We start from the raw sequence: 57,671 nt of genomic DNA on the forward strand, positions 1-57,671 counted from the left end.
CAAATATTCACCAAGCAATTTTGAGTGACCATAAATACTTAAAGGATTTGTAGGATCATCTTCTATATAGCCTTCAGATTTACTGCCGTCAAAAACATAATCAGTAGAAAAATGAATCAAGGGAATATTGTTCATTTGACAATAATTTGCCAATTTCTCAACCGAAAAAGCATTAATCTGTTTAGCGAGTGCTTTTTCTTCTTCCGCTTTATCAACGGCAGTATATGCCGCTGCATTGATAACAAGATCAACATGAAATTGTAATAAAGTAGCCAATACCAAATCCGGCCTGGACAAATCACATTGCCCTCTCAATAAGGGTAAAATTTCATGGTCTGAATTTTTAAACAATTCAGCAATTTCTTCCCCGACCTGCCCTGTAGCCCCTAATAGTAGGATTTTCATATTTTGCTATATATAGGTAAAAAATCAACACACATACCGCTTAACCGCATACCATTAAAATCCTTGTCAGAAAGACACGGGGGTTCTTTTAAAGGCCAATCAATAGCCAAATCAGGATCATCATAGCGAATTGATACTTCAGATTCAGGGTAATAATAGTCCGTACATTTATAGATAAAATCAGCCGTTGTACTTAAAACATAAAATCCGTGAGCAAACCCTTTTGGAATCCATAATTGTCTATGATTATCTGCTGACAGTTCAACCCCAACCCACTGCGCAAAGGTTGGTGAATCCCGTCGAATATCAACCGCCACATCAAAAACACAACCTGCCAAAACAGTAACTAATTTACCTTGAGGATGTTGCACCTGATAATGCAAACCCCTTAAGACACCTTTACGGGAGCGAGAGATGTTATCTTGAACAAACAAATCACTAATCCCTGCTTGCTCCTGATATCGGTTCATTTGGAATGATTCGAAAAAAAAACCACGCTCATCCCCAAATACACGCGGCTCAATAATTTTCACCTCAGGAATACTCGTATTAATTATTTTCATCGGGGTATACTCTCATGATTAGAAACAAATAGACTATCTATTTCCACCAATAGAGTTTCACCTACTTTCCCATCGAGTTTCCCCCACTGCTGATGCTGACTTTCCTGAGCCTCTTTTATTTGTTGAAAGTAAGGTTTATTTATAGACAAAAGTTGAAGTTGCTCCCTAAAAACTGTTTTATCTGTCACAGTAATAACACCTGGTGTGCCGATATAATCATCATAATTATATTGATAAAGATCATAATTAAGCACAGGAATACCACAACTGATAGCCATTCGGATGGTGGCAGAACAAGATGCTACATAGATTGAACTCAAAGGCACTAATTGAGTAATATCCCGAGTTGAAACCTTAGCTGGGTACTCATTAAGAAACGCTACACTTTCCTTGGCAATTCTTGGGTGCAAGTTAATTACAATATTATAATTCTCGCTATATTTACACATCTCCCTAATAATACAGCGGACTAATTCTTCATACGTTTTAAATTCCAATAAGTCTTCTCGTCCGATAATTTGATTAGGTGGCAAAGCACATAACATCATCGGCTTGTCAAGCAATCCAAGTGACTCATATAACTCGGCTCTATTTTTTTCTGCATCTTGCTGCTGCTGAAAAAGCTCATCATTGTAAAGGGCGCCAATAGCCTTAAGCTTAGTTGCTTCTATACCAGCAGAAATATAATACTCTTTCATAGCGTCACTTTCGACAGCCAGAAAATCAATATCACCGCTATTAAGTAGCCATGGATTTTTAGGGGTAATTCCAAGCATTTCATGGAATAAAATTAACTCAATAGGAAGCAGCAGTTGTCGATTTTTATACGTGTGAACCCAATTTGGAAACATACAGGCCACTACTTTATTATAAATATTATCCATCGATCTTGACGGCTCTTTATAGAAGGCTTCTGACCACTCAATTGTATTGGCTATAGTAAATGGAACAATAATCGATGGAACATTATATTCTCGGCCTTTATATACGAATAACTGGGTAAAATAAAACAAATTATGCTCAGGAAATATCATTAACTTAATATTCTGTGTACTTAGCAGATGGGGGATTTTCTCCAGATAGGCAAACGCAGCTCTTGAGATGGCAGGCAAATGTCCGGGAAATAGTTTGCAAATATGTTTATAACTAATAAGGCATAATCGGGTTATAAGCTTTGTCTTTAACATCCAGGTGAGGAAAAAATTCATTAATTTGGACGATTTTTTTTTAATTGTTATTATTAATCTGCTTCTCATTAATTTCGATAAAAAAAACTGAAATGAATATGCATTTTTTTTGATTAAAATTCCACTTTTTTTAAATTTAACTGCTAAATAGTCTTTAAATTTCTCTATGTTTATTTGAACATAACGATAAATTTTTCTAAAAATTCTTAAGCTATATTTAATAGCATAAACTACAGCCAATCTAATTTTTACTCGGGCGTGATTTCTCGTTGACGCAATGTTTAATAACGCCATAACTGGAAAAGATAAACTATGTGGACCAGTTTTTAGTACTTTAAATAGTTCACCGACTTGTTCCTCATCTTTAGCAATTTTTTGAAAATCATTTTTTGTAATATAACTTGTAAGGATTGATTTTTTATCGGAAGGATCGACTACTGAATACTTTAGTGACTGTTCATCTATAAATTCTATATAAAATTTTCCAGGCTTAACCTGAGTATCCGATGACATTAAAACCAATTCATACCCCATTACTTTATTTAGGAAAGCCGAGGATTTTTTAAAAAAATAACTATTAACTCTTTTATAAAAAACGGAATTTCTTGTAAACAAGGTAGTACTATCAATTCTCTTGGGCAAATTATAATTTTTTATAGACAAAAGACGAGAGCTCAAAGATCTCAAAATCCTAGCGCCTCTAAGCAATATACCAATGCCTCTAAGCCACATAGGACGTACTTTATTGCTAGTAATAGGTATTTCTTTTATGAAATCAATGTTACCCAAACAGCATTTATGAATATCTTCCTGTACCCCCTCATACATCGCATCAAAAAGAACAACTGGCTCATACGTTCCGGAGTCTCTCAATACCTTGGCAACACGGAACATCTCTTTAAAATGAGTAGATATGTGTACAAATAAAAGAACTCTTTTCTTCAATTTAACTTACCTGTAGTTATTCCAAACGCTCAAAAAATTAATAGTTATCTATTAATTATCTCAGTTAAGTGATCGGGTAGTTCTGCTGTATCCTTCTTGGGAATCGGTCGTATAATGCTCCAGCTTAGCCTGGGTCGTAATAAAGATTCTGGCCAGGATTGCTTCCAATCTCCTCGAACGCCAACAGGCAAACAGTCATCAATAACCTTCATTGACAAGCAATCTTCAATCCAAACAGCTTGATTTGCAGAAGTATCCAGTTTAATGCTTATAAGATAAGTCCCTTCATTTAAAAACTCCTTGGGTATTGTAACTACCTGAGTATAAATCCCTACCTGACGTGCCGTACTTTGTACTGCTAAATTATCCATACTACAAAAAAGTTTTACCCCATCCGCAGTCGAGACATAGATCGAGGTATTCAGAATTTGCTCTTTTTCCAGCACCTCAAATTTTATTTCAATATTAATGTTTTCATTTACTGAATATTTCTCCTGTACTACACCCTCATCGTTGAGTAGCTTACAAGAAAGTATCCTTGCACTTCGATCTATTCCGGGTGCATTCATTAGGTTATTAATCCAGGTTTTTGTTGCACAAAGGGAAACGTTGGACTCTTCGGATAATTTGACTTTTTCTATTGAGTCGGAACTTGAACCTGGCATACCGAGATCTATTAACGGAGCATCATCTATTTCTTCTTTAGGGACAATAACCTTGCTACCGATAACCTGGCCATGTGACATTTCAATCGTTTTACTGCAAATAGACTCGATTGCTTTCATATCATGGCTAACGAATATAACTGTTCTGCCATCATTAGCTACTTCAAGCATCTTTTCTTTACATTTTTTTTGAAACCCACTATCTCCAACAGCAAGAACCTCATCAATAAGGAGGATTTCTGATTCCAAATGAGCAGCCACTGCAAATGCCAAACGCATATACATACCTGATGAGTAGCGTTTTACAGGAGTATCTATCTGTTCTCCCAATTCAGAAAACTCTAAAATATCTTTAAAACGCGCATTAATCTGCTGTCGTGTCATTCCGTTAATGGCTGCATTTAGATAAATGTTGTCGCGTCCGGAAAGTTCCGTATGAAAACCTGTTCCCACTTCGAGAAGACTAATTAAATGTCCTTTATAACGAAATTCCCCATGAGAAGGTGCAGTAATGCGAGATAAAATTTTAAGTAATGTGCTTTTCCCTGAGCCATTTTGGCCAATTAGTCCTATTCTTTCACCGGGTTTAATTTCAAACGAAACATCCTTAAGCGCCCAGAAATAACCTGGCGGAAGATCAAGGGTTTGTTCCCTGGAAACAACATGATGAGCCGAATTAGTCGTATCTTCTTCTATTCCGATTTCTTTCTTTAATTTTAAAAAAGACCTGGCTTGTTTTATCATCTTCTCATACAAGGTACCGCCATAAGTCGCACGGGTACCCAACCGATATAACTTGCACAAATTATCAGCTTTTATTATCCAATTCATATTGCGTCTACTAATGATTGTTCATGCTTTCTAAAAAAACAAAAGCCTAAAATGAACACTGTTACTGCAGCAATTAACCCGAAAGAAAATTGCTCAAAACTCGGCCACTCACCTTTTAGAGCGTATCGATAAGAAGAAATAATCATGCTCATAGGATTAAATTCATACCAATAACGTAACCAATGCGGAGAAGCTGAAACAGGATACATGATAGGATTTGCAAAATAATATAATTGCAGTGCCAAAGGCACAAAAAGCTTAACATCTCTATATCGAGTGCTTAAAGGTGCCAGAAGAAGTCCTAATCCCATGGCAAACATAGCCTGTGTAGCCAGTAAAATAGGAAACAGAACAAAAAGATGATAATGAAGTCGATGATAAAATAAAGCACAAATTATTACTAAGCCAAAACCTACAAGATAATCAACAGCAGATGACAGCGTATACGAACCACCCAATAATAGTCTGGGAAAATAGATTTTTGAAACGAGCCCAGCATTACCCTCTACTGAACCCATTGTAAGATTTATCATCCCCATAAAAGCATACCATGGTATGATAGCAACTAAATAAAAAAGCAGATAGGGCAATCCATCGGATGGTATTTTAATCATTACACCAAAAACAAAAGTAAAAACACCTACTGTAATGATTGGAGATATTACAATCCAACCGAACCCCAAAACTGTTTGTGAATAACGAACTTTAATATCTCTGGCAGTAAATACCCAGAGCAATATGCGATAGTGCCACAAGTCTTTTAAATAAGTGCTTAATGGTTGCATATCACCTGCTCGAACCACTGTTTCTTTCAATATTCTTTCCGAACTCATAATTGCTATATTACCTATTATTAAGTTGCTTCAGTTAGCGATTTACTACTCTCGAGAATAGATGTCAAACATTGAATTACCCTGTCAATGTCTGTAGAACTGAGATTTGAACCTGAAGGTAAACAAAGTCCTTGCTCAAAAAGATAATCAGAGACACTGAACGATTCCGCGTGAGGATAATAAGTCGCACCAGAAAACAGAGGCTGTCTATGCATAGGTTTCCAGGTTCTTCTTGCTTCAATACGGTATTCACTTAATTTTTTAATGACAGTGACCGGATCTGCTGTACTGGATTGTGGATCAATTAACATCGTTGATAGCCAATGCGTACTTCTTCCCTGTTTAATTTCAGGCATCATTTCTACCGCTCTATGCTGCCCTAATACTTCTTTATAACGATTATAAATAGCTATCCGGGAAGCAACTCTTTTTTCCAGTACTCGTAATTGACCTCGTCCTATTCCCGCTAATACATTACTCATGCGGTAATTATAACCAATTACACTATGTTCATAATGATAAGCTGGATCCCGTGCTTGAGTTGATAAAAATCTTGCACGTTCGATTAATGACTCATCATTCGACACCAGCATACCTCCACCCGATGTCGTAATGATTTTATTTCCATTGAATGAAAAAACCCCGAGTTTTCCAAAAGTCCCACTGGCTTGATTATTGTAAGTCGCCCCCAGTGATTCAGCGGCATCCTCAATAATAGGAACCCCATAGTGATCACATAATTGACATAATGCTTCATAGTTAGCGCTTTGCCCATACAAGTTAACAATGATTACTGCCTTGGGTAACCGGTTTGTGGCAGCCGCTTCTTTAAGCGCACGCTCTAAAGCCACGGGCGACATATTCCATGTATCTGGATCAGAATCAATAAAAACAGGGGTTGCTCCTTGATAAAGGACTGGATTCACTGTAGCGACAAAGGTAAAGCTGGAGACAAATACGGTATCAGCTGCTTTAACCCCAAGTAATACCAAAGCAAGATGAATTGCTGCTGTTCCTGAGCTTAAGGCAACAGCGGCCTTTACATTGACATATTCAGCAATTTCTTTTTCAAAAGCATCTACATTTGGCCCTAAAGGAGCCACCCAATTACTAGTAAACGCTTCCTGGACATATTGTTGTTCATGTTCACCAATGTGGGGGGTTGATAATAGAATATTAGAAGATAATTCTCGGCGATGAATTAATCGGGTTGGCTTTCCATTCTTATCAACAAGTGGAATATGATCTAACTCATATTTCTCCATGAGGTGAAAAGCTTCCTGTATTGTTCCTGATTGAGGTAGCGACTTTGAGGAAAGGCTAGGTAATTCTGCCAGAGTAGTCTCTAAGGGATATTCTTTGAGCAACAATCGCCGGACATCACCATCCGTTACCGTTCTCACAAGACGATCATTATCGTCAACTAATAGCAGAACACCCTGAGCAGTTTCATCCAGCTTACCAAGCGTCTGCTTTAATGTATAATTCTTTTTAACAAATAATGTCTCTATATTTAACATTGTTCTTCCTCAAACTGCTGGAACGCCCTTGACTATTTCGTTTGCTTCTACATCCCGAATAACTACGGCACCCGCAGCAACAGTGGCTCCATCGCCTATCCTGACACCTGGCAAGACGACTGCTCCGGCTCCAATCAAAACCCTGTCACCAATGACAACATTGCCTCCAAGTGTGCTATTAGGAGCAATATGCGAATAGGAACCAATCTTGACTTCATGATCAACTACAGCACTATGGTTTATTATGCAACCTTCCCCGATACTACTCTCAGGCGCCAAAATTGCATTTGCTGCTATGAAAGTTCCTGAGGCTATCTCCGCAGTTTTGGCTATTACAGCTGTTGGATGGATAATAGTAAGTAAGGAAGCACTTTTCGATAAGCTACGATAAATTTTCTCACGCACCAGATTATTACCAATTGCCACATGAACATTCGTGTTAATAGCATCCAATGAATGAGGAGCTGCCTTGACAACATATCCAGCCACTGCTTTGCCTGTCAACAAAGGATTGTTGTCATAAAGCTTAACTTTATAGTGCTTTCCAGAAAGTTCAAATGCATCAAGCACAACCTTGCAATGCCCTCCTCCTCCTAATATTACTAATTCACTAGTATGCATTACATTTACTCAATATATCAGGATCTAAAGAGACAGTTCTCAGTAGATTGTAACAGCGCTCACTCGTCTGGCCATCGCCATAAAAATTACTGCATGCTATTTTTTTTGTCGATAAGACCTTTTTGAGTCCAAATAGAATCGATTCAACATCTGTTGCCACATCAATTACATTATCTCCTCGTTCACGTAATTGCTGTCTACTGCCTACATTAATAACAAGCAAATTATAAGAAGCCGCTTCGATAATGCCACTACTGGAATTTCCTAACATCACATCTACATTAGCTAAACAATCCAGGTAATCTTGCCTTTGCATATGTTTAATAATACGAATATCAGCATGCCCTTGATAATCGTTGAGAGCATTCCGAATAAAATGGCCGCCAGCATCAGAATTTGGTTCGAGAATTATCAATTGTAATTCTAATTGCAAAGCAGCAAAAATAATGTTCTCAAACTGAGATTTCACCTCGTAATATTCTTGCACTACCGGATGAAAAACGAGTAAAGCAAACTGCCTGCAAGGATCCAGGTTGTATTGTCTACAGAAGTGATTTCGATCACAAGGTTTATAGCTGGCAATTTCATCCAGGCCAGGAGCCCCCACCAGGAAAACAGTGCTTTCCTTTTCTCCCATCTTAATCAATCGCTGATAAGCTGCTTGTGTTGCTACGAAATGATAATGGGATAATTTGGAGACAGCATGACGAATCATTTCATCAACAGTTCCCGAACGTTCACCACCATGAATGTGAACGATAGGAATATTTAAATGAACAGCCGCCAAAGCACCGGCTAGCATTTCACCTCTATCGCCTAACAATAGAACAATATCGGGCCGTTGCTGTTCAAACAGTTCCGTCATTGCAATAAGCCCATAGCCTATAGACTTGGCCATTGTTGAATGAGTCGCTGTGTCTACATCAATAGGAATTTGTCCACAGATATTAAAGCCATCAGCAATTATTTCATTGATAGTATTACCATACAAAGACGACAGATGCATGCCTGTGACACAAATAGATAAATCTATATCAGAGGCAGCTTCTAGCCGCTTAAGCACAGCACGCATTAATCCATAGTCAGCACGTGTGCCTGACACATAGCAAATTTTTCTCATTACGCCTCAATATGTTCCCATTGTAAAGTGCTACCAGCATTTAGATTAACCGTTAGTCGTTTACCGATTACTTCATGGAGTTTTGCAGGGTTAATCCCAGTTCCAGGACGAAGTAAAATCAGGTCGTCTTTAGTCAATCGTGTCCCTTGAGGCAATTCATATTTTAAAGCTACGCTTCTACGCACCAAATCCCGAATGGGAAGTTCGTTTTGCGTAGGTTGCTTTAAGCCTTCTCCCAAAGCAGATTCTGCATCTCGAATCTCTTTAACCATCTTTAAAAATTCTTCAGGAACCATCGAAGCTGCGTGATCAGGTCCAGGCAAAGATTGGTCAAGAGTAAAGTGTTTTTCAATTATCTTTGCCCCCATAGCAGTCGCCATAAGCGGAACCAAAATGCCTAAGGTATGATCTGAATAGCCTACAGGAAGGCTAAACTCATTTGCCAGCGTTTGCATTGCTTTCAAATTTACATCTCTGTAAGCAGCTGGGTAGTTCGAGGTACAATGAAGTAAAGTCAACTTATTTTTTAATTCGGCACCATAAAAAGGTTGTATTGTATCAACAGCCGCCTTGACTTCCCTTAAATCACTCATTCCAGTAGACATAATAAGCGGCAAGCTTGTTTTTGCAAGATATTCTAAAAAAGGTAAATTGGTAATTTCACCTGATGGAATTTTTAGACGGCGGACTCCTAAAGAAATTAAAAAATCAACAGACTCTTCATCAAAAGCCGTGGACATGAATTCAATACCTAATGAATCGGCTAACTCAACCAATATACAATGATCGTCTTCAGAAATTTCCAAAGCCTTAAGCATATCGTATTGAGTTGAATGCACTGAATTTCTTTTTTGATATTGTGCTTGTTCTGCTGTCTTGTTAACTAAGGAGTCAGCCTTAAATGTTTGAAACTTAACTGCATTAGCCCCTGTTTCCTTCGCTGCATGGATTAATTCCTTGGCTAGATTAATATCACCATTATGATTAACACCTGCCTCAGCAATTATAAAACAACTCATGTCACTACCTCTTCTTCCTTTAATTCCATTAGTTTTTCGGCTAAAGCCCAATCCAGGGGAGTATCGATATCAATAGCTTCACGAGGATCTTCAATAAGCAACGCTTTGGTTGGTTCACTATAAAGGCTATTATTTAGCAGGATTTGCTGGGTACTTGCTAAATAGATAGAACCATTTAGTTGGTAAAGGGTTGAATCAGATAAATCCCATGCTTGACTACTGGGAATTAAATTACCTTGCCTATCTATTATTTTAAACCAGGCAGGTTTTACTGCTGATATATGAACAGAAACAACACTATTACTATTTTTTTTGTGCAATTCAACTGCTTTCACAATAGAATTCGGAGAACGAAAAGGAGATGTCGGCTGTAACAAAAGGACGCTATCAAAAAACCTGTTTTGAGCCTCGTAACGTCTGATGGTATCCACAACAGCATGGATCACATCTGATAAATCATCGGCAAGGTTTTTTGGCCGTAACCACGGAACAGATGCTCCGTATTTTAAAGCTGTCTCCGCAATATTCGGACAATCTGTAGAAACCAAAATCTCATCACAAATTAAAGATTGTTGTGCGGCACGAATGGTATGCGCAATCAGTGGAAGACCTGCAAGGAGCTTTGTATTCTTGCCAGGTACCCTCTTGGAACCAGCACGCGCAGGAATAATTGCTAAAATTTTCATTTACTATCCTAGAGCTTCATAAACTGTTGGATTACCTTTAATCCAACTTCTCCACTTTTTTCTGGATGGAATTGACAACCATAAATATTTTCATGCCGAATAACGGCGCTAATAGCCTGGCCATTATAATAAGTATCAGCAAGCCGCTTAGCTGGATTTTTTGGTACCGCCATATAAGAATGGACAAAATAAACTGAAGAGGCTTGAGACAAATCATTTAAAATGGAATCAGTCCAGCTTCCACCATGCTCTGTTGGATACAATTCATTCCAACCAATATGAGGAATCTTATGAGGCTCTCCATTTACTCCCTGGGCAGGGATTGAAGTAACCTCCCCTTCAATTAAATTCAAACCAGAATGAGCACCAAATTCATTACTTGTGCTTAACAACATTTGCATCCCCAGGCAAATCCCTAAAAAAGGCTTGCCTTGACTTACGAACCCCCCTATTGGCTGAATAAAATCAAGCTCCCGTAAACCTTTCATTCCATCAGCAAAAGCGCCAACACCAGGTAAAATTAATCTATCAGCAGAGCATATATCTTCAGGAGTCTTAGCAAAATGAACCTTAATATCGAAATGGCTGAAAGCACGTGCCACACTGAGCAAATTACCAACACCATAATCTATAATTGAAACTGAGCTCATAGCTTCCTCACATGAATATTGTTGTCCAATGCTATTTGTCTTACCTCGGCAAAAGTGCTTCGCTTATAATGAAGTAAGTCAGCCATAGCAATAGCATCTGCATGGCCAGTGAGCACTGCAGGCAGTAAGTCTTCCGCCTTTCCCATGCCACCGCTTGCTATAATGGGAATGCTTACCGCATCTGAAACCTGTCTTATTAGCTCAAGATCAAAACCCTTACGAGTACCTTCTTGATCAATTGAAGTCAGCAAGATTTCTCCAGCACCGAATTCTTCTCCATTTCTTGCCCAATCAATCACATCCATACCGGTATGTTCCCGGCCATTATCTGTCATTACCTCCCAACGTCCGCTGGAAAGTCGCTTGGCTTCAATGGACAATACCATGCATTGTGAACCAAAACGGCGAGAAATTTCAGTAATTAGTGAAGGATTCTTCGTTGCAGCAGTATTGACAGCAACCTTATCGGCACCACAGCGAAGCAACTGCTTCGCATCATCAATACTACGAATACCCCCACCAACAGTGATGGGGATAAAAACATTCTCTGCTGTCTTTTTAACAATATCGGATAAATTATTACGTCCGTACAGGCTTGCAACGGTATCCATGTAAATAAGTTCATCTGCACCCGTAGCATAGTAGTGCATGGCAAATTCATTTGGATTTCCTACAACCCTTAAGCCCTCTAGATGCACTCCTTTAATCAGATTGGGGCCTTTAATATCCAGGCGTGCTATCAAGCGGATATTACTCATACTTTCTCCAAGTAATCAGCTTCAGTTTTTGCAAGGTTAGTTACTTGATGACGCAACATCCATTGCCCATCTTCATATTTCCAAAGATGAGGTGATCTGAAAGTATCAGTAAGTGCCATAAAATAAGCTCTATCCATAATAGGCTGCTCAAATAGCTTGGAAGCAACAGGAAAATCTTTAGGATTAATGCTTAAATACTTGAAAATTTCTTCAGCGAAGCGCTCAGGAAACTCCGTGTCAAAACGTTTAACAAGCGCCACGCCTTCCTCACGAGTAATGTCACCAGAACGGATTTCCTGAGAAGCATCATAGGTCGCCCGACCAATCCCAAATTTGGTCAACGTAGTGAAGTAATGAAAATCATCAATTTTATCATCAATACTGTTATATTTGCTGTAAGTTCCTGGCGTTCTTTCAGGTGAAGCCTCAAAACCACCATGCTCAACTGAATAATAATAACAACTTTGTGGATGCCATTTGAGATAATAACCTAAATAATGAACCTCAATTTCTTGCTCTTCAATCTGTTGTGGATCAGCAGGCAGGTAAGCATCAAGGTCACTCTCTGTAAGCCCGAAACTATTTTTTAAATCATATACGGAGGTGCCCCCTAAAAATATTTTACTTTTATCCTCAGCAGTAAAGTAACGCCAATCTCGCTTGGCTGATTCCGTATCACCTATCGGGTTACCATACTCAGCTTCATTTTCTCCATAAACAACAAGCTTGATTTTATGCAACAAAGCCATCTTTGGGGCGTAGGCTTTCTGTCCTATCATAAAGGGTTGAAAAGGATGAAATAAATTTTCCACTGCCAAACGGGTTAATAACCGATGAACACGACCGTTGGGGGTAAACAAATGGTTATCAAAGCCTGCGTGAATCCAGGACTGAAAATTGCGCCAACCCCATGGAGTATACATATGAGGTGCCCATGTGACCGTCAATGGATGCATGCCATACTTATATTTCAATACATGCGCAGCATAAAAACTATCCTTACCGCCTGAACCAGGAACAACACAGTCATAAGAGCCATCCTTGCTTCTAAAGCGGTCACATAGCTCACGTAACTGCTGATCTCTATCTTCCCAATTAATAGTTTGCCGCTTACGTTCTGCAACTCGGCAAGCATCACAAATGCCTTGTTCATCAAAATGAATAGTCTTCTTTTGCGATTCTTTTTTGTGCTCATATTCTACTGCAGAGTTAGGTCTTTGATTGGAGATAACACAGCTTCTACAAAACTCTACATTAAGAGGCAAACCATACTTGGTTCCTAATTTATCCGGGTTTTGCATAAAATTATCGAGCGCTATAGGCTGTGGAGATAAAATTCTTTCCATTGCGTGTGACCTTCTTCTTGTAAATTGGCTAATGTAACATAACCTCCTTGCTTATTAAATAGAAGTAGCCTATCCAATATAGATTACAAAGAATAGTCGCATAATAAGGTCAATTGGGGATATACTTTCCCAATGTTTATAAGTTGGAAGACTGCATGTCCTTAAAGGCCATGTATAATGACATTGCAAATCGCTATGCCACTGCCGATCAGTTCGGCTCTATCAGCCAAAGTCACCGTTCAGCCATAGCACAGATTAAGAGAGAGCATTTGGGGTTACGGCCTCACTATAAGGTACTGGATTTTGGTGTAGGTAATGGCGCTTTTCTTGATAAATTAAGAGAGGTCATGCCTAAAGCTGATTTCACTGGCATTGATATTTCAAGTGAAATGTTAGACTGTGCTCAGAAAGTACTGCCTTTGACAGCCATTGAAGCAAGCGCTACTGAAGCCAGTCGCTACCTCCCCCACCACAGTCAGGATTTAGTGCTTGCCCACTTCATTAACGCCTATATTCCTATCCATACTTTATTTAATGAGGCTAATTTGTTGACTCGGGCAAACGGCTATTTTTCTCTGATTACTACTACTTATGAATCCTTTCCTGTCGCACAACGCTATTTAGCTGATTTTATTACTCAAGGCTCACTAGTAAGCACAGTCATCGGCCATTATTATAAGACAATGATAAAAAGCAGCACCGTCGCCTCAGGATTGGATGAATTAATGCATGTCTTTACTCAACATCAGTTTAAAGTCCTGCGCCATGAGCGGCTATACATTCCAATCATGTTGAAGGATATTGATGAATTGATTAAATTTGGGATAGAAGGAACCTGGTTTTTAAATAACCTGACTGTCAGAATGCTGCCTAAAAACTTCCTTCTCACACGGTTGAAGCGTCTTTTTAGTCAAATTTTTACCTTTCCCTATCATGATACCCATATAATCGATGTGATATTAGCCAAAAAATGATTTTAACCCCCACATTTGACTAGAGTTTGTTGACATTCAACTTAAACTGCTCACTTCCCGCGCTTTATGCAATAACGCCGCTTTATGCGCGGGATCCACGCAAACCACACGAAACTAACCATCCTCCAAGGTTTGAGACTAGATTCCGCGCATAAAGCGCGGAACGTAGGCTCTGGTTCCAATTGTCAACAGAACCTAGCTTCGCCCATAGATGTCTTCAAACCTGACGATGTCATCTTCCCCCATGTATTCCCCGCTTTGTACTTCAATCATAACAAGCGGGATCACGCCTGGGTTCTCCAGGCGATGCTTGTGGCCTGCAGGAATATAAGTGGACTCATTAGTATCAATAAACATCTCTTTTTCGCCATTAATTACTTTTGCCATCCCGCTGACCACAATCCAATGCTCGCTTCGATGGTAGTGCATTTGCAGGCTGAGACTCGCATGGGGTTTCACCTCTATCCGCTTAATTTTAAAACGAGTCCCCTCTTCGAGCACCGTATAGCATCCCCAGGGTCGATGAACAGTCCGGTGCACTTTATGCGCTTCATGCCCTTGTGCTTTTAATTGGGAGTAAATAGCTTTAACATCCTGAGCACGCGACTTATCGGCTATCAATAAAGCATCCGGTGTGTCAATAATAAAAAGATTCTCTACCCCCAGCGCACCAATCAGACGATCCTGGCTTCGAATATAGCAATTGGCTACATCCTGAAGCAATGCCTCCCCTTCCACCCGATTACCACATGCATCAGGCTCAGCCAGATCACCCATAGCACTCCATGAACCTATATCACTCCAACCAATATCGCATGGAACCACCGCCACATTGGCGGATTTTTCGATAACGGCATAATCAATTGAAATATCAGGTACCTGTCCGAAACCTTGAGCATCAAGTTCAAGTTGAGCAAAGCCTTCACCAGTTGCCAGGCGCGATAACTCCATACAACGCTTTGTAGCTAACAGGACTTCAGGGTAGTGTAACTCTATTTCTCCAAGCACAACGCCTGCTGTAAAGCAAAACATGCCGGCATTCCAATAAAAACGCTCAGAACTAATATATTCTCTGGCATCCTCTACAGAGGGTTTTTCCACAAATCGTAGCACCTGATTCCCTTCAGCTTCGATATAACCATAGCCAGTTTCAGGACTTTCAGGGTGGATGCCAAATGTAACCAGTTTGCCTTGTCCTGCAAGCGCAATTGCTTTGATTACTGCATCGACAAAAGCAGTTTGACTTGAGATTAAATGATCAGCAGGCAATACAAGCATCAGGGCATCATCACCATAAGCTTCCCTGACATGTAATGCAGCAGCCGCTATGGCAGCAGCTGTATTACGGCCAAAGGGTTCCAAAATAAATGACAAATTGACTGCCGCATTAATTTCACGGTATTCATCTTCTGTTTTAAAAAACAGCTCACGATTAGTAACTGTAAGAATTTCCTCAACACCCGGCAGCATTGACCCTCTCAAGAAAGTCTTCTGCAGCAAACTTTGACCATCATTAAGACGTATAAACGGTTTGGGGTGCAGCTCTCTGGAAACGGGCCATAGCCGCGATCCAGCGCCACCGCATAAAATGGTTGGTATCAAAGTGGGCATCATTGTTCCTGTTCTTGTCAGAAGAAAATCATTTAATAGTGATAGGTTGATTTAGGTTGCCAGTTTATCATAAACCTAAATTATCACGTTTAAAAACCCGATCTGCCCTATAGCTTGAGCGTACAAGAGGACCTGAAGCAACCTCATAAAACCCTTTTTTCAGGCCAATTTCACGAAATTCAAGGAATTTTTCTGGCGTCACATAACGTGCGACGGGTAAATGATTTCGGGTGGGCTGCAAATATTGCCCTAAAGTTAAGATATCAACATCCTGGGCACGTAAATCATCCATTGTTTTGATAATTTCTTCATCTGTCTCCCCTAATCCCAACATCAGGCTGGTTTTAGTCAGTACATCCGGACGATATCGTTTTGCATAAGCAAGCACATTTAATGTCTGCCAGTAGCCTGCACGATTATCCCTGACAGGATGGGTTAAACGCTCTACCGTTTCAACATTTTGTGCAAATACATCTACGCCACTGTCTAATAGTATGGCAATACTTCCTTCTACCCCCTGAAAATCCGGTGTTAAAGCTTCAATTTTAGTATCCGGGCATCGGAGTTTAATCGCGCGGATAGTATCTGCATAGTGCATCGCACCACCATCAGACAAGTCATCCCGATTTACTGAGGTTAATACCACATAGTCAAGCTTCATTAACGCGACAGTATTGGCTGTATTTTCAGGCTCCTTAGCATCCAGCCAGCCATGAGGGTTACCTGTATCAACAGAGCAAAAACGGCAAGCACGCGTACAAACTGCCCCCATCAGCATGATAGTTGCAGTACCATGAGACCAACATTCAGCAATATTAGGGCATTTAGCTTCCTCGCAAACCGTAGCAAGGCTGTGCTTCGTTACTTCATCCTTTACCTGCTTATAAGCCGGAGTTGTTTGGGTAACCATACGAAGCCATTTTGGTTTGGGTAAACGTTGAGAAGAATCCCCAGTTGACTTAATTCCATCCTTGATGGCAACTACCCCATTTACCGTACGATATTTTTGGCCGCTCTCGATAACAACCGGAATATCAGTTAATTTGCTCATATTCATACCAATCAATCGGAATGCACCGATGATCCCAAATCAGCAGGTTCAGATCAAGCTAATTGATAAAAACCTATCATATCACAGCTTAAAATGACTAAAATGGATTTGTATTAAGTGCTACAACACAGTTTCGACCATGAGACTTTGCCTCGCGTACCGCTTGATCTGCACGCATAAACAACGTTTCCAGACTGTCTCCATGCTGAAAACTTGATAAACCAAAGGATACAGTAACGTTAATCTTGGTTTCTTGATAATAAAATGAATACTCCTCAATCGCACTGCGTAGCCCTTCGGTCACTTTAACTGCGTCATTTAAGCCTGTATGTTCAAAAATAAATACAAATTCCTGACCGGAATAACGGGCAATAAAATCAACCGCTCTGACAGAAGATCTGAAAAGTCCTGCTATCTCTTTCAGGATCATATCACCAGCGAGGCATCCATAGTTGTCATTGATAGACTTAAGCCCATCAACATCAGCAATTGCAAGCGATAACTCCCCAAAGCCTCTCTTCCACCGCTGATAAGCCTCTACAATATGTTCATCATAGGATTTTCTATTTGGCAACCCGGTTAAGCTATCCTGATTACTTCTTAATTTATCAAGAGACAGCATGTTTTTTATTTCTTCCGCTGCCCGCTCTGTTTCCATTAACTTATCTTGCAGAAGCATCAAACAGCGCTCATATTCTGTCCGTTTTTTTTCCGCATTTTCGCTATAATTCTTGATACCCTCTTCGATGGAAGCCAAATGTGTTCCAACTTTGCTTGATAATTCTTCAATAGTACGAGCGCTATCCATATAACTTTTAATTTCCAGGATATTAAATTCGACGTCCTTTTCCAGTTGCGCAGTTTCTTGTCTGACCTGGTTCTGGTCATCCTGGAGTAATCTGGAATAATTACTGAAATCTCTTAAATGATCAGCAAATCCATGTAAAAAAATTTTCAACCGATTTTGTTCAGCATTAAAAGCTTCAGTAATCAATTGAGTAAGTGACTCAATAACATCACCAAGGGATTCCTCTGTTAAAGATTGATCCAAGGTCGTCTTGAGCATTTTTATTTGGGAAGATAAATAATTTAATACAGGCAGGTGTTCAGTAATTTGATACAAATTCGCGTTGATACGACTATTAATAATAGGCTGCATCATATCTACAATTTTCCGTTTTGAGTGTTGATTGAGCATAACAAATTCCTTCTTCTTATCTCATCTCTTCTTTTTTAAATATTCAAGCATTAACCGAATATGAGAGCCATCGCATAAGGGTGGCTCCTTAGTCTCCTTACAGCTACAAAAATAAACTGTCTCTGTAAGTATAGCCTTATATTCAACAGCTTGGGGGCAATGATGACTTCTATCGCATAAAGGCTGCTTCTTGCTTTTCCCACAACCGCACCAATAATAGGTATGTCCCTCCTCTACTTCATAAGGAGTAGGGAAAAATGGGGGTTGACGTTTTTTGCTAGCCATTAGCCTCCTCTAAGTTCATTACCCCCAGCAACACGGAGCAGTTTCACTTACTTATTTCACCATGTTACGCACGTGCATAGTATGAGTTATTTCAAAACACTTCTTCTTTTTATCAACCAGGCCAGGATCAGGACTAAAAGCAATACCACTGCAGAAACAAAAAACTGTGAAAATCCTTGTGGGTAAAAAATAAGAAACAGAGCAATGACCGCCAGACTTAGTTGCGCAGTCTTAGTCAGCAAAGTTTGGTGTTTTTTCAAACGCCCATAATCTTTCAAAAAAATAAGAATTAATATAAGAATGAGTAAGGGTAATAAATAGACCACTTGATAAGTAATTTGAAAAGCAACGATTTTAAACATGGAGAACTGTTGACCAGAGAGCCATTGCTCAAAAACAAGCGCGAAATTAGGCATGCAAATTTGCTGATAGGCTTGCAGAATGATAGCACTAAAACTTGCCAGGGTCAGGATTATTAACAATGGTTTTTTAAAGCCTTTTAAAGAACCCTTAAACAAATAAGCAAGGAGCGCCAAACCAGCTAAAATTCCAGGGACACGAAGCCAGTGCAGATATTGATAAAAGAAGGGGGCGTGCACTTGCTGAATATAATGAACCAGACCAGCAACTATAATAAATACAATCCCAATCGCTAACTGTGAGGAACGTTTCCCCCCTAACCACACAAATGAAAACAATGCCAGGACTCCAAACAGTGAACAAGGGTTTAAACCATCCGTTATCGCCGTCATCAGGAGGAACGGTACTGCAGAAGGCTGAAATGTCAAACTGGTTTCAAGCCAGTTAGCATTAGCCCATTGCCTTAATACCTTAATTGTTTCAGGGTTTAAATCGCCTGTTGTACTAATCTGCTCGTAACAATAGTTCAAACCGCGTAATAATTGTTTTCCGCTGGTTTGTGCCTCTGTAAATCCTGTCCAGCGCGAATCACAAAAAAAGATCGAAGGTACAATAAAATCCCCAGCTTGCTGCTGTTTTAAGTATTTGGAAAACAGTGCCAAAGCCTCTTTATCCTGATTAATCATATGGCGATGGACATCCAGCCAAGGCATTTGAGGCTCAAGTTGGTGAAAAAACTCGTCTGCCTTGTGACAATGAGGACATGTGGAAGATAAGAATAAATCCACCCGAATTTTGATTTCCCTGTCTTGCTGTTGTGTGAACCATGTAGTGGCTGAGGCAGTAGTAGCCCAACTTATGGCAACAGAGTAAAAAAGAATGCCTAATATTAATTTCAACACGCCCCGCATACCTGTTTCCTCATTAGCACATAATATTTCTCACTATACAACATTGGTGGTTTATTGAAAGCAGCGGTATCGAGGACAACAGGAAAAATCATACTTATTATGCTATGTAATAGAGTCTGTTGACAACTCACCTACCGCTACGTGCTGCGGCTTGTCCGCTGGAACACGATCTTCCTCTCATCATTGAGCATTAGTCCAAGCATTGCAAGCTCGTTTTATACTTGGTGTCAGAACCGTTATATTATGAATTTGTTCTTATTATTCAATGAATTATATAGAGCAGCTTTAATTCGACCATCTACTGGATGCCGCGGACAAGCCGCGGCACGTAGCAAGGGTCGCGCTGCCTCGTGAAAGATTCCGGGACATCCCAGTCCCCGAAATCGACTCGCCAACGCGCGAAGCTAAAGGCCCTGGCCGTCCTGCGTCCGTTAATGTTTGCTCTATACGAGCAAAGCATTTGCCTCCCACAATGACTGACGCCTTGTCGTATGCCTTATATTTTTCCTTCGGAAAAACATCCGGCTCTAAGGCTACCAGGGACTACTCGCCAGCGCCTTCGGCTCTCCATGGCTCGCAGCGGCGGTAGGGGAATGTCAACAGACCTATTTCAAATTTAATAAGTATGAATATAATTTTCCAGTTGCTCAATAACCCTGGTTTTATCCTCAAGCAAATGAAATAACAGATCACCGATTGAAAGAATAGCAACCAGATTATCCTGCTCTGAAATTAAAACATGGCGCCGCTTCGTCTGGGTAATTACTTCCATTGCTTTTTCAACAGGGTCAAATAGATTCAATATCTTTACTGCAGTATAAGCGACCTGAGCTGCTGTGAGTTTATTCGGATCCAGTCCTTGATACAAACAAGAGCGAATAACATCCCGTTCACTGACAATACCAATCGGCTTCACTTTATCTCCTATAACCAAAGCACCAATATCTTGATCTGTCATTAAATTAACACACTCACTCACAGTAATATCAGGTTGAATATAAACAATCGGCCGTCTCGGCTGTGGCAAGGCAGAAAAAATCAGGTGAGCCATAATACACTCCCTTTAACTACTCTCCCAGAAGTAAGTTAGATAAGAACATTATTAACTCCGAACAGGAGAACATTTAGTACATTTACATATTGTAATATAGCACAAGAATATTAGGGGTATTTTGTAGAGGGGGATTCCGCGGTCAATGTTCATACCGCGGAATCCAGGAGAAGGTGTATTTACGATACTATCTAGGGTGAATTTAGCTGACTACTTTCCAGGAGCCATCTGCCTGACGACAGGCTTTGCCATAAATTTGTTGTGGCTTGCCGCCTATGATCGCCTTGGTGATATATTCACGACAGGGTTGGTTATTGGTGTAATACGTTCTTGTTGGTTTTACGGTATACTGATTGCCAGTATCCGGATTTTGCCAGCCAACTGCACGTCCTGTTGGCGCTGTTTCTAATGCCTTTTGCATCTCTAATCGATCAAGACGATCCATAGTCCGGCCAATATTACCGCCTAAATAAGCACCCAGTAAGGCACCGCCAGCAGCAGCGGCAACCTTACCTGAGCCACCACCAAATTGACTGCCAATAAGCCCACCCACAACACCACCTGTAAGTGTACCGACCCCTTCATTATTGATTTGCGTACATCCTGTAATAAAAATAGATAAAGATAACGCTAACAATGTTAATTTTTTCATGTGTTCACCTGAATCTCATTAGTAAAATCGGTGGCTATTCTAGCACCTAGTCTAGATATTATCCATAATTAAGAGCAAGGCGGGTGCAACCCATATAGGCAAAAAAGAACTGCTACTGAAGACTGAAGCAGGTTAACGGTTATAAGTGATCTTTTTCATGACCATTCTAAATTTGCCCGTATGAGGGTTGCACCCGGGCAATGCCTGCTTTACGCCTGCCGAACACGTGGTGATAATTGACAAAGTAATTCGTAAGCTATTGTTCCTGCAGACAAAGCAATGGATTCTACCGGAATATGTTGACCCCATAATTCGACCGGATCATCAATAGTAACTCCCGGACAATCCGTTAAGTCGACAGTCAGCATATCCATTGAAACCCGGCCGACAACAGGCGCACAAACTCCATTCACCCAAACCGGTGTATTTTGTGCCACATGCCGCGGGTATCCATCACCATATCCCACCGCAACAACACCAAGCACCGAGGGCCTGTTTGTCTGCCAGGTACCGCCATAACCAATTCTCGCCTGGGCAGGACAATGATGAATAGCACTGATAGCAGACACAAATCGCATCACCGGCATCAACCCTAAACGCTGGCCAGTCTGATTCATAAAAGGGGAAACACCATAGAGCATGATGCCTGGACGTACAACGTCAGCATGGGTATTCGGTAAAGTCAGAACAGCTGCGGAGTTAGCAATGCTTTTTATCATTCTGACTTCAGGCAATTGAAGGCTTTTAAATAAATTTAATTGATTTTGGTTAGCTGGATTATCAAGCTCATCTGCGCAAGCAAGATGAGTCATTAAACCAATTTCAGACTCCACCCAGGGACAATGCGTTAATGCATTAATAATATTGTAAACTTCCTCTGGCGCAAAGCCTAAGCGATGCATCCCGGTGTTTACCTTGACCCATACCTTGATTTTATTTGCCAAAGGGGTATTCAATAACCATTGCAACTGGTGGGGTTGATGGATGACGCACTGCATGTCATGAGTCGCTGCTGTCTGGAGTTCATCAGGGCTAAACACGCCTTGGAATAATATACAATGACTACGCAGACCCAATGCGCGGATCGCCATAGCTTCTTCAAGGCAGGCAACGCCAAAAGCATAAACCTCTCCCTCAAGAACAGGGGCAACTGATGATATACCACAACCGTAGGCATTTGCTTTGACCATGGCAATTACTTTAGCCTCAGGAGCACAACGCCTTACCTGCTTGAGATTATGAAGCAGAGCCCTGGAATCAATATGTACGCGAGTAGGCCTTGTCACTAATCAATCCCCTGGTAGCCATTAAAAGCCAAATCTTCAAAACGCGTATATTTCCCAAGAAACGCAACCCTCACTTTGCCAATAGGGCCATTACGTTGCTTTGCAATGATAAGTTCCGCAACCCCTTTGTCCAGACTATCCTCATTGTAAACTTCGTCCCTGTAAATAAAACAGATTAAGTCAGCATCCTGTTCGATTGCTCCTGATTCACGTAAATCAGACATGACAGGACGTTTATCCTGACGTTGTTCAAGGCTGCGGTTTAACTGTGATAATGCGATAACCGGTACTTTTAATTCTTTAGCCAATGACTTTAAGCTACGGGAGATTTCTGAAATTTCTGCTGTGCGATTATCGGCCTTAAAACCTGGTACTTTCATCAATTGCAAATAATCCACAACGATAAGTCCCAGCTGACCATGCTCTTTAGCTAACCGCCGCGCACGCGCACGTAACTCAGCGGGGCTTAAGGCTGCAGTATCATCAATAAATAATGGCGCTTCTGATAATAAATGCACGGCAGACGTTACTCTTGGCCAATCTTCATCTTCAAGTTTGCCCGTCCGAAGACGATGCTGATCAATGCGGCCCAGGGAAGACATCATCCGCATTGCCAGAGAATCTGCAGGCATTTCCATAGAAAAAACCAATACAGGTTTTTTTTCTGTTATCGCTGCATGCTCGGCCATATTCATCACCAGCGTTGTTTTTCCCATTGAAGGTCGTCCAGCAACGATAACCAGGTCCGAGGGCTGCAAACCCGAAGTTTTTTCATCAAAATCAGACAAGCCTGTTGCCAAACCAGTAAGCGCATCGCCGCTATGATAAAGCGCATCAATTTTTTCCACCGCCTTAACCAGAATGGATTTAATGCTTTCAGGCCCACCATCTCCGCCTGTCTGTTCAGCAATAGCAAATACCTTGGTTTCAGCAAAATCTAACAATTCGGTAACTTCCCTGCCCCCAGGATTATAGGCTGAATCTGCAATGTCATTCGCTACGCCAATTAACTGACGCTGAACTGATTTCTCGCGTACGATCTGGGCATAAGCAGTAACGTTAGCGACACTCGGCGTATTATTAGCCAACTCAAAAAGATAAGTTTCATCACCAGCATCGTCAAGTTGGCTGGTGGATTTCAAAATATCCAGTAAAGTTACTACATCAAAGGGTTGTTCTTTCTTCGCTAATTCTGCGATGGCACGGTAGAGAATTCTATGTTCTGTACGATAAAAATCAGCTTCACACAGTGTTGAACTAATTTGATCCCAGACCTGATTATCCAGCATCAGGCCGCCAATAATCGCCTGCTCAGCCTCGGCTGAATGAGGTGGCAACTTTAACGGCTCAACCTTGCTTTTTCGTGTTAGAACTTCTGACATGGCATCTGCAAAAATTTGTGTGTCATCTATTGTACTGCTGAATGAAAAAAAAGACACACCCGGGGGCAATTAAAGTGCGATTTTGATTAAGGTCTTATCCTGGCATCCTCAATGCTTGTTGAGCATCGGCCAGGAAAGCAATTATTTAATCGCACTCGCCTCCCTTCGTGTGTCTTTGGAGTAAAAAAATTCAACTCAGCTAACGAGTCCAGATTTGGGTCCGGCCAAGCGCTGAAACACCAACATACCCGCGAACGTGTAATTGGTTACCTTTCATAGTCATTTTGGCACGATAAATCTTGCCTGTTTTGGGATCAAGAATTTGTCCACCATCCCATTCCCCGTTCCCTTTATCCTTTAATCCCCAAACAAATCGCAAGCCCTGAATAGGTTTGTCTTTAAACGCCCCCGGACATTTGGAACAAATCCCAGTGTCTCCTGGTTGAGGATAAACTTTCACAATAGTGCCGTTTAGAGTGCCACCTGATACAGTAATCCGCACAACAGCCCTTTTCTTACCTGTCTTGTCATCGATAGTAGTCCAGGTTCCAGCTGGCGACTGAGCCAAAGCAACAGGTAAAAACATTACCGTCAACATAAACGCAAGCAACGCCTTCCATTGTCTCATGAGGGTTTCTCCATAATTTTCCCAAGAAAAAGAATAGGCTATGATTTGGACATTTGCAATCCCTTTTTCTATGGTAGAAATTACAGCCAAGTTAAAAGAGTCCTTCTGGTGAAACTAACGCTAAACCATATCTGATGGCTAAGGAGGAAGCGGCATAAAAAACTGTTCAATATCTTGACTTGTCAAACCCATCATCTTACCCGCATCCACCGAAAAAAGACCTTCAAATAATTGCCTTTTCTTCTCCTGCATCGTTAAAATAACCTCTTCTACTGTTCCTGCAGTAATTAGTTTATAAACGAACACCGGATTTTCCTGGCCTATCCGATGGCTTCTGTCAGTCGCCTGATCTTCCACAGCAGGGTTCCACCAGGGATCGTAATGGATAACCGTGTCAGCACGCGTTAAATTTAATCCTGTCCCACCCGCTTTAAGGCTGATTAGGAAAACAGGAATATCCCCTTCCTGAAAGGAATTAACAAGAGCCTGTCTATTTTGGGTTTGCCCGGTTAACTTTAAGTAAGAATAGTTCTTCTCTATCAATCGTCCTTCTATTAATTTAAGCATGGAAGTGAACTGGGAAAATATCAGGGTGCGCCTTCCTTCATCGACAAGGCTTTCCAGCAATTCCATTAATGTATCCAGTTTCGCAGAGTTATCATAAGCGATTTCAGCAGCAGGGATTGATAATAGCCTGGGATCGCAACAGACCTGTCTCAGCTTCAATAATGCATCTAAAAAAAGAATATGACTTTTTTCCATACCTTGCCTGGCAATTGCTTCACGGACTCTTTTCTCCATGCTTAAACGAATTGCTTCATAAAGATCACGCTGAGTCCCGGTTAATTCAATAGTGCGGGTCATTTCCGTTTTCGCTGGTAATTCGCAAGCCACCTGGTTTTTTGTTCGCCGCAGCACAAAGGGCTGAACTCGTTTGGCTAACAGGATTTTTCTTTCAACGTTAGCCTGCTTTTCAATCGGATTTTTAAAAAATTGCCTGAATTGCTTGGCATCACCCAGCAAACCCGGCATCAAAAAATTGAATAAGGACCAAAGCTCGCCCAAATGATTTTCCAGAGGAGTGCCTGAGAGACAGAGCCGATGCCTGGCTTGAATCTGCTGGATAATCTGGGTGGTTTTGGTGCGGGCATTTTTAATGCACTGGGCTTCATCCAAAATCAGATAGTAGAAAGGGTACTCTGTAAAGCGGCTCTTATCCCGCTGAATCAAACCATAAGTTGAAACGACCAGGTCATAATCATCGAAATTATCATGATGACGTTCAGCCCCATGAAAAATTAATACCTTCAAATCAGGGGTAAAACGCCTCGCTTCTTCAAACCAATTACCAACAAGACTGGTTGGTGCGACAATAAGGCTTGCCTTGCCTAATCGTCCCTGATCTTTTTCTACCAATAAATGCGCAAGTGTCTGTATGGTTTTTCCAAGCCCCATATCATCTGCAAGAATCCCTCCAAATTGACTGCAACGTAAAAATTGCAGCCAGTTCAATCCTTCATGTTGATAATCCCGTAAGGTTGCTCTTAAATTTGGGGGACTTTTTACCGCAGGAAGAGCGCTTAATGTCGCTAATTGTTGCAATTGCTGCCGTATCGTTTGTACACCAAGCCAACGGGTAGAAACAGCGGCCATTGCCTCTTCTGTTTCCTGCATCAATATCAGTTGGTAGCGGTTAATTTGCAGATGGTCTTTATTTTTTGCATAACGCGTTCCATATTGAAGAAGAAAACGAATCAAAGGTTTTATCCGGCCTAACTGAACCTGCAACATTTTCCCACCGGACAAAGGCATTTTCACAGGTGTTTTATCAGGCAAGGTATCAATGTTTTCCTTATCCATCCTGCCAATCAAGTCTACTACCAGGGGAACAATACTGACTTGCTTACCGTCAATCAAGATACCCAGCTGATAAGAGAAAAAATCATTCCCTCGTTCTTCAACCTCTGAAAACCATTCTATTTCTTCGCCGTCAATCAGTTCCTGGTAGATATAATGAGCAAATTCAATTTTCCATTTTTTCTTTTCCAGCAGGGGGAGAACTTGTCTGTAAAAACGTGGTAAATCATTTTCATGGAAGTGAGCCAATATCCTTTTATTATCTAGACTGGTGTCTGACCATAATTTTTCTCGGATTAAAGGGCCGCGAAGATTCAGTAACTGGGTAATTTCCCTGTCAATTTCTTTCTCTACAGGGAAATTGCGGGGTATTTCCACTAACTTGTTTTTTTCTCTGTATTTAAGAGAAGTACTCGTTTCACCCTGAGCCAATCTTATGTCCGCGTATTCAAAAAAAAGATCAACGGTAAATAGAAAATTGTTCTTTGTGAGAGGGTCATCAAAAAAATCAGCATTTTTTGGTAACTCAATTGCATCAAAATGAATAACCGCTTGTGGATAGATATGCCGGGTTTCCCTGGTTTGATAAACAGTTGGAGCAGGTAACTCAGGGTTAATCAATGCCAATTCGCTGGCTATCAGAGGAGCTTCTTCAAGGCTCACAGAGGAAAAATTAAATACTTTTTTAAGATCACCAAGTGAATAAGGGACGTCTAATAAGCCAAGACAATTATTCTCCTTATCAAAATACCAGGCCTTATCCAAAAAAAGTGGCAGCACTTCTTTATTATAATTGGTTTTAAGAACGGGATACTGTATTCCCTGAGGCGTAAGATCCCAGGTTACAGTGACCGGCAATGGATTTCCCAACACCAAACCTGGCTCATTATCAACAGACAGATAAGCCCTTCTGGTTAATAGTATTTGCTGTAGTAGATCGCTGTTTCTGATTGCCACGCGATCCAATAAGCCATGACTATAATTTTTCAATGATAAGGCAGAAACAATTTCTGTATCTTCCGAAGTAAAATATTGTCTTCGACTGGTCGTAATGGTACTAAATACTGTTTTTTTACCCACCCCTCCCCTCTTCAATCGCTTTACAATCGCCAATTGAACGATTATCTGGTGATTAGAGGCTGCTTGATGAGGCGCTAAAAGATAAATAATCTCATGGGTAGTATCTTTTACCGTTTTTATCTCTTTTTCTCTTAAGGTCGTTAACCAGGAATTTAAAGACCCCTCTGATTTTTGACTGTCGGGAAGAGGTATTTGATAATTTTCCCGAACTTGTAATGAAAATAAGCTTGCAGCAGCATGCTTGCAGTTTAATTTATACTGACAACTGCAACGCGCAGGCACACCGGGCCAGGATTTCAGATCAATATGCACATCGTAAATATAACTGGAATGCCCTTTGACACGCGCTTTAAGTAATCCATCACTAAGACGAATATTTAATACATGTCCTTTTTGCTGGTACTGCTGGCCATGCATCAATACGGTAGGTAAAAAAACATCCGCCATCCGTGTTAATGCCTCTTTAAGCATACAACTATCTTCCCGAGATAAACCTGCAAGTATAACGAACTTGAATCAATTTTAATATTAAATAACCAGGAAATTACTTAATTTGATAAAATTATAATAACCAAATAGACCTAGATCTAAGCTGAAGATACGATTAAACGTGTAGAATAAAGCCTGAATTGAAAACTGCACTTTTAATCGAACCCAAAGAATCTTTTAGCCCACCGCTGATTTTTGATATTATCAGCCAGAAATTATTTACCCTTATTTATTAAGTAAACAGCAGGCTTTTCAATGATAAAAATACTCATGGCTCAAATTAATCCGACAGTCGGAGCTATTTCTGCAAATCGGGATAAAATCATCAGCATCGTTCAAGCTTATCAGAAAGACCATGACATCATTGTTTTTCCTGAACTTGCCCTCACTGGTTACCCTCCTGAAGATTTATTATTGCGACAAGATTTTCACCAACAAACCAATCAAGCATTATCGGCCATCCAGGCCATGACTGGCAACTGCCATATCGTCATAGGTCATCCGCATCTTCAACAGGAAAACTGCTTTAATGCAGCGAGTGTTTTTTTAAATGAAACACGGGTTGCTCTTTATCATAAGCAGAATTTACCCAATTATGGTGTATTTGATGAGCAGCGTTACTTTACCCCGGGAGAGGCAACGCCCTGTATTCTTTCTATTAAAGGTTACCAGCTTGGGCTTTGTATTTGTGAAGACCTTTGGGATGAGGGGCCTGTTGAGCAACTGTTACAGGCGAAAGTTAATGGGTTTCTCTGTATTAATGCTTCCCCTTTTGACTATACCAAACAAGCTTTACGGGAAGAATTACTGAAAAATTACGCTAAACAAGGCCTCGCCATTGTTTATGTCAATCAGGTTGGCGGTCAAGACGAGCTGGTTTTTGACGGACAATCGATGGCATTTGATTCTCAGGGTACACTTTGTGCCCGATCACCGGCATTCAAAGAACACCTGCAAACTATTATCCTGAAAGATCACAAGATAAGCGGCGAAATTGCGCCTTTATTCAATGAAGATAAGTTAATTTATGAAGCCCTGGTTTGCGGTACACACGATTATGTAGAGAAAAACGGCTTTTCAGGCGTCCTGATAGGATTATCAGGTGGAATTGATTCAGCCCTGACACTAACCGTTGCGGTAGATGCCTTAGGTGCATCACGGGTCGATGCGGTGCTGATGCCATCTCGCTATACGGCCGACATGAGCCTTGAAGACGCCAAACAGCAAGCAGAAACCTTAGGGGTTAAAAGTACTATTATTCCTATTGAAGCTGTTTTTAACACTTTCCTTGACAGCCTGGCTCCCTCTTTTTGGGGGTATAACCCAGACACAACGGAAGAGAATCTTCAGGCAAGAATTCGTGGGGTTTTATTAATGGCCTTGTCCAATAAAACAGGTAAAATGGTACTGACAACCAGTAATAAAAGCGAAACTGCTGTGGGTTATGCAACCTTATACGGCGACATGGCAGGAGGCTTCGCTGTGCTAAAAGATGTGCTGAAAACCCGGGTTTATCAACTGGCTCACTACCGAAACAGCCTGTCCTCTGTTATTCCTGAACGGGTATTGACCCGTCCTCCTTCAGCAGAACTGGCTGCAAACCAAACTGATCAGGATAATTTACCTGAATATGCAATATTAGATGCGATTATAAAAGCGTACATGGAAGGTAATTTGACTGCAGACGATATTATCCAACGAGGTTATTCCTCTACAGATGTTCACAAGGTTATTCGTTTAATCAAACAGAATGAATATAAACGACGTCAAGCTGCACCGGGAACTAAAATATCGCCAAGGGCATTTGGCAAAGACTGGCGTTTGCCGATTACTTCAGGATTTAAATCCTGATTTTTCATTCAACAGCCATAAAGAATAGTCAAGCTCCCATAACCAAAAGAGAGCTTGATTTTTCCATAAACGTATTAATGTCTGAAGGGATTGTCTTGAGGGGTATTGCCGTGCTCCAAATGAATTTCTTCCTTCCTGGCTTTGGGCACATGTCCAAATAAACCTGCTATTGCAAATTGGGTTACATCCAGCTTATTTGGCAAGGGTCTGGAATTTTCGGCACTTTTAACCAGTCTGGTTCCCATTCTTTTAGCCAACATAGTATCCACTACCGAATAATCATCCATCTTAAGGCGGGATACTGGTGGTCTAACTGCTTGATAAAAAGATTGCTTATTCGTTGCTTTTATTTCGGCAGTAATTTGTTCACGAAGTTGATCCCTGATATTCATCATCAAAGCTCCAGCAGATTGATTATCATTCTCTGCCAGAACCTGATGGAAAAGCTCCCAACTATCCGTGTTAATTTTTAAATTAATACCTCCTTTTTGTCGCTGGTATAAAATCCATTCACCCGTTACATCCGGCTCCCTTGTTAAAATATAAGTTCCGGGAATTAGCTTATAGGGAGGAATTTTTTCACACTCATCCGTAGCAATTAAAGCAATACCATGTTGTTTCTGCAGAAGATCCCTGACATTAATTTGTTTATTCTCATCCACCTCATGCCGAGTATTGACATGCCTTAGATAGGTTTTAAGCCTTAAAATATTATCAGACGACCAATCGGGCAATTGATTTACCCAGGCTTGAAATTCAGGATAATTTCCTAGTTTAACCGGATTGCTTCTCCCTAAACTGTCATACCAGGAAATTTCAATCAGGGCATCATTCTGGAGCACGACATAGGTAGAGATCAAATTCTTTACCGCAGAAGATTCCGGGTTTATTAATACCTGGGTCTTATGCAGTAACTCCTCCACCAGCCTGCCACATTCTGCTTTAATTTTAAGCAGTTGACGAACAGCGTTTCCTTCAGCAAGCAGGGGTAACTCAATTTTTGCCAACAAGCCTTTAAGCTCACCCTCGATAAGTAAAGAAACAGGTTTTCCTGTCAAGTCATACCAGGCTAATTCCCATTGGGGCGATTGAGAAGATGCTCCACTCTCTCGCAAGAAAAAGGCTTTTTTTTCAGGATTTTTCATCGCAAATAACCTGGCAGCTACTGCATCAGTAAACAGACTTATGTCTTCTAATTGCCTGTTTTTTCCTGCACACATTGCCGCTAATTCTTTTTTTCGTTCCGCCGCCTCCTTCTTGGCGCGCTGCTCTTGATTGACAAGCGATTGAATGTCTTCTGTAATCAACTCCCTTAAGGGTGGAATAATAACTTTAATCAGATAGTCATCACTTTCCTTGACATATCCCTCAATCGAATTAATTAAAAAAAGAAATAATTGTGTATTTGCCGAGGTAGATTCCCATTCTCCACTACTGACAAACTTTTGAAACTCCTGCAAACGGATAATGATATCGTCAAAATTTTTTAATGTTGATATTGTGTTATTAAATTTCTCAGAGCTATGACGAGTGTGCTGATATATCCACCAAAAATAAGATTGCTTGTATTGATTGTATTTACCCTCAGCCTCCATGAAAGCATTGACAACAGCCCCGCTTGAAATATAATCGACTAGTTCCTTGGTGAAATCCTTTAGGTTGTATATTATTTTACCAGGCATCTTCCTGCTCCTTTTTCCTTGTGGCCATCTACCATCTTACTCCATCAATCAGGTAATACAACAGGATGAAGGCTTTTTTTGATTATTCTTCGTTAACCATGTTTCTTTGGCAGTCATCTTACCTGTCCCTACTCATTTATTTATCAATTAATTCATTCTATAGATGGTCAGCAAATGCTGCTTGCAAAATCAAGACAAACCGCTAACATTGAGTTGCTTTAAATAACAATAAAAAAGGGATGTCATGAGAATTGCATTTTTTTCAGCGGCTTTATTCGCTTCTGGACTGGCTTCGGCCGCGGTACCGATTGATGGCTGGTATGCCAGTGTTTTTGGCGGTTATACTTATTTACCTGATAATCTTACTAATACTACCTTTGGTGTTTTGCGTGCTCACCCTTCCTACAATAATGGTTATAATGCTGGTGGACGCATAGGGTTTCAAAGCACACCACTACGTTATGAGGCAGAAGTCACCTACGTCAAGGCAAATCTTAATAAATTTAAAATTAACAATGCCAGACAATTAGGAGTCGACGGTGAGTCTACAGGCACCTTTGCGATGGCAAATGTTTATTATGACTTCCCTGAAATGGTTCCTTGCATATCCCCATTTCTTGGCGTTGGTATCGGGTATGGTTATGTAACAGCCCGTCTTAATGGCCGTGGTCCCATCGGTCTTTCCGGTCCTCTTATTCCTACTCGCTTTAAGGTTAACGATAATGTTTTTTCATATCAGGCGACCGCTGGCATTACTTACAACTTTGCTGAAAGTTATGCAGTAAACCTCGCCTATCGTTATATAAGCACAGAGCGTGCTGACGGTTTTGGTAAAGTTTTTCAAGCCAACCTGGCAAGTGTCGGGGCTGTTTTTCGATTTGATGGCGCCAGCTATAAATAAGTAAGGATAAATCATGAAAAATTATCTTAAATTGGGACTGGCAGGACTTATGCTTGCTAATAATGCTGTATTTTCTTACGCACCTGCAGAAGGCTGGTATGTTGGACTAACCGGCGTAGGCAGTTATGTTCCGGATCTTGATTTTACTGTTCCCCACGCAACCGTAAACCAAATGAATAACAGGCTTATCAGCAACGGTTTTTTACCCCTGGTCAGCCATCCTGTAGGTAAGATTGATTACTCATTCGGAGGCGGAGGCGCGCTTCAGCTTGGTTACCGTTACTGTGGTTTCCGTTTTGAAGGAGAGCTATTACTTAACTATAATCCTTACAATGAAATCCTCATTGGTGGCATTCCTTTCAAAAAGAAACAATATATTCTAAATCCCTCAGGGCCTGCCCCAATCCTCTTTCCTTTTAGCATGAGCGGGCATAGTCAGCTTGGCGCTGGCATATTCAATGTCTATTATGATTTCTATAACCTTCAAAGTGACGATATAACCTGGATACCTTATGCTGGACTAGGAATAGGTTATGCATCTGTCCGCAATCAATTTACTATTAATTACAATTTTATCAATCCTACTACGGGACTTAACAATTTCACCTCCGTCTTTAGGCTCAGAAGTAATACTTCATCACCCATAGGTCAGGCAATTCTCGGCGTCAGTTATGTATTGGATGATACCTTCTCTGTCGGGCTGGATTATCGCTACATGAGCACTAAAGAACTTAGCAATTTTAATGAGCGCTTAACCATGCATACCGTTAATCTGAATTTCAATTACTGGTTTAATGCATAAGGGGCTGGTTTTTATTAAAACGATATAAGCACTTGCTTATATCGTTCCTCTATTAAAATGCTTTTATAATAAGACGATTCTTTCTTTAAGGTTAAAAATGACTTATCTGATAGCGCCCTCTCTCCTTTCTGCCGATATGACCCGTCTTGGGGAAGAGGTGGCGGCAGTCATGCAGGCAGGAGCAGATCTCATCCATTTTGACGTTATGGATAATCATTATGTCCCTAATCTTACTTTTGGACCTGTCATTTGCGAAGCATTGCATCAGCGTTTTCCCAAAGCCATCATCGATGTCCATTTAATGACCAATCCAGTTGATGAGTTGATAAGCCAGTTCGCCAAGGCAGGAGCCAACCGCATCAGTATCCACCCTGATGCAACTATTCATCTTGATCGGAGCCTACAGCTTATCCATCAGCAACAGTGCAAAACAGGCCTGGTATTAAATCCTGCAACACCTCCTGAATGCCTTCAATGGTGTATCCATCGGTTAGATTTTGTGTTGGTAATGACTGTCAACCCTGGTTTTGGCGGTCAACAATTAATTCCAGACACCATTCATAAAATCAAATGGATCAAACAACAATATCCACATCTGCCAATTTGTGTTGATGGTGGGGTTTCACTTGAAAATATTGCACTTTTAGCAGAAGCAGGAGCTACCCAATTTATAGCGGGTTCTGCTATATTCTCAACAGATGATTATGCCAAAACGATAGCTGCAATGCGGCTCAAATTAGCATCAATTTGATTAGGTTCTGTGAACAAAAATTTTCACAGAACCTGGAAAAACTAATTTTTGCAATATTGACTGCACCAGAATTGGTTCTGCATAGCCATTGGTAATAATACCTATAATTATCAATTAAAGTATTTTCTTTTTCTGGACGAAATAAGAGGCTATGAGAAAAACATTATTAATAATCCCTATGCTGTATCTGGCAGCAATAGCCTATGCCTTTTCCGGTGAAGCCTATTTAAATCGATTCACTGCTTATTATCAATGGAGTCAAAATCTGCCAGATAATCCGGACGCAGAATTCTTAGCCTTTATAGAGGATAATACACCGCTGTCACAAAAATTACGTGAAAAATGGCTCTACCACCTTGCCAATAAAAAAGACTGGATAAGCTACGCCAAATATTATAAGCCCTCAGAAGAGGTCGGCTTGCAATGCTATGCGTTAATGGCTAAATATCAGTCAGGAAGGCAACAGGAAGCACTCAATGCAATAAAACCCTTTTGGCTTCAAGGAGACTCTCAGCCATCAGCATGTAATGAGCTATTCAATTTATTGTTAAAAGACGACAAATTTGATGAAAGTTTGCTTACAAAACGCATTATTCTGGCTTTAGACAAACGAAACCTCGCCTTAGTGCGCTACTTGTTAAAACAATACAAGCAACCGCGAATCAAAGATGAGCAATTATTAATAAGCATTTATCAAAACCCTTCAAAAATTACTGAACTACAAGCTGGCGAATTGCATAATTATTTTTATTTATATGGATTAAAGCGCATGGTGTCCATGAATATGGATCAGGCTATAAAATATTGGCAAAGCGAGAAAACCCAAAATTTATTGACACAAGCTCAAAAACAATCTTTCCTTACTCATCTTGCACTTTATAAAGCCATGCGCAATCATGAGGATGCTCCATTTTGGTTTTCCCAAATAGAGCCTGCTTATTACAATGATACCCTGCTTGATTGGCAAATTCGTTATGCACTTAAACGTTTACAATGGCCTCAAGTAGAAAAATTAATCACTTACTTTCAGGACAAAGAAAATCCCTGCTGGCAATATTGGCTGGCGCGCTCACTTGAAGCACAGGGAAAAAAAACCAAAGCCAAAGAAATCTATCATTCTTTAGCGCAAACAAGACACTATTATGGTTTTCTTGCCAGCCTGAGAATTAAATCGGCACTTAACTTTGAAAATGAACCGCCCATTAAGGACATGTCAGTACTCAAACCTTATCAGCCCTTTACTGACAATATTAAATCACTTTACGACAGCAAGCAGGAAGTCCAAGCGTCCAGGTTATTAAATGATTTTATTAGTGAGCTTCCCAAGAAAGATAAAAGTGCCTTGGCTTATTGGATAGCCAATAATTTACAATGGCACGGAAAATCAGTTTATTTAAGCAATACCGAGGATTTAAATAATCAATTATCATTACGCTTTCCTCTTGCATACCGTACAACTGTTGATGAATTCTCGAAAAGCTACAGTGTTTCCCCGGAGTTTATTTATGCCATTATCCGTCAGGAAAGTGCGTTCCGTGGCAATGTAGTATCCCCTGTTGGAGCCCGCGGCCTGATGCAAATCATGCCTGCAACTGCAAGTATGGTAGCCAAACGTGAAAAAATCGCTTACGCAGACAAAGCCCAACTTTTCTCTTTCCAGAAAAATATTAATATCGGCGTGGCTTATTTAAAACAGCTGGCTCATCAATATAATAAACATCCGGTATTAATAGCAGCGGCTTACAATGCAGGTCCCCGCCAAGTCAACTATTGGTTAAAAAATCACCCGCCCAAACAGATTGACATCTGGATTGAGACACTACCCTGGCAAGAGACCCGTAACTATTTGAAAAATGTCATTGCTTTTTATGCCGTTTATCAATACCGCATGCAGGAAAAACCTGATTTACGCACATTTATGAAGCCCCTCTAGCCCGGGATAATTAAGTTTATATTTTATATACCTTACCAAATCCACCATCATGGAGACAAGATGACGGTAGTTTGCCATTTTTTAATAGCAGGTATTTGGTTCCAATATACGGAAAAGAGAGGGTGAATCTCAATTGATATTGGTTTTTTTTTGAACTATCATTGAATCATGGATAGTATTTGTAGCTCGGCTAACATTCTCATTAAGGAAGCCAGATTTAGAGGCATTGTGTGCATTGCTAATAGCAAAGAAGCCTGACATGTCTCAAGAGGCGTCCACTTTTCTGACAAAAGAACTGCACACGCAAATACTATCTGCCTCTCCTCTATTTTACTCCATTCAACATAACATTTGATTCTATTTCCTGTTGTTGTAAAAGAATATCCTGCTTGAATGGGTTTAATTTTTGAACAAAAAAACCTATGACGTTACGTCCCACCCAATTTTCCTGACCGTCAAACCGCTTCAGCGAAGTAGCCCTTTGACTACTAGCCACGAGAATCTTGTTGATATAACTAAAACAATCATTTTCTCCTGGCTTCAATTTCTTGATCATATAATCCATTGTACAAGCATGCGTTAGTTGAAGTTGCTCATGCATGGCCAACATTTCCACAATCCTCTTACCACTAACAGTTCTTTTTTCGATCTGGCTAATGGGGCGTTGTAAATCATTCCGACCAGTAGAGAACTCAATAACCAAAGGTTTGCCTTCGGGCTTAATCAAAATTTTTATAAATGCATGATGCCCTAAGTACCCTTCAAGGGTTTCGCTAATAAACTGTGCCTTAAAGGTGGCTATTTCATAACAGATATTGTTGGCTAAAAAGGCATCCAGAAGGTCTTGGTTACCTTGAAAATAATCATCCAACAGTCTCTTTTTCACACTCTCTTCATAAAATGAAAAGGGTTGTTGCTGTTCTAATGTACTAATGCAACTACTAATACCATCAAGACAAAATTTAATTTGTCTGATTAATTCATTTTTAAATAGCTTCTTAGGCAGTCTGAATCCAATCGCCGCACCCAACGTACAGCCTGTAATCAACCCTATAGCAAAAGAAGAAAAGGGATTATTCAAATTCCATAGGCCTCTTGCCAAACCAGCAAAGCCGCCAATAATTCCGCTGGCTGTGCCGACTAAAAGAGCAGAAATACCACTCCCTAAATTCAGCAGATTATATCCCACTTTGGTTGTCAAAGTATTGGTTTGTGCCAAATCGACAAGGCGCTGATAGCTCCCGCCCATTGATTCATAAGAGGTGCCTGAAGAGGATGTTGTAATCGACTCGAGTGCATTAACCAAAACCAGAAGCTCCACAAGAAAATTTCTTGTGAAGTCGGTATTCGTCTCCTTTATCGAATTAACTAGTAACAATAAATAATACTTTACTTCGCTAGAGGGTAATCCCAGGATTTTGTCAGTACAGGTAGGTATCAAGTTATTGTATTGATCTTTCTTCATCCCGCTTCCTTGTGTCAAATTTTTGATTATAGCGCACTTAAAATACGAAAGAACAGGAAATATTGAACTCATACCTTTGTGGATCCCGTGGTCAAGCCACAGGGACTCAAAAATGGCTAAAGTCGAGATATCTGATGAAATAATAATTGAAAAAATAGTGTATTTAGTTAGTGAATTAAGTTAAAAATACAAGATCCAATTAAATCATGGAGATTAATAAAATGAAATTATTTTTCGCAAAAGGAGCTTGCTCGCTGGCTGTTCGCATTGTCATTAATGAAATAGGCATAGATTCTGACTATGAGAAAGTCGACTTAAGAACAAAAACGACAGAAAATAATCAGGATTTTTTAAAAATTAATCCCAAAGGAGCTGTGCCAGTACTTGAGTTAGACAATACTCAACGACTTACTGAAAATGTCGTTATTCAACAATACCTGGCCGATAAATTTAAGGCAAAGGAATTACTCCCTCCCATCGATGATTTTAATCGTTACCGCACATTGGAATGGATGAATTTTATAACTACAGAACTGCATAAAAATTTCTCTGGTTTATTTACTCCAGCTATTCCCCAAGAAATAAAGGATAACGTTATCATTCCCTTAATTAAGAATAAACTGAAGGTAATTGATAAGCAGCTACAACACACTTATCTTTTGGGAGAGCACTTTACTCTGCCTGATGCCTATTTGTTTGTGATACTTTTATGGGCGCCTGGTTTTAAAATTGACTTAAAGGAATGGGATAACCTGCCTCGCTATTTTAAAAATCTTAGCCAGAGAGAGTCCATTCAAAAGTCGTTAAAACAAGAGTCTCTCGAAATTGTCTGAACGAATCAAGAAGGCAGATCCGCTAGGCGCTCTGCCGCCTTCTTCTTTAAACTGCAGTAGAGCCTCGAGCGCACCTACCTCCGAATCAACTGACTAAGAGTATTACAAGGCTACGGGCTCAATCAATTTTCGGGCGAACAATAAGAACATCACACTCTGCACCATGCAAAATAGCGTTTGCCGTTGAGCCAAGCAGCAGTGCAATTCCATGCTTACCATGACTACCCGTAACAATTAAATCCACTTTCTTTTCTTTAGCTACACGTAAAATTTCGTTTTTTGTTGAGCCAAATTCAATCATGCAATGAGTACCATCCACCCCAAGTTTTTTCGCAAGGGCAGTAAGTTCCTTCTCCGCCTGCTCACGTATCGAGACCTCTACCTCGGCAAACCCTGCAAAACCAGGATAAGCATATGCCGGAATGGGTTCTACAACATGTACCAACAGCAGATCAGCCTTATTTTCATCAGCAATCTTTTTAGCCTTGTGGGCTGCCTTTACCCCTACTTCATCAAAGTCTGTCGCGAATAATACCCTTTTGTACATGTTTCTCTCCTTGGCCATGCTTAATTCTATAGGAGTTTACTATAAAATTAGTCTTGCTTAAATTTATAATAGTAAAGTTCAGGTGAAAATCATAATTTGATAGTGAAGTACACAAACAGGAATCTTCACTACACTCAGGATGGCGAGTTTATACGGATTAAATATTAAATTAATCTAAAATCCCATAATATTCACCACTAGCAAAGGGAATTTACCCTGAATTATTTCCAAAAATCAATCCAAAGAATTTACAAACCCATCGTATAATGGTATTAAGCACAAAAACCGGGGTGCTCTTTCTATTTAAAATTGCTCTAAACGCAAACTGAGTAGTAAGGGCTGAGAGATACCCATTGAACCTGTCGGGTAATTCCGTCGTAGGGAATGATTTAATGCTGTTAGATATCGTTGGGGCACTCGCTTCGTTATTAGCGACTTATTATTTTATTCGCCTTACCAGTAAAGCATGGCCTGTCAGCCTTTTGGCTATTTGTTTAAATAGCTGGTTGTATTGGCAAAAAGGGATCTATGCTGATATGCTGCTTGAGCTTTTCTACTTTCTAAGCACCTGCTATGGCTGGTATCTTTGGCGTAGCCCTGCTGAAAAAAGAAATGTAAACGCTAATCTGCAACCATCTAAGAAACAGTGGCTGCTGCTTGTAAGTTTTATTGTTTTTCTTTTCGTTATTATTCTAAATTTATTATTAACCTTTACCAACTCCAATATTGCCACACTAGACTCCCTTACCGCCACTTTAAGCTTGGCCGCCCAATGGCTGCTGTGTCATAAAATGATCGCCACCTGGGTGCTTTGGTTCATTACGGATGCCATCTACGCCTATATCTACTTCCATAAACAGATACCCTTTCATGGCATACTCATGCTTATTTATATGGTAATGGCAGTAATTGGCTACCTTACATGGGCAACTCAAGCCAAGTCCAGACCAAATCAGAAGTCAAAAATATCAAAAAACCTGCTAGCCGACAGATCCTAATTCGGATGTAGAACGAATCCAGGGTTTAAAGCGGGCAAAACTGGCAGGCAAATGGCGAAGCTTTCGCTTGGCATATTGCATCTGACCATAGTCTCCGAACGTTAATACATACCAGTCAGCACCCTGACGCTTTAATGCCCATATTTTAAAATTATTTTTTAAGTGGTGCTTTTTGATAAAACGCTTGACATCCACCAGTCTCGGACTTGCAACAAGCTGGATGGTATATCGCTCTTTCACGGGAACGTGATTCCGAATACCTATCACAGGTTGAATGATTTGCTGAGGAAGCTCCCTGGATGCAATAGCCTCTCGTTCCAGGATAGCCGTTTCCTTTAATGAGTCTGTTGTTATTGTTTTCGGAATCACAACGACTTTATCCATAATCACCAATGAAGTATCGTTATTAACTTCATCATCAAGTGCTACCTTAAACTCTCGCTTCAGCGGCAATGGCTGCACTACTTGCCTTGCAGCAGCAATATGAAAAGCAGGAATAAAACTAACCTTTTCCCCACTGTCATAAGCGGGTATATAACTGGCCAAAATTTTCTGCTTTGTTGATGGCATTCCAGGTATAACAGAGGGCAAGGGTTTGCTAACTACTGCCTCCTGTACTTTCCCAATCGAACTTTTATCAGACCTGAATAAGTCTTGATTTTTCCAAATATAACCTGAAGCCAATAAAGCCACTAAAAAGGTGGCAGCTATCCCGGCATATCGCGAAGAAACCCTTTCTCTTAAAGGAGGATGCAGTGATTCGGTAGAAAAAAAGTCAGTCATCCGAGCATTGATGCGAGCCATATTACCACCAGTTAGCTGATAAAATTGCTCCTTGCGCTTATCCGACATTAGCTGCTCCGTGTGGCTGGAAGATGGCAACGCACTTAAAAGGTAAGTATTGAGCTCGCTTTCTGTCAGAGCACCTGGTTCTATGATATGGACTAGTTTATCAAACAGATTTGTTTCTAATTGATTCAAACTTACCATTAAACTAAAATCCGAGACTGGACAAAGGTGAAAAAAACAGGGGCTTTCTTGCTGATTTAGTTCAATCAATACTTCTTTTAAAAAAGTATCAGGAAGGTATTGCGCATTATCAAGAATAACCAAAACATGACTCTTACGCTCATTGATTTGTCTGATTAAATTCGCAACCGTTAACTCAGCATCAACTCGCAAATGAAAAACAGCAGCCAGCTGGGTTAACAAACCAGTCTGGTCAAAGGGAGAAACAATATTTACAACATGCGATTTTATTGAATACTCCAGTCCCGCCTGCAGTAAATTTATAAAAGTAGTCTTGCCGCCGCCTTGCTCAGCCATAACTACTATCATTGCATTATTAAAAAGCACCAGATGATTAATAAAGTCTATCTTTGTAAGCCATGAACCAGGTTTTAAAACAGACTCAACAAGGGTAGGACTCTTATTCTCTGATTCCTGAATTACACTTTGCATCATGACTCTCCTTCCATTGCAGCTTGCAGTACTGAGCACAGCAATTCATTGGATACCCTATCCTCAATGTAGCAATCGCCTGCCGCTCTCATTAATATAAAGCGCAAATTTTTATTTTCTATTTTTTTATCCTGCAACATTAAACCACGTAGTTGGTCGATATCAATATCTTTAGGGATGCGTCGCGGTAAGCTTGCCATAACCAACATCTCATCAATCAAACTCACAGTATCATCGTCCAGATGAGCACATTGCCGAGACAGTAGTGCAGCGCAGTAGAGACCAATTGCAACCGCTTCTCCATGAAGCCATCGCTGGTAATGAGTATACGCTTCAAGTGCATGGGCAAATGTATGGCCGAGATTTAACAAAGCACGCTTACCCGTGGTTTCTTTTTCATCTTCCTGTACATAATCCACCTTTATTTGGCAGCAGTTGCTAATAATAGCCTGCAGGGCTTCAGGAGCACTCTCCTTAATCCCATTTTTGAGAAAGTCATGCACCTGATCTAAAAATTTTCCGCCTGCCAATAAAGCGCACTTAATAACTTCTGCAAATCCTGCCTGAAATTCACGTATTGGTAATGTTTTCAACGTGTTTAGATCAATAATCACTGCTGCAGGTTGATAAAAACTGCCTATCATATTTTTTGCTTGTGGATGATTAATCGCGGTCTTACCGCCAAGGGCAGCATCTACCTGTGCCAGCAAGGTAGTTGGTATCTGTAGAAACCTTACCCCACGTTGATAAGTGGCTGCCGCAAACCCGGTGATATCGCCGACCACCCCCCCTCCGAGAGCAATCAATGTCGTATCACGGTGATGTTCCTCAGCGATTAATTTATCGTAGATAGCAAATAAACTTTGCTGATCCTTAAATTCTTCACCGTCTTTTAATATGACTACATCACATTGCCTGTCACTAAGGGCTGTCTGTAAATAACCAAGGTAAAAAGGAGCAATTGTGCTATTAGTTACGATTAAAACCTGTTTTCCAGGTAAATATCGCCGCAACAAAGCCTCATCTTCCAAAGCGTTACGCCCTATAACCACGGAATATTCGTAGCTGGGTAAACGGACTGGCAGCTCTTTATATAAATCAAATTTCGCCATAGATGTACTTGATGATATTGTTTGCTACAGCCTTAACGGTTAATTTATCTGTTTCAAAGCTGATATCGGCAAGTTCATCATAAAATGGCTCCCGCTCATCACGCAACATCTCAAGTCGGCCTTCCAGATTATCAGTTTGCAAAAGAGGACGCTTGGTATCGCGTTTAGTGCGTTCATATTGTTGCTGTAAAGAGGTTTTAAGATAAATAACCGTACCACGACCAGCCAAAGCATTACGATTTTCGGGGGTCATTACAACACCACCGCCTGTTGCCAGCACGATATTGTTTTTCTGTGTTAACTCATCAATAACTTTCTGTTCTCGACGACGAAATCCCTCCTCCCCTTCGATATCAAATATCCAGGAGATATCAGCACCGGCACGCTCTTCTATTACTTCATCAGAATCATAGAACTCAAGCTTGAGCTCTTTTGCCAAAGTACGGCCTATCGTGCTCTTACCTGCTCCCATAGGCCCTATTAAAAATATATTTCGTACTTTAACTATGCTCATTTTTAATTACACACCCCTTCATCTGAAACATAAGAAATCATCTTATGTGTGATTAACATAGTACACTCATGAGCTAACTAACAACTGCTTAACCCTGTACAGGACTGGTTTTAAACAATGCAACCGCAACGGGAAATTCCCGTTCACTTTCGTTAATTGTTTCCTGGCCAACTATCCTCTTGCAATCAATTAAACAGTTCGTTGCAGCCCCTAAAGCTCCTTACCTTTACAGGAAAGATTTTCTTGCCTCCCAAGCTTATCTGATTCCATATTTCTTGCAAATCCTGCATTATTTATCAACGTATGGCAGCGACAAGCTGTCTGATATTATCCTAGGAGTAATGAAAATGAGCAACTCCTCATTTCTAATCGCAGTGGATTGATTGCGAAACAATACACCTACAATTGGTAGTCCCCCCAGGAAAGGAACACGATTCATTTCTTTATTCTTATCTTGCTTATAAATTCCACCTAAAACAATAGTCTGACCATTATTAACCAAAACATTCGTCTGGATTTCTTTCGTTAAAATAGTCGGCACCCCATTAAACACTTTTGGTGATGGTATATCTTGATTAATTTTTAAATCCATTAAAATTTTACCATCAGGAGTAATTTGTGGTGTTACTTTCAAGCTTAATACCGCTTTTTTAAAAGCAACAGCAGTTGCACCACTCGAAGTTGCCTCTTGATACGGAATTTCTTCTCCTGACTCTATCAAGGCGGGCTGTTGATTTGTCGTTATAAGCCTGGGGCTTGATATTACTTCTCCTTGCCCTTCACTTTCAAGAGCAGATAGTTCTAAATCTAACAAGACTCCATCGCCCAACCTGGCTAAAGCAACACCTAGCGCTGGTGAAGCGAGCAGTGGACCAGTAACAAAATCAAAATTCAAGCGGTCTGCCAGTGCGCTTTTATTGTCTGTGGCGATTGTCTTTGGCAACCATTCCTTATTATTCAACCTGTCAGGGAAATCTGTTAACCTCGATACTCGGAAATGAATCCCTAAATCTCGCACAAAATCTTTTGTAACATTAACAAGACGCGCCTCAATGAGAACCTGTTTTACGGGAATATCCACTTCCCTTAGCAGCGCTTTTATTTTTTTTAAATGAGCAGCATTATCCTGAACCCAGAGTTGATTGGTCCTGTTATCGGCAATCACCTTGCCTCTTGAGGATAATAATGTCATTTTATTTTGCAATAAGATAACCAAATCAGATGCCTTTGCATAGTTAATTTGAAATAAATCTGACTTTAAGGGAGTTAAATTTTCTGGTTTTTGCCGTGCATGGATTGATTTTTTATTAGAATTAATATTCGCCCCTGCAGGGGCAATTAGCAGGATATTATCTACTTGGCTCTTCTCTAAAGACTGGGTTAATAAAATAATATCTAATGCTCGCTCCCAAGGTACATCATTTAAGTTTAAACTAATATCTCCGGTTACTTTATCGCTGACAATGATATTCATACCACTGAATTCCGCCAGCAAGTGCAAAGCAGTCCTGGTTTGAATTTTCTGGAAATTCAATGAGATACGTTGTGATTTAATCCCCTCGTTAATACTATTGCTTTTAAACCTCTCATTATTGGCAAACAAACAATTATCAAGAAAAATGAAGGCTAACAATATAAAAACAGTTTTCGCGATATGGTCTCCTATGAATTTAGAAAACCTCAAACTGCTTGGCACGCCATTCTCCCTTCTCAAATATTTGCTCCTCTAATACCAGCGACTTCATCTTGATATCAATAATTTTCATATGTCCTTTATCAATATATTCTCCTGGTTTAAAATGCATTATTTCTCCATCAGATTTTCTTATTAAAGCCCAAATTGAGTCCTCGTTTTTAAGTGCGCCAACAAATTTTAAGTCCTTCATACTCTGTAATAGGTTACCATTACCCACCTTGGAATAATTTTCATTTAATTCAAAAGGACTTCTTAATTTCCTGTTACTCTCGGGATAAGAATATTTTTCAACCGCTTGAAATTTCCATGCCAATTTATTATCTCTGAGTAGCTTGTTAATTGATTTACTCTGTTCCTCTATTTCTTTTTTACTGACTGAATCACAAGAGGTTAGTAGTAAAATCAAGTAAACGATTATTAATTTTTCTTTTCTCATTTATAAAACGTTCGAATAAATTTTTATCTTGACTTTCATTGATAATAGATCAGATGGAATTTTCTCATCCTTAAGCGAAGTTAACTTGCTAATAAGCAGTTCATCGAAAGTGATAAGATATGGCATCTCAGCCACTTTGCTTAAAAATGAAGCCAATTGATGATAATTAGCAGTCACCGTCATTGTAATGGGAATTTCAATGTAAAATTCATGCTTTTTTTCCAGTAAAGAAGTAAATGTCTTTATCGAAAGATTATTATCCATTGCAATTTTAAAAATTTTTTGAACTATCTCTGTTTTTTTATTTTCATCCAATGTTTTTTTTAATACTTTATTGAAATCATAGCTTAATTTTTTTTCTTGTTCCTTATAAAGGTTGGTTTTATACCCCACTTCTGAGTAATGCCTTATTTTTTCATTCAGTCTATTACCTTTTTCCACTGAATCAACATAATTGAATCCATTGTAAAACATCCTTATTGTCAACGTTATTGATAGGGTAATGAACATTAATTTTCTTTTTGATTCTATTGATTTTAATTTATTTTTTATTTCCATTTTATGAGAATCCACATGTTTTTTTATTTAAAATTTATTTTTGCTACAATCCTGAACGAAAAACACCAGAAATCATTCGAGTTAACTTCAACAATTGATGATTTTGAAACCCATTCTATTTTTCCAATTTCATTAACAAATAACCCAATAAAATCCTCTTTTCCTGAATAACCATCAACGGTTAAAATCCCATTAATTATTTCAATTTTTTTAAGGGTTAATTCTGGTGGAGTAATGCCAATTAGAATATCAAAAAAACGCACAATAAAAACGGATTTCTTTTGTATTTCAATCAAAGTTTCTAAGCGATAAATCAGTGAGTTTCTTATATTTATTAATTTTTCTAATTCCTTTAAATTAATGTCTGTCTTTATAGATTCCCTTTCTAATTTCTGATTATATTTACTCAATCCATTAAGCTGATAATTAACATAACAATCTAATATTACTGTTAAGCTAAAAGAAAAAATAATAAAATACCCCAAATTTCGCTTAATCCTGGTTTTCCTTTGCTCACGCCAGGGAAGCAAATTGATAGCAGACATTAATCCAAACCTCTTATAGCCATACCACAAGCGATAAGAAAGCAAGGGGCCATTTCCACTACTTTAGCGTATAGTTCCTTGGCGATAATCATCTGCTTGAATGGATCAGCCAAACTGGTGGATATCCCCAGTTTTTCCTGGATATAACCCGTTAAACAAGTTTTTTTTGTTATATTATCCGTTAAAAAAAGATGACTAATTGCAAGATGGGTTTGAGATGAGAAAAATTGAAGCATTCTCTTGATCTGCAATACAATAAAGTCAGGATGGCAATTGTGGATTTTTTGATCAACCGCATTCCATCCTTCGAGCAACGGAGTATTGCCAAACCTTTCCTCATGAGTAAAAATTATTTTGCCTTGGTACAAGACATTCAGGTAAGTAAATTGTCCATTTTGACGAATAAAAGCAATTGCATGTTCTTTGGCAGCTAATTCTTTAACAAGCAGTGAAGCTACATATTCAATCGCCCTGGATTCAATTTCAACAACTCTCGTCACTAACCCTGCCCTGGAAACCGCGTCAACCCGACTGGTTATATTTTCTGCCTTACAGGCAATAACCAATATATCTAACATGGCATGATTGGCAGTGGATGAGCCCTGTATTAAGAAATCCAGATAAATTTCTTTAACAGAATAAGAAAGATGCTTGCTTGCCTCTGTTAAAACTGCTTTTTCAATTTCCGAATTACTAACATTTCGTCCAATTTGAATCGTTTTAGTAATAACCATCGAATCTGGAACGGCAAGAACAACAGATTTTATTGGTGGACAGGGTTTGGAAAAAAGGCTTTTAAGGCAATGGACTAAGCCATCCATGTTTTCAAGCTTATCATTGATAATGACACCAGGAAGCAAATCACTCTCCCTTGCGTCTACAACATAATAATTATTTTTAGTGCCCGAGAGCAGAACAGCCCTTACCGATGTTGCATTGATATCCAGACCAACGCTGAGGCGATTCGGTGACTTAAACCACTGAAACACTTGAAATTCCCTTATCTTGAATTGGACTTGGTTATAAGCAGCTATTTTCCATTGAAGCTTCCTATTGAAAGTAAATATATCCTAACCGTATAAAAAAGAAAACAAAATTTTAGTAAAACTATTTTGGGTTACATTAATCTACCTGTCCAACACTTGCACTCTTCGGCTTGTTTAAATATAGTGAATAACCCCGGATTATTGATTTACCCTACATTTGTTAAAAGGAGTTAATATGTCAGACTTACAAAAGGTTATTCATTCGCTTTGTGAAGTAATCATCGGCTACAACGAGACTCAAACTGGAAAAGTTTATTCCCTTGAAGAGTTACTCAAACAATCTGATTCTGATTTCCTGAAAAGCCTTGAAGCAATCCTCAAAGACGCTACCAAAAACTGGCCAATCAGGACAGGTTTACTTAACTATATACTGTTTGAAATCAAGGAACTCAAACCGCTTGTTGAACAGACACATTTATTAACCACAGAAGAAGAAAAAAAAGTAAAAGAGAATTTAACTGACCTGCTCGTCAATATAAAAAAATTATTAGAAACTTCAAAAAGTGAGAACGTAGAAGTGAAATATGCCGGCAAAAGAGAAGAAATGCCCGGACTAAAATTATGGGGACTTTGTAACTCTGGACAGCTCCTTAAGAAAAAATTACTCGAACCTTTAAAACTGGATTCAGACAAAATAGTCGAGCACGATATAACAAATCTTGTTATCGCTCTGATTAGCGACCACCTGAAAGAGATAAAACAACCGATTATAGAAAAACAAAACGAAGTTCTAACAGAAACATTAGAAACAGTGCTAAAAGCAAATACTTCATTAACTGAAGAAAACCTTATTTTAAAGAAGGCTGTTGCGCAGTTAACTAGCGAAAAAGAGGATTTGAGTAATAAATTTGCATCATCAGAAGAACGATGCAAAGCGTTGCAGCTCCAGCTTGATAAGTTAATGGAAGAAAATAAAAGCTTAAAAGAAAAGCAAGAGCAATCACTGGAAAAGCATCTCTCACCTGAAAAGACTGCCCCTGGATCAGGAGAAAATTTAAAACAAGAGAAACCAAAAGAGCACGGAATTTACACAAACCCACTATACCCCAGGAGCACTATGTATACCATGTTTAATACAACATTCTCCCAGCTCCCACTAGCACAAGGCAGGCCAGAATCAGTGCTGGCATACCTTATTTCAAAAAATAGAAACGAAAATCTTCCTTCACCTGATTTACAAAAGACCGAAAAACCCCCTTTTCAGTAAGGGGAATACATTCATTATAACATTCCCTTTATTTTAATCTCATCACTCCAATTTTATTCGCTAATTACTGGTAATTAGCGTTATAATTGGCAAATTAAAACGATTGATATTAGTCATCCCTATGAGAAAATCGGCATACTTCTGGCGTAAAGGCTTATGGGCATTATTTAGCCTTTTTTTCCTGGTTATCGTTGCTGTTAGTTTGCTTTATCTTTATCTTGAAAGCCAATTGCCTAATGTAGAATCACTCAAGACAGTTCGTCTGCAAGTGCCCTTACGTATTTACACCCAGGATGGCTTACTCATTCAAGAGTATGGTGAAAAGAGACGAATACCGCTTACTTATGAGGAAATTCCCCAAACCCTTGTTCATGCCATTTTAGCAACTGAAGATCAGCGTTTTTTTGACCATCCAGGAGTGGATATTTTAGGTTTGGGAAGAGCCACTGTCCGCATGCTGCAAACAGGGACCAAATCCCAGGGTGGCAGCACTATTACGATGCAGGTGGCGAGGAATTTCTTTCTAAGCCGCAAAAAAACCTTTTTACGCAAATTTAATGAAATCTTGCTTGCCATTAAAATCGATCGCGAATTGAGCAAAGAAAAAATTCTTGAACTTTATCTTAATAAAATTTATTTAGGAAACCGAGCTTATGGAGTGGGAGCAGCAGCCGAGGTTTATTATGGTAAGCCACTGAAAGAATTGGATTTGGCTGAACTGGCAATGATTGCAGGCTTACCTCAGGCACCGTCTACTCAGAACCCTATTGCTAATCCTCTTGCTGCAAAAAAACGTCGTGACCATGTATTGGAACGGCTGCTAGAGGAAAAATACATCACTGAAAAACAATGCCAGGAAGCAGTGAGTCAACCCATTACTGCAAAATACCACGGTACTAATATTGAAGTCAGTGCCCCCTATGTAGCAGAAATGATCCGCCAGTCACTTTATGATCATTTTGGCCCTAAAGCGTATACCAAGGGCTATAAAGTTTATACAACGGTAAAAGGCTCCCTTCAGCTAACCGCTAACAAAGTAGTGACCGAAGCTCTCCTTGCCTATGATCGCCGACACGGCTATAGGGGGCCTATCGCCAAGATAACCGGAGTAAACAGCCAATCCCCCGACTCACTTCATAAATTACTGGCGCAATATCCAGTTATCGGTAGACTTGAACCAGCTGTAATCCTGACAGTAGGTGACAAGGAAGCAATGGCAGCCACACGTCATGGACGTCATTTTACTATTCCCTGGGAAGGATTATCCTGGGCAAGACCCGCCCTCAAACACGGCTGGATGGGTAAAAGCCCTGTCAATGCTGCCCAGGTTGTAGCCGTTGGCGATATTGTTTATGTTTATAATGACAGTAATAAGTGGCAGCTGTCGCAAATACCGCAGGTGGAGGCGGCGTTAGTTGCCTTAAACCCTAATAACGGGGCACTGGAAGCCCTGGTTGGTGGATTTAATTTTCAAAAAAGCAAATTCAATCGGGCTACTCAATCAGAACGGCAGCCAGGATCCAGTTTTAAACCTTTCATTTATGCTGCTGCATTAAATAAAGGCTATACGCTTGCCACGCTGGTAAATGATGCACCGGTTGTTGTAGATGATCCCAGTCAGGCAAATTTATGGCGTCCTCATAATGTAAACCTTACTTTCAACGGACCTACCCGTCTTAAAGATGCCCTGGTACATTCAAGAAATCTGGTTTCCATTCGAGTCCTGGATGATATTGGTTTTGATTATGCCATTGATTTCCTTACACGTTTTGGCTTCCGTAAAGAAAAACTGCCCCGCGCCCTATCGCTAGCTTTAGGCAGTTTGTCTATAAGCCCCATGGAATTAACTGCGGCTTATGCTGTTTTTGCAAACGGCGGCTTCAAGATAGAACCTTATCTAATCGATCATATTACCGATAATAATGGCAAAATACTTCTGCAGGCAAAACCTTCAATTGTCTGTAATGATTGTGATTCCAATAAAACAGATCCTTCAACGCTTGCCCCTCGAGTACTTCCTGCCGATGTGGCTTTCCTGATGAATTCAACATTAAGAGATGTCGTACAACACGGTACCGCTCGCGCAGCGAAAGTGTTAAACCGTCAGGATCTGGCTGGTAAAACAGGAACTACTAATGATCAGGTGGATGCCTGGTTTGCAGGCTTTAATCCTGACTTGGTTGTCACCACCTGGGTTGGCTACGACAACCCTCAATCCTTACATGAATATGCTGCTGGCCTTGCTTTGCCCATGTGGATAGAGTTTATGAAAAGTGCGCTGGTCAATATACCGGAAAAAGAGATACAACAACCTGTTAACATCGTTGCTGTAAGGATAGATCCAGCAACCGGTTTATTGGCCAAGAATAATCAAGCTAATGCAATTATTGAATACTTCAGGGAGCACGAAATTCCTGGTATGGAGGAATCCTCTAATCCAGAGAGCGCAGTTGATGACGTCGAACCTCAGGAGAATTTATTTTAGCCCACCCTATAGAACTGTAACAACTCAGGTGGGTAATTTAGAATCTGGGGTCTTACTGATTAGCGTGGTCAAATCACACTGTCGTAGCTTGTATGAGTGCCAGAAGAATCTCATCAGGTTACGATAAGGCAAAGACAAATAAAATAGTCGAAAAATTAGCATAAATGCATCAACATCCAGTCCCTACTAATCAAATGCAAAGCCTATCAGCTGTTTGTCTTGAAGTATTCGAGCAGCTTATTAATACTTGGGTAATTCACAACCGTTGCATCAGATATCTGGTAACCTTGGGTTAAATGCTCCTGAAGACGGTTTTCTAATTCCAGAGCCATCAAAGAATCCAAACCAAATTCAGCAAAATGTTTGTCATCGTCAATCTGTGCTACATCAATATTTAGTAAATCACTCAGCTCGCGACGAATAACCTCTCGCATTTGGCAAAGCGATTCATTTGAAATACCGGATACACGAGAATCCTGCTCAGAGCTACCGCTAGCATCCTCTTTTTGCCACCACAAAACAGCGTTAATCTGCTGTGTTTCCAGCATGTTTTTTATCACTCTTCGCCTGATTTTACCGCTTGTTGTTTTGGGAATACTCTGTTGTTTTAATAAAACAATATGCTGCACTGCCAGAGAATGATCCGTCAATATAGCAAATTGGATAGCACTTATAACGGCAGAATATTCACTTTCAGGGCATCTTTTATTTATTTCTACAACAATTGCCAACTGTTCCTGCCTTCCATTCCAGATACTTACTGCTGCACAAGCATGATTTCTCAATGCTGCATGTGTTCCTTCCACACTGTGTTCAAGATCCTGTGGGTAATAATTTTTACCGTGAATAATAATTAATTCTTTGCTTCTTCCCATCACAAATAGTTGCTGCTGATGTATGAAACCCAAATCACCCGTACGCAAATACACCAGCTCTTCGCCCTTAATTTTTGCATGGAAAGACGAAGCAGTTTCCTGTGACTGGCTCCAATATCCTTGAGCCACGCTTTCTCCAGAAAACCAAATTTCTCCAACTTCATCGTCATGGCAACACACCTGCGTTTGTGGGTTGACGACAGCAATACCGGAGTGAATTTTTCCACTACTTACCAAGCAAGCACTGTTTTCGCTTTCATGAGGCAGTAGCACTATCTGCTGTTGTCGCAAAGCATTTTTATCGCAAAACAACGTAGTGACTCCATGCTGACCACAAATCATTAATGTAGCTTCTGCCATACCATAACAAGGTAAAAACATCTCTTTCCTGAAACCACAGGATGCAAAAGCCTGCGTAAAATTATCCAATACTCTGACACTAATTGGCTCAGCACCATTCAAAAAATAACGCATGGAGCTTAAATCAAGTTCTTGCCGAACCTCTGGACTGATCCTTTTTACACAAAGATCATAAGCAAAATTTGGGGCGCTTGTTATAGTTCCAGAATATTTTTGGATTGCCCTTAACCAGCTCGCTGGATTACGTAAAAAGGTACCGGGTGCAAGAAGGTAAATAGGGAACGATGCAAAAACAGGAAAAAAAATACCACCGACCAAGCCCATATCATGATATGGCGGAAGCCAGCAAACCCCTACCGTATTGGGAAAATCACCATAACATCGGCTTATAAAATCCAGGTTACTCAGCAAATTACGATGATTGACCATTACTCCTTTGGGATTCCCCGTAGAACCAGATGTGTATTGTAAAAAAGCAATTTGCTGATCAGCAAGTGCAATTTTACGGAATTGATTGGCATATTCGTCACGAACCAAATCTGTATTTAGCCACCGGAACAAAGAAAAATCCCAATCACCACTTTCTGATTCAACACGGAGAAACTGTGTATTCAATACCGTCAAAAATGAATCATCCTTCAGAGCATCTACAGTGGAAAGCCGGGTAATTTGGCGGACAATCTCACCTGTGGACAGCACCAATTTTGGCGAAGAATTACTAAGAATAGCCGCAAACTTCGCTAATAATTTTTTTTCTGTTGGTGGAAAAACAGGGACAGCAATTGTTCCTGAATAAAAACAAGCAAAAAAAGCAGTAACAAAATCCAAACCTGGCGGATAGATAAGAATAACCGGGTCACCAGACGTACAGTGTTGCTGGATTTTTGCAGCGATAGCTCGAGCACGTTTCGCCAAAGCTCTGTAACTCATCTGCTGTTCTACTGTAACATTTGAGTTTAAAAAAAACAGCATCTCCTCGTCGCCTGACTCAGCACGTCTATCGAGTAATTCAGCCATATCCCGCAGAGCGAATTCACTGGCCATATATACTTCTCCTCCACCAGTCAAAGCTGCAGGCGTTGCATGACTGCACCAAATGCAGCCAGAGTAGTCTCCACATCCTGCATGCTATGCGCTGCGGTTGCGACAAGGCGAAACAAGATTGTACCTTGAGGCACTACCGGCGCAGTAACCGCTGTCACAAAAATTTGATACTCATCACGCAGGAGGCACAACATGCGTTTGGCCAAATCGGCATCACCACCGTGCACATAAACGGGAGTTATTGGTGAACAGGTTTCCCCAATATTGAGATCCAACGCACGTAATCCCTCCTGCAATGCTTGGGTAATTGCCCACAGATGCATGCGTCGATCCTGAGCGCCAGCAATAAGGTCTGTTGCCACATCAATCGCGCTGATCAGTACTAAGGGATGCGCTTTAGAAAAAACTGCTGGGCGTGAATTAAGACGTAAGTAGGAAATAATGTCTTTATTGCCACTGACAAAGCCACCAATAGATACAAATGCCTTGGCAAATGTACTGAAATAGAGATCAATTTTATCCTGAACTGCAAAATACTCGCCACAACCAAGACCACTCTCTCCCATTACCCCTAGACCATGCGCATCATCCAGGAAAAGACGAGCACCATATTTCTCCTTAAGATGACAAATTTCAGGCAAATTCGCCAGGTCACCACGCATCCCAAATACACCTTCAGTAACGATAAGAATTCCGCCTTGATTTTCATCATAGGAAATTTTGAGTTGTCGTTCCAAATCCTGCATGTCATTGTGTTTGAATGGGCGTATTTTGGCACCATGACGGCCTTTTGCTAAAAAAGCGCCATCGATCATGCAAGCATGACTGTATTGATCAATCACTATCGTATCGCCCCTGCCTACCAACTGCGCAATACATCCCATAACGCCTAAGTATCCAGCAATAAATAAGAGTGATTCTTCTTTTTGAGTCAAAAGAGCAAGTTTTTGCTCAAGAGCCATATGCGCCGGGGTATTACCCGACATCAGGCGCGCCCCCATCGGCGCAGTGATACCAGAATGCTCCATTGTTTGCATTGCCGCATTCTGGATGTCAGGATGTTGTGCTAAACCCAAATAATCGTTGATAGTCCATACAATCATTGGTTTTTCATTGAAACTCATGTGTGGACCAGTTGAGCCGGATAAAACAGGGCTTAGGAAGTAGTTATTGTCCTCTGCACCGTGCTCTGCAAAATTTCCTCTTTCGGGACGACACTTGTCGAACACATCTCGTGAAATATTGCTCATAATCAATCCAATTGCCAATCATTTAATTGATTATAGTAAGCTATCCTTTATTTTCCATTCTAAGTCCCTTTATAACCTCGTCCTCTAGGTTCTGTGCACTTATCAACTATCTTGGCAAAAAAACCTTGATTTTTCTGCGCTCCGATGCTCACATACTTCTATGTATGCTCCGCTTCGGTCCTCGCCAATCAAGGCTTTTTGACTCAAGCTAGCGATAAGCGCACAGAACCTAGTACAACGTTTCACTGAATCTGTCCAGTTTGTCATTCTCGCGCAGGCGGAAATCTATCTCTCAGGTGAAGTGAGGAGCTAAATTGGGCTATGGATTCCCGCCTGCGCGGGAATGACAGTGTAAGACAGAATCAGTGAAACGTTGTACTAGAGCGTGTTCCCATTTTGTTTTCCGGCTGCAAATTGGCCACCACATATAACAATCAATTTAACTTGCTAATGCTTCTGCAGCATCTACAAAATCATAACCTAATTCACGTGCCACTGCTTCATAGGTGATCATGCCTTTATGCACATTTAAACCATTTAGCAAATGGCCATCACTTAGTAACGCTAATTTTACCCCTTTGGTTACCATGCTCAAAATGAACGGTAAGGTAGCATTGTTTAATGCAAAAGTTGAGGTGCGGGGAACGGCTCCAGGCATGTTCGCAACGCAGTAATGGACAACGTTATCGATCACATAAGTTGGTTCATGGTGCGTCGTAGCCCGGCTTGTCTCAAAACAACCGCCTTGATCAATGGCTACATCAACTACAACAGAACCAGGGCGCATCGCTTTGAGCATCGAGCGTGATACCAGTTTTGGTGCAGCAGCACCTGGGACAAGAACTGCGCCGATAACCAAATCAGCTTCGGTCACATATTGCTCCAGCGATTCAACAGTCGCGTAGATAGTATTGAGCTTTGAACCAAATTGAAAATCGAGCTCCCTTAAACGGGACAATGACTTGTCAATCACAGTAACGCGAGCCTCCATCCCCATTGCCATACGCACTGCGTTACTACCGACGACCCCGCCTCCAATAACCACTACATTCGCAGAGGCAACACCTGGTACACCGCCTAGCAAAACGCCACTCCCTCCTTGAGCCATCTCGAGGCAATGAGCTCCTGCCTGAATAGACATGCGGCCAGCAACTTGCGACATAGGAGTTAATAAAGGCAAGCCGCCATCATTTTGTGTGACAGTTTCATAGGCAACAGCTGTTGCTCCGGATTCTTTTAACAACCGGGTTTGCTGGGCATCTGGAGCCAGATGCAAATAAGTAAAGAGTGTTTGTCCTTCACGTAAGCGTTTGCATTCGATAGGTTGTGGTTCTTTGACTTTTACTATCAGTTCCGCTCGCTCAAAAACATCATCTGCTGATTTTACAATCTCAGCACCTGCAGCCTGGTACTGTTCATCACTAATGCCAATCCCCAAACCAGCACCTGTTTCTACTATTACATCATTACCTGTCCTTACAATTTCCCGCACACTTGCAGGGACAAGACCCACACGGTTTTCCTGGGATTTAATTTCTTTTGGCACACCTACTAACATGATATTTTCCTTACTCAGCTTAAATAATTGCTCCCTGGACGGAAGCCTTATATTTATTCGTCACCTTTATTGGCAAACTGTGTGAAATCCATATTTAACATGGTAATTAAAATTACTTTTTTCCTATGTTTTTCACACATTGCAAAGAGATGAGAATTATCTATCGTCCTGATTTAAGGATCTAAATATTACCCTTCAATTCCTTGATAAGTTGTGGTATCAATTCAAACAAATCCCCTACCAAACCATATGTTGCAATCTGAAAAATCGGAGCATCCTCATCTTTGTTAATGGCAACTATTACCTTGGAATCTTTCATTCCGGCCAAGTGCTGAACGGCACCAGAAATACCTAAAGCAATATAAAGCGCGGGAGCAACCACTTTACCCGTCTGACCAACCTGATAATCATTTGGCACAAAGCCTGCGTCTACCGCCGCCCTTGAAGCACCCACCGCCGCACCCAACACGTCAGCCAGCTCTTCTACCAGTTTGAATTTTTCAGCGCTTTGTAATCCTCTCCCTCCAGAAACCACAATACTTGCGCTGCCCAAATCAGGGCGTGTTGAATGACTCAATTCATGTTTAATAAATTGAGTATTTTTTTCTTCTATTTCCTTCTCGATGCGTTCTATACAGCAGGGATTCTGTGTCTCATAAGTACCATCAAATGCTGTGGAACGTATGGTTAGAACTTTTATACTATCGAGGGCTTTTACTGTTTCTATTGCATTGCCAGCGTAAATAGGATGCTCAAACGTATCTTTATCAATAATGCGGCTGACATCTGATATCTGTGCTACATCCAATTTGGCAGCAATGCGCGGCAGTAAATTTTTACCAAACGTGGAGGCAGGTGCCAGAATAGCAGAAAATGGGTTAGCAATAGATACCACTAATTCGCCTATGTTTTCTGCGAATTGGTGCTCATAGCAAGGATGATCTACCAGCCATACTGCTTGCGCCCCAGCCATGGCAGCAGCCTCTTCGGCAACAGCCTGACATTGATAGCCAACTACCAATAAAACCGGATTTTTTTCTAATTGCATAGCCGCTGTAAATGTACTGCGTGTAGCTGGATGCATCTGTTTGTTATTATGTTCAACGATTACTAAAGTGCTCATGCTTTCTCCTTATTAAAGCACTTTGGCTTCATGTTTTAGTTTATCAATCAATTCATTTACAGATTCGAGTCTGACCCCTCCAGCCCGTGATGGCGGTGCAGTGACGGAAATGACCTGAGTATGCTCATTCAAATCAAGTCCCATCGTTTCATAATCTTTAATGGCCAGGGGCTTGCGTTTGGCTTTCATAATATTTGGCAAACTGGCATAACGTGGTTCATTTAAGCGTAAGTCAGTGCTGACAACGGCTGGTAATTTCATCGCAAGCGTTTCCAGACCGCCATCAATTTCCCGAATCACTTCGATTGTTTCACCCTCAACAGTCAGTTTCGACGCAAAGGTTGCTTGTGGCCAATTCAATAAAGCGGCAAGCATTTGAGGAGTTTGATTATTATCACCATCGATAGATTGCTTTCCCATTAACACTAATGCTGGCTGCTCTTCCACAACGATTTTTTCCAGGATCCTGGCGATATTGAGGCTGCAGAATTTTTTATCCGTACGAATTAAAATACCTCTATCAGCACCAAGTGCCAATGCATGACGCAGTGTTTCCTGACTGGCATCTGGCCCTATAGAAACGGCTATCACCTCTGTGGCAATTTTTTTCTCCAGCAGGCGTACAGCTTCCTCAATGGCTATTTCGTCAAAAGGATTCATCGACATTTTGATAT

The 57,671-nt window shown here is 40.4% G+C and carries 50 protein-coding genes and 1 riboswitch (2 of these 51 cut by a window edge); of the genes, 10 read left to right on the forward strand and 40 right to left on the reverse strand.

Features of this window, described 5'->3' with window-relative positions; translation table 11 throughout:
• The 13 genes in view from rfbD to E1O65_RS02715 are tightly spaced (at most 44 nt apart) and all read right to left on the reverse strand, a layout consistent with a single transcriptional unit that may run on beyond the window.
• Positions 1-405, reverse strand: the beginning of a protein-coding gene (gene rfbD, locus E1O65_RS02655; RefSeq protein ID WP_133132050.1) for a dTDP-4-dehydrorhamnose reductase. The gene continues 507 nt to the left of window position 1, outside the view; only the first 405 of its 912 coding nucleotides appear in the window; it begins with the start codon at positions 403-405; the stop codon falls past the left edge of the window.
• Positions 402-968 (reverse strand): dTDP-4-dehydrorhamnose 3,5-epimerase, encoded by a 567-nt coding sequence (rfbC, locus tag E1O65_RS02660; RefSeq protein WP_133132051.1) that lies wholly within the window; start codon positions 966-968, stop codon positions 402-404. Before rfbC ends, rfbD begins: the two co-directional genes overlap by 4 nt.
• Complete coding sequence (locus E1O65_RS02665) at positions 965-3,100, reverse strand: hypothetical protein (RefSeq protein ID WP_133132052.1); 2,136 nt, start codon at positions 3,098-3,100, stop codon at positions 965-967. The genes rfbC and E1O65_RS02665 overlap by 4 nt, the downstream gene beginning before the upstream one ends.
• 44 nt (positions 3,101-3,144) lie before the next feature.
• On the reverse strand, positions 3,145-4,596 hold the full coding sequence (locus E1O65_RS02670; RefSeq protein ID WP_133132053.1) for an ABC transporter ATP-binding protein: 1,452 nt from the start codon (positions 4,594-4,596) through the stop codon (positions 3,145-3,147).
• Complete coding sequence (locus E1O65_RS02675) at positions 4,593-5,411, reverse strand: ABC transporter permease (protein WP_242601521.1); 819 nt, start codon at positions 5,409-5,411, stop codon at positions 4,593-4,595. Before E1O65_RS02675 ends, E1O65_RS02670 begins: the two co-directional genes overlap by 4 nt.
• A gap of 38 nt (positions 5,412-5,449) precedes the next feature.
• Positions 5,450-6,949 (reverse strand): aminotransferase class I/II-fold pyridoxal phosphate-dependent enzyme, encoded by a 1,500-nt coding sequence (locus E1O65_RS02680; protein ID WP_133132055.1) that lies wholly within the window; start codon positions 6,947-6,949, stop codon positions 5,450-5,452.
• 9 nt (positions 6,950-6,958) lie between these two features.
• Entirely contained in the window at positions 6,959-7,570 is a 612-nt protein-coding gene (locus E1O65_RS02685; RefSeq protein WP_133132056.1) for an acetyltransferase, read from the reverse strand.
• On the reverse strand, positions 7,560-8,690 hold the full coding sequence (gene neuC / locus E1O65_RS02690) for a UDP-N-acetylglucosamine 2-epimerase (RefSeq protein WP_133132057.1): 1,131 nt from the start codon (positions 8,688-8,690) through the stop codon (positions 7,560-7,562). Before neuC ends, E1O65_RS02685 begins: the two co-directional genes overlap by 11 nt.
• Complete coding sequence (gene neuB / locus E1O65_RS02695) at positions 8,690-9,709, reverse strand: N-acetylneuraminate synthase (protein WP_133132058.1); 1,020 nt, start codon at positions 9,707-9,709, stop codon at positions 8,690-8,692. Before neuB ends, neuC begins: the two co-directional genes overlap by 1 nt.
• Entirely contained in the window at positions 9,706-10,395 is a 690-nt protein-coding gene (locus E1O65_RS02700) for an acylneuraminate cytidylyltransferase family protein (protein ID WP_133132059.1), read from the reverse strand. The genes neuB and E1O65_RS02700 overlap by 4 nt, the downstream gene beginning before the upstream one ends.
• 8 nt (positions 10,396-10,403) lie before the next feature.
• Positions 10,404-11,045, reverse strand: coding sequence for an imidazole glycerol phosphate synthase subunit HisH (hisH, locus tag E1O65_RS02705; RefSeq protein ID WP_133132060.1), 642 nt, complete (start codon positions 11,043-11,045; stop codon positions 10,404-10,406).
• The gene (wbuZ, locus tag E1O65_RS02710) at positions 11,042-11,803 is read right to left on the reverse strand and encodes a glycosyl amidation-associated protein WbuZ (protein ID WP_133132061.1); all 762 of its coding nucleotides are present in this window, start codon (positions 11,801-11,803) and stop codon (positions 11,042-11,044) included. Before wbuZ ends, hisH begins: the two co-directional genes overlap by 4 nt.
• Positions 11,800-13,149: an N-acetyl sugar amidotransferase gene (locus tag E1O65_RS02715; protein WP_133132062.1), complete on the reverse strand. Its 1,350-nt coding sequence runs from the start codon at positions 13,147-13,149 to the stop codon at positions 11,800-11,802. The genes wbuZ and E1O65_RS02715 overlap by 4 nt, the downstream gene beginning before the upstream one ends.
• Positions 13,150-13,304: 155 nt before the next feature.
• Between E1O65_RS02715 and E1O65_RS02720 the strand changes: the two genes are divergently transcribed.
• A complete protein-coding gene (locus tag E1O65_RS02720) occupies positions 13,305-14,123 on the forward strand; it encodes a class I SAM-dependent methyltransferase (protein WP_133132063.1) in 819 nt (272 codons plus the stop codon).
• Between the two features lie 195 nt (positions 14,124-14,318).
• On the opposite strand, the gene E1O65_RS02725 is transcribed toward E1O65_RS02720, so the two are convergent.
• From E1O65_RS02725 to E1O65_RS02775, 11 genes are all read right to left on the reverse strand, one after another.
• Entirely contained in the window at positions 14,319-15,737 is a 1,419-nt protein-coding gene (locus tag E1O65_RS02725) for a mannose-1-phosphate guanylyltransferase/mannose-6-phosphate isomerase (protein WP_133132064.1), read from the reverse strand.
• A gap of 64 nt (positions 15,738-15,801) precedes the next feature.
• Positions 15,802-16,785 (reverse strand): lipoyl synthase, encoded by a 984-nt coding sequence (lipA, locus tag E1O65_RS02730; protein WP_133132065.1) that lies wholly within the window; start codon positions 16,783-16,785, stop codon positions 15,802-15,804.
• Positions 16,786-16,882: 97 nt separating this feature from the next.
• The gene (locus E1O65_RS02735; RefSeq protein ID WP_133132066.1) at positions 16,883-17,983 is read right to left on the reverse strand and encodes a GGDEF domain-containing protein; all 1,101 of its coding nucleotides are present in this window, start codon (positions 17,981-17,983) and stop codon (positions 16,883-16,885) included.
• 21 nt (positions 17,984-18,004) lie between these two features.
• The gene (locus E1O65_RS02740) at positions 18,005-18,268 is read right to left on the reverse strand and encodes a CDGSH iron-sulfur domain-containing protein (protein WP_133132067.1); all 264 of its coding nucleotides are present in this window, start codon (positions 18,266-18,268) and stop codon (positions 18,005-18,007) included.
• An 86-nt stretch (positions 18,269-18,354) separates the two neighbouring features.
• A complete protein-coding gene (locus E1O65_RS02745; RefSeq protein WP_133132068.1) occupies positions 18,355-19,539 on the reverse strand; it encodes a hypothetical protein in 1,185 nt (394 codons plus the stop codon).
• 616 nt (positions 19,540-20,155) lie between these two features.
• Complete coding sequence (locus E1O65_RS02750; RefSeq protein ID WP_133132069.1) at positions 20,156-20,590, reverse strand: CBS domain-containing protein; 435 nt, start codon at positions 20,588-20,590, stop codon at positions 20,156-20,158.
• 202 nt (positions 20,591-20,792) lie between these two features.
• Complete coding sequence (locus tag E1O65_RS02755) at positions 20,793-21,242, reverse strand: RT0821/Lpp0805 family surface protein (RefSeq protein WP_133132070.1); 450 nt, start codon at positions 21,240-21,242, stop codon at positions 20,793-20,795.
• 209 nt (positions 21,243-21,451) lie between these two features.
• Positions 21,452-22,528 carry an alanine racemase gene (gene alr, locus E1O65_RS02760; RefSeq protein ID WP_133132071.1) on the reverse strand — a complete coding sequence of 359 codons (1,077 nt, stop codon included), beginning with the start codon at positions 22,526-22,528 and terminating at the stop codon, positions 21,452-21,454.
• Positions 22,528-23,910, reverse strand: coding sequence for a replicative DNA helicase (gene dnaB, locus E1O65_RS02765; protein ID WP_133132072.1), 1,383 nt, complete (start codon positions 23,908-23,910; stop codon positions 22,528-22,530). Before dnaB ends, alr begins: the two co-directional genes overlap by 1 nt.
• A 199-nt stretch (positions 23,911-24,109) precedes the next feature.
• Entirely contained in the window at positions 24,110-24,538 is a 429-nt protein-coding gene (locus E1O65_RS02770; protein ID WP_133132073.1) for a DUF2147 domain-containing protein, read from the reverse strand.
• Between the two features lie 138 nt (positions 24,539-24,676).
• The gene (locus E1O65_RS02775; protein ID WP_133132074.1) at positions 24,677-27,946 is read right to left on the reverse strand and encodes a DEAD/DEAH box helicase; all 3,270 of its coding nucleotides are present in this window, start codon (positions 27,944-27,946) and stop codon (positions 24,677-24,679) included.
• 273 nt (positions 27,947-28,219) lie between these two features.
• Between E1O65_RS02775 and E1O65_RS02780 the strand changes: the two genes are divergently transcribed.
• Entirely contained in the window at positions 28,220-29,815 is a 1,596-nt protein-coding gene (locus E1O65_RS02780) for an NAD+ synthase (RefSeq protein ID WP_133132075.1), read from the forward strand.
• 74 nt (positions 29,816-29,889) lie between these two features.
• On the opposite strand, the gene E1O65_RS02785 is transcribed toward E1O65_RS02780, so the two are convergent.
• A complete protein-coding gene (locus E1O65_RS02785; RefSeq protein ID WP_133132076.1) occupies positions 29,890-31,497 on the reverse strand; it encodes a hypothetical protein in 1,608 nt (535 codons plus the stop codon).
• 244 nt (positions 31,498-31,741) lie between these two features.
• On the opposite strand from E1O65_RS02785, the gene E1O65_RS02790 reads away from it, so the two are divergent.
• The 4 genes from E1O65_RS02790 (at position 31,742) to E1O65_RS02805 (ending at position 35,884) form a co-directional block, all read left to right on the forward strand.
• Complete coding sequence (locus E1O65_RS02790) at positions 31,742-32,398, forward strand: outer membrane beta-barrel protein (protein WP_133132077.1); 657 nt, start codon at positions 31,742-31,744, stop codon at positions 32,396-32,398.
• A gap of 13 nt (positions 32,399-32,411) precedes the next feature.
• Entirely contained in the window at positions 32,412-33,200 is a 789-nt protein-coding gene (locus tag E1O65_RS02795; protein WP_133132078.1) for an outer membrane beta-barrel protein, read from the forward strand.
• Positions 33,201-33,297: 97 nt separating this feature from the next.
• The gene (gene rpe / locus E1O65_RS02800) at positions 33,298-33,951 is read left to right on the forward strand and encodes a ribulose-phosphate 3-epimerase (protein ID WP_133132079.1); all 654 of its coding nucleotides are present in this window, start codon (positions 33,298-33,300) and stop codon (positions 33,949-33,951) included.
• Between the two features lie 151 nt (positions 33,952-34,102).
• Positions 34,103-35,884: a transglycosylase SLT domain-containing protein gene (locus E1O65_RS02805; protein WP_133132080.1), complete on the forward strand. Its 1,782-nt coding sequence runs from the start codon at positions 34,103-34,105 to the stop codon at positions 35,882-35,884.
• A gap of 325 nt (positions 35,885-36,209) precedes the next feature.
• Here E1O65_RS02805 and E1O65_RS02810 read toward each other — a convergent pair whose 3' ends face one another.
• Positions 36,210-37,349 (reverse strand): hypothetical protein, encoded by a 1,140-nt coding sequence (locus E1O65_RS02810; protein WP_133132081.1) that lies wholly within the window; start codon positions 37,347-37,349, stop codon positions 36,210-36,212.
• A 221-nt stretch (positions 37,350-37,570) separates the two neighbouring features.
• Here E1O65_RS02810 and gstA point away from each other — a divergent pair, with 221 nt between their 5' ends.
• Positions 37,571-38,182: a glutathione transferase GstA gene (gene gstA / locus E1O65_RS02815; protein WP_133132082.1), complete on the forward strand. Its 612-nt coding sequence runs from the start codon at positions 37,571-37,573 to the stop codon at positions 38,180-38,182.
• 118 nt (positions 38,183-38,300) lie between these two features.
• Here gstA and E1O65_RS02820 read toward each other — a convergent pair whose 3' ends face one another.
• Positions 38,301-38,729: a universal stress protein gene (locus tag E1O65_RS02820; protein WP_133132083.1), complete on the reverse strand. Its 429-nt coding sequence runs from the start codon at positions 38,727-38,729 to the stop codon at positions 38,301-38,303.
• Between the two features lie 276 nt (positions 38,730-39,005).
• Positions 39,006-39,130, forward strand: a riboswitch (TPP riboswitch).
• Between E1O65_RS02820 and pnuC the strand changes: the two genes are divergently transcribed.
• A complete protein-coding gene (gene pnuC / locus E1O65_RS02825) occupies positions 39,122-39,727 on the forward strand; it encodes a nicotinamide riboside transporter PnuC (protein WP_133132084.1) in 606 nt (201 codons plus the stop codon). (Overlaps the previous riboswitch by 9 nt.)
• On the opposite strand, the gene E1O65_RS02830 is transcribed toward pnuC, so the two are convergent.
• The 8 genes from E1O65_RS02830 to pilM all read right to left on the reverse strand — a co-directional run bounded on the left by E1O65_RS02830 (position 39,710) and on the right by pilM (position 47,038).
• Complete coding sequence (locus E1O65_RS02830; RefSeq protein WP_133132085.1) at positions 39,710-41,191, reverse strand: AAA family ATPase; 1,482 nt, start codon at positions 41,189-41,191, stop codon at positions 39,710-39,712. The genes pnuC and E1O65_RS02830 overlap by 18 nt on opposite strands.
• Positions 41,188-42,300 (reverse strand): 3-dehydroquinate synthase, encoded by a 1,113-nt coding sequence (aroB, locus tag E1O65_RS02835; protein ID WP_133132086.1) that lies wholly within the window; start codon positions 42,298-42,300, stop codon positions 41,188-41,190. Before aroB ends, E1O65_RS02830 begins: the two co-directional genes overlap by 4 nt.
• Positions 42,287-42,814 (reverse strand): shikimate kinase AroK, encoded by a 528-nt coding sequence (gene aroK, locus E1O65_RS02840; protein ID WP_133132087.1) that lies wholly within the window; start codon positions 42,812-42,814, stop codon positions 42,287-42,289. Before aroK ends, aroB begins: the two co-directional genes overlap by 14 nt.
• Positions 42,815-43,103: 289 nt before the next feature.
• A complete protein-coding gene (pilQ, locus tag E1O65_RS02845) occupies positions 43,104-44,510 on the reverse strand; it encodes a type IV pilus secretin PilQ (protein ID WP_242601522.1) in 1,407 nt (468 codons plus the stop codon).
• Positions 44,485-44,946 (reverse strand): pilus assembly protein PilP, encoded by a 462-nt coding sequence (locus E1O65_RS02850; RefSeq protein WP_133132089.1) that lies wholly within the window; start codon positions 44,944-44,946, stop codon positions 44,485-44,487. Before E1O65_RS02850 ends, pilQ begins: the two co-directional genes overlap by 26 nt.
• Positions 44,947-45,504, reverse strand: coding sequence for a type 4a pilus biogenesis protein PilO (gene pilO, locus E1O65_RS02855; protein ID WP_133132090.1), 558 nt, complete (start codon positions 45,502-45,504; stop codon positions 44,947-44,949).
• A gap of 23 nt (positions 45,505-45,527) precedes the next feature.
• Positions 45,528-46,049: a PilN domain-containing protein gene (locus E1O65_RS02860; RefSeq protein WP_133132091.1), complete on the reverse strand. Its 522-nt coding sequence runs from the start codon at positions 46,047-46,049 to the stop codon at positions 45,528-45,530.
• Positions 46,049-47,038, reverse strand: a complete 990-nt coding sequence (gene pilM, locus E1O65_RS02865; RefSeq protein ID WP_133132092.1) for a pilus assembly protein PilM — start codon at positions 47,036-47,038, stop codon at positions 46,049-46,051. The genes E1O65_RS02860 and pilM overlap by 1 nt, the downstream gene beginning before the upstream one ends.
• A gap of 232 nt (positions 47,039-47,270) precedes the next feature.
• On the opposite strand from pilM, the gene E1O65_RS02870 reads away from it, so the two are divergent.
• Positions 47,271-48,302 carry a hypothetical protein gene (locus E1O65_RS02870; protein ID WP_133132093.1) on the forward strand — a complete coding sequence of 344 codons (1,032 nt, stop codon included), beginning with the start codon at positions 47,271-47,273 and terminating at the stop codon, positions 48,300-48,302.
• 121 nt (positions 48,303-48,423) lie between these two features.
• A complete protein-coding gene (locus tag E1O65_RS02875; RefSeq protein WP_133132094.1) occupies positions 48,424-50,787 on the forward strand; it encodes a penicillin-binding protein 1A in 2,364 nt (787 codons plus the stop codon).
• 206 nt (positions 50,788-50,993) lie between these two features.
• Here E1O65_RS02875 and E1O65_RS02880 read toward each other — a convergent pair whose 3' ends face one another.
• The 5 genes from E1O65_RS02880 to E1O65_RS02900 all read right to left on the reverse strand — a co-directional run.
• Positions 50,994-53,066 carry an AMP-binding protein gene (locus tag E1O65_RS02880; RefSeq protein ID WP_133132095.1) on the reverse strand — a complete coding sequence of 691 codons (2,073 nt, stop codon included), beginning with the start codon at positions 53,064-53,066 and terminating at the stop codon, positions 50,994-50,996.
• Positions 53,067-53,086: 20 nt separating this feature from the next.
• The gene (locus E1O65_RS02885) at positions 53,087-54,316 is read right to left on the reverse strand and encodes an aminotransferase class I/II-fold pyridoxal phosphate-dependent enzyme (protein ID WP_133132096.1); all 1,230 of its coding nucleotides are present in this window, start codon (positions 54,314-54,316) and stop codon (positions 53,087-53,089) included.
• Positions 54,317-54,755: 439 nt separating this feature from the next.
• Positions 54,756-55,874 carry an alanine dehydrogenase gene (gene ald / locus E1O65_RS02890; RefSeq protein ID WP_133132097.1) on the reverse strand — a complete coding sequence of 373 codons (1,119 nt, stop codon included), beginning with the start codon at positions 55,872-55,874 and terminating at the stop codon, positions 54,756-54,758.
• A 181-nt stretch (positions 55,875-56,055) separates the two neighbouring features.
• Positions 56,056-56,997, reverse strand: a complete 942-nt coding sequence (locus E1O65_RS02895; RefSeq protein WP_133132098.1) for an FAD-binding protein — start codon at positions 56,995-56,997, stop codon at positions 56,056-56,058.
• A gap of 12 nt (positions 56,998-57,009) precedes the next feature.
• A protein-coding gene (locus tag E1O65_RS02900; RefSeq protein ID WP_133132099.1) for an electron transfer flavoprotein subunit beta/FixA family protein crosses the window boundary here: on the reverse strand, positions 57,010-57,671 show its 3' portion. It continues 88 nt past the right edge of the window; only the last 662 of its 750 coding nucleotides appear in the window; the start codon falls outside the window, past its right edge — the gene reads right to left on this strand; it ends in the stop codon at positions 57,010-57,012.

The organism is Legionella sp. W10-070 (genome assembly GCF_900640175.1).
Taxonomy (GTDB): domain Bacteria; phylum Pseudomonadota; class Gammaproteobacteria; order Legionellales; family Legionellaceae; genus Tatlockia.

Coding starts and splice junctions, on each gene's coding strand:
- E1O65_RS02745 (WP_133132068.1), bottom strand. CDS start 19,539: ATGCGGGGCGTGTTGAAATTAATATTAGGCATTCTTTTTTACTCTGTT.
- neuC (WP_133132057.1), bottom strand. CDS start 8,690: ATGAGAAAAATTTGCTATGTGTCAGGCACACGTGCTGACTATGGATTA.
- E1O65_RS02790 (WP_133132077.1), top strand. CDS start 31,742: ATGAGAATTGCATTTTTTTCAGCGGCTTTATTCGCTTCTGGACTGGCT.
- E1O65_RS02685 (WP_133132056.1), bottom strand. CDS start 7,570: ATGCATACTAGTGAATTAGTAATATTAGGAGGAGGAGGGCATTGCAAG.
- E1O65_RS02810 (WP_133132081.1), bottom strand. CDS start 37,349: ATGAAGAAAGATCAATACAATAACTTGATACCTACCTGTACTGACAAA.
- E1O65_RS02850 (WP_133132089.1), bottom strand. CDS start 44,946: ATGAGAAAAGAAAAATTAATAATCGTTTACTTGATTTTACTACTAACC.
- pnuC (WP_133132084.1), top strand. CDS start 39,122: ATGCTGTTAGATATCGTTGGGGCACTCGCTTCGTTATTAGCGACTTAT.
- pilO (WP_133132090.1), bottom strand. CDS start 45,504: ATGGAAATAAAAAATAAATTAAAATCAATAGAATCAAAAAGAAAATTA.
- ald (WP_133132097.1), bottom strand. CDS start 55,874: ATGTTAGTAGGTGTGCCAAAAGAAATTAAATCCCAGGAAAACCGTGTG.
- E1O65_RS02895 (WP_133132098.1), bottom strand. CDS start 56,997: ATGAGCACTTTAGTAATCGTTGAACATAATAACAAACAGATGCATCCA.
- rpe (WP_133132079.1), top strand. CDS start 33,298: ATGACTTATCTGATAGCGCCCTCTCTCCTTTCTGCCGATATGACCCGT.
- E1O65_RS02715 (WP_133132062.1), bottom strand. CDS start 13,149: ATGGAAAGAATTTTATCTCCACAGCCTATAGCGCTCGATAATTTTATG.
- E1O65_RS02830 (WP_133132085.1), bottom strand. CDS start 41,191: ATGATGCAAAGTGTAATTCAGGAATCAGAGAATAAGAGTCCTACCCTT.
- gstA (WP_133132082.1), top strand. CDS start 37,571: ATGAAATTATTTTTCGCAAAAGGAGCTTGCTCGCTGGCTGTTCGCATT.
- E1O65_RS02670 (WP_133132053.1), bottom strand. CDS start 4,596: ATGAATTGGATAATAAAAGCTGATAATTTGTGCAAGTTATATCGGTTG.
- E1O65_RS02725 (WP_133132064.1), bottom strand. CDS start 15,737: ATGATGCCCACTTTGATACCAACCATTTTATGCGGTGGCGCTGGATCG.
- E1O65_RS02820 (WP_133132083.1), bottom strand. CDS start 38,729: ATGTACAAAAGGGTATTATTCGCGACAGACTTTGATGAAGTAGGGGTA.
- E1O65_RS02780 (WP_133132075.1), top strand. CDS start 28,220: ATGATAAAAATACTCATGGCTCAAATTAATCCGACAGTCGGAGCTATT.
- E1O65_RS02775 (WP_133132074.1), bottom strand. CDS start 27,946: ATGCTTAAAGAGGCATTAACACGGATGGCGGATGTTTTTTTACCTACC.
- E1O65_RS02750 (WP_133132069.1), bottom strand. CDS start 20,590: ATGGCTCACCTGATTTTTTCTGCCTTGCCACAGCCGAGACGGCCGATT.
- wbuZ (WP_133132061.1), bottom strand. CDS start 11,803: ATGAGTAATATCCGCTTGATAGCACGCCTGGATATTAAAGGCCCCAAT.
- E1O65_RS02720 (WP_133132063.1), top strand. CDS start 13,305: ATGTCCTTAAAGGCCATGTATAATGACATTGCAAATCGCTATGCCACT.
- E1O65_RS02735 (WP_133132066.1), bottom strand. CDS start 17,983: ATGCTCAATCAACACTCAAAACGGAAAATTGTAGATATGATGCAGCCT.
- E1O65_RS02770 (WP_133132073.1), bottom strand. CDS start 24,538: ATGAGACAATGGAAGGCGTTGCTTGCGTTTATGTTGACGGTAATGTTT.
- neuB (WP_133132058.1), bottom strand. CDS start 9,709: ATGAGTTGTTTTATAATTGCTGAGGCAGGTGTTAATCATAATGGTGAT.
- E1O65_RS02755 (WP_133132070.1), bottom strand. CDS start 21,242: ATGAAAAAATTAACATTGTTAGCGTTATCTTTATCTATTTTTATTACA.
- E1O65_RS02875 (WP_133132094.1), top strand. CDS start 48,424: ATGAGAAAATCGGCATACTTCTGGCGTAAAGGCTTATGGGCATTATTT.
- E1O65_RS02795 (WP_133132078.1), top strand. CDS start 32,412: ATGAAAAATTATCTTAAATTGGGACTGGCAGGACTTATGCTTGCTAAT.
- E1O65_RS02870 (WP_133132093.1), top strand. CDS start 47,271: ATGTCAGACTTACAAAAGGTTATTCATTCGCTTTGTGAAGTAATCATC.
- aroK (WP_133132087.1), bottom strand. CDS start 42,814: ATGAGCATAGTTAAAGTACGAAATATATTTTTAATAGGGCCTATGGGA.
- dnaB (WP_133132072.1), bottom strand. CDS start 23,910: ATGTCAGAAGTTCTAACACGAAAAAGCAAGGTTGAGCCGTTAAAGTTG.
- rfbC (WP_133132051.1), bottom strand. CDS start 968: ATGAAAATAATTAATACGAGTATTCCTGAGGTGAAAATTATTGAGCCG.
- E1O65_RS02860 (WP_133132091.1), bottom strand. CDS start 46,049: ATGTCTGCTATCAATTTGCTTCCCTGGCGTGAGCAAAGGAAAACCAGG.
- E1O65_RS02680 (WP_133132055.1), bottom strand. CDS start 6,949: ATGTTAAATATAGAGACATTATTTGTTAAAAAGAATTATACATTAAAG.
- lipA (WP_133132065.1), bottom strand. CDS start 16,785: ATGAGCAAATTAACTGATATTCCGGTTGTTATCGAGAGCGGCCAAAAA.
- hisH (WP_133132060.1), bottom strand. CDS start 11,045: ATGAGCTCAGTTTCAATTATAGATTATGGTGTTGGTAATTTGCTCAGT.
- E1O65_RS02785 (WP_133132076.1), bottom strand. CDS start 31,497: ATGCCTGGTAAAATAATATACAACCTAAAGGATTTCACCAAGGAACTA.
- aroB (WP_133132086.1), bottom strand. CDS start 42,300: ATGGCGAAATTTGATTTATATAAAGAGCTGCCAGTCCGTTTACCCAGC.
- E1O65_RS02700 (WP_133132059.1), bottom strand. CDS start 10,395: ATGAAAATTTTAGCAATTATTCCTGCGCGTGCTGGTTCCAAGAGGGTA.
- E1O65_RS02805 (WP_133132080.1), top strand. CDS start 34,103: ATGAGAAAAACATTATTAATAATCCCTATGCTGTATCTGGCAGCAATA.
- E1O65_RS02885 (WP_133132096.1), bottom strand. CDS start 54,316: ATGAGCAATATTTCACGAGATGTGTTCGACAAGTGTCGTCCCGAAAGA.
- E1O65_RS02880 (WP_133132095.1), bottom strand. CDS start 53,066: ATGGCCAGTGAATTCGCTCTGCGGGATATGGCTGAATTACTCGATAGA.
- E1O65_RS02740 (WP_133132067.1), bottom strand. CDS start 18,268: ATGGCTAGCAAAAAACGTCAACCCCCATTTTTCCCTACTCCTTATGAA.